The organism is Streptomyces sp. NPDC051218, from assembly GCF_044455475.1.
In the GTDB taxonomy this organism is placed as follows: Bacteria; Actinomycetota; Actinomycetes; order Streptomycetales; family Streptomycetaceae; genus Streptomyces.
Genome location: NZ_JBITEU010000008.1, coordinates 276202 through 332146, shown reverse-complemented (window position 1 = coordinate 332146; position 55945 = coordinate 276202). Strand labels below are relative to the sequence as shown.

Sequence of the window (55945 nt, the reverse complement as noted above, 5' to 3'; positions counted from 1 at the left end):
GGGCCCGCCGCACGCCGCGCGCGCCCTGCCCCGCGTCCGCAGGAAGCCGATCCTGCGCATGGACGGACAGGGCCGCAGCATGTTCCTGACCTTCGACGACGGCCCGGACCCCCGCTACACACCGGGCATCCTGCGCACCCTGCGCGAGTACGACGTCCGCGCGACGTTCTTCGTCTGCGGCGAGATGGCGGTCGACAACAAGGATCTGCTGCGAGAGATGGCCGACGACGGGCATCTGATCGGCAACCACACCTGGACACATCCGCTGCTCCCGAAGATGAGCCGGAGCGCGATGCGCGAGGAGATCGAGCGCACCTGCGAGGTCGTCGAGGATGCCGTGGGCGAACCCCCCGCCTGGTTCCGCGCCCCCTACGGGGCCTGGAACCGCAACGCCTTCCAGCTCGGCGCCGACCTGGGCATGGAGCCGCTCGCCTGGACCGTGGACACCCTGGACTGGACCGAGCCGGGCACCGCCTCGATCATCCGGCGCGTACGGGCCGGCGCGGGGCCCGGAGTCGTGGTGCTCTCGCACGACGCGGGCGGCGACCGCTCCCAGAGCGTCGAGGCCCTGCGGACGTATCTGCCCGAACTCATCGATGGGGGCTACCGGATCACCGTGCCGAGCCGCTACGGCATGTAGGAGCGTGTTTCGCCCGCCCGGTGTCACCGTGTTCCGCCGACGCCTTCGTCGTCAGCGCACGTCCACCAGGCGGGCGAAAGCGACGACGTTCCCGTCGTAACCGGACCGCTTGGAGAAACCGCCGCCGCAGGTGATGACGCGCAATTCCGGGGCTCCCTTGTCGCTGTACACGCGACTGCCCGGGAAATTGTTCTTCTCGAACACTTCGATTCCATAGATCTCGAAAACCGCGGTCTTGCGGTCCCTGCGCAGGATTTCGACGCGATGCCCCTTTTCCAGCGAGCCGAGGCCGTAGAAGACAGCGGGACCCTGCTGATTGTCCACGTGGCCGACGATCACGGACGTGCCCTTCTCACCCGGCGAGACGGCGCCGGTGAACCAGCCGGCGAGGTTCGGGTCCTCCGGCGGCGGTGCGTCCACCCAGCCGTCCTCGTCTAGCCCGACCGGCATGACCGGCGCGTCCACCCGGATGCCCTTGATCCCCACGCGCTCGGCGGGGGAGAAGGTCAGCGGCGTGACGACCTTCCCCTCAGGGGCCCGGTCCGCCGCGGCGGCCGACGCGGGCTGGGGCGGACCCACGTCGAATTCCCCTGAGCCATTCCGGATCAGCGCGAGGCCCGTCAGCAGGACAAGCGCCATCGCGCCCCACGGCGCGCGCTTCCGCTGCGGTTCCTCTTCATCGGCCGGCTGGGACGAAGGCATTCTCTGATCCCCTCTCAACGCGGCATTCGAACCGCGTCCGTTGCGCATACAAGAACGCTAAGCGCGGCGCACGTGACGGGCGACAGAGCGGGAGCGAACGGGTGGCGCCCATACCGGGCATGCGCCATATGAGTCGCGGTCCGCAGGAAATTTCTGACGGTCCGTGACCTGCGGCAATATCCGCAGTTGCGTTCGCGCTTCGGCGTGTCGCCTCACCAGGACGGCCGAGCGCCGAAATGCGGGTCTGTGCAGGGCAACTGAGGGTCTGTTTGGGAGGCGCTCTCGCCGATCGACCGGGGACGGTTACCCCGGGGCGTCTTCCGCGGAGGAATCACATGCGTACTTCTCGTATGCGCACCACTCGTGCCCTCGCGGTCGCCGTCACCGCGGGTGCCGTCGTCGGCCTCGCCGCCCCGACGGCATCGGCCTGGGCCGATCCGTCCAACATCGTCGCCATGCCGAGCGTGATCCCCCGCGGGGGACAGCTGACGGTCACGGTCGACGGCACGGCCTGCCACACCCCTGGCAGCAAGGTCACGTCGAACGCCTTCCCCGACACGAAGCTGCGGACCATGGGCGGCGGCACGGCCAGCGCGAACCCCATGGTCTACCACCACGCGAGCCCCGGGGCGCACAGCATCACCGTGCACTGCGGCGGCAAGACCCTCACCAAGCCCGACGCGTTCACCGTCATCCACGGCGGGGTCCGCGGTGGTCTCGGCGGCAGCAGCAACGCCGGGGCGACCGGCACCGACATGGCGATCGGCGGGGCGCTGGTGACCGTCGCCCTGGTCGGCGGCGGGGTGTTCTGGATGCGCCGCCGTTCGGAGAACGCGGGGCGCGGCCTCTGACCGCACGCTCCCGTCACCGGCACGCCCGTCACTCGCACGTCGGGTTGCCCGCACGTCAGGTGTGAACCGTTCCGCCTTCCTGGCCGGCGCGCCCCCCTTCCGCGCCGGCCGGGCGGCGGTTCGTGCCCACCCGCATGCACCCGCATGCCGCCGCCCGGATGCCCCGCTGAGCACAGCGGGGCATCCGGGCGGCGACATGCGAAGGGGAGGGGGCACGGGGGTCGGGTGAGGAGACCGGGTCAGGAGTTGCCGTTGTCGTCCCCGGTGCGGCGACGCGTCCAGTAGTACGCGGTGCCGATCGTCCCCACGATCAGGGCGCCCCCGAGGGCGATCTCATGCAGATCGAACCCGCCGAGGCTGCCACCGACGCCGGCCTTGACGCCGTGGCGGACCGGGGCGGTCGGATGGTGGGTGGGGTGGTGCGTGGGCTGGTGGGTGGGGCGGCCCGTGGCGATGGTGAGGTCCGTCGTCCCCTTCTCGCCCTTGCAGTCGAAGGTCACCTCGTACATCGCGCCCGGTTTGGCGTCCTCGAAGACCGTCGCGGTGGCCGACTGCTGGCCCTGGGGTATCTGGGCATCGTTGAAGACACCGGAGGTGACGGTCGTGTTCCCCTCGCAGCCGTCCACACTGAGGGTGACCTGGCCGCCTGCGGCGATGGTGGACGGCTCGACGCGGAAGCCGAACGAAGTGATGTTGTTGTTCGTGTCGTTCTCGTCCGCGAAGGCGGTGGTGGCGCCGGCGGTGGTGAGGGTCAGGGTGCCGGCAGCGAGCAGAGCGGCCGAGGCGACGCGTATCGCGCGCATGATGATTCCTCCGGGTCCCCGAGGAGCAGCCGCGGACCTTCTTCCGCTTTCACCTGATATGCACCTCGATGCCAAAACGCTAAGCACCCCCCACCCCACCCGCGACGCCAGCCGCGCGAACGGGGCAACGGTGTGGGCCGGACAGGGGAACGGGGCGGGGTGTCGTGGGGTGGGTTCGGGGGTGCGTGGGGGGTGGGGTGTAGAGGGGGCGACCGCTTCGCCTCGGGCGAGTCGGCGAGAGGGCTGGACGCCCGGGGGTGAAGGCGGCTCTCGCCGGCGTAGCTGGCCGGCCGGTGGTGCTGCGACGGTCTACGGGGTCGCTCGGGAGTGCTGCCTTGCGTTGCTCGTCGTGTGGCCGTCGTACCGGAGTGGCAGCACGCACCCGGCGCCGCCAGCCGGCCTCAACGGAGCGTGACCACCCCGCACCGAGGTGGCCCGTCGACCACCGAAGCACGGCGCACGCCCCGCGGCACTTGATGCTCCTGATGCGCCCGCCTGTCCGGCGGCAGCGGATGACCGCGTCCAACTGGCGCCTCCCGAGCGTCAGTTCGGGCCGACAGCGGGTGCTGGCCCCGGCGTGGAAGGGCTCAGGAGTCCTTGGTCCACACATGTGCCCCGCCGCCGCGCCACTCCACCAGGTGCGGGTCGTCCAGGGCCATGTCGGCGTCGCCGAGGCCCGCGCGGCGTAGGAACTCCACCAGGTCGCGGTCGTCGCGCGCGACGCCGACGGCCTGCCCGCGCACGGTGATCCGCCGTCCGCCGTCGGCGGTGGGCGGGTGGACGATGATGGGTGTCTGCCAGGTCATGACCCAAGAGTGCGCCGCGCGGAGCCGCCGCGCAGCACGGTTTACGGACCTGTGTGCGAAGCCGGTGGAGCGCAGCCGGGGTATCCGCTGCGGTGGTAGCCCTCCCAGAGGCGCCCGCCGGACGGCGCGAGCACCTCGTCCACCAGCGCGACGAGACCCGAGGTCTTGCCTTCCAGCGCCCTGCGCGTGACCGCTTCGAGCTCGGTGGAGAAGCCCGGCCGCACCTCGTCCGCGCGCCGCGCCAGCCACTTTCCACCGCCCAGCCACGCCCCCGTACGCAGAAGGACGAACTCGCCGAGCCGCCGGGCGATCTCGGTGGCGATGAACAGGCGCTCGCCGACGTGCGCGCACCCGGCCAGGTCGTCGAGGAGGTCGGTGAGTGCGTAGCGCCGGTCCTCCAGTTCCGCCGCGCTCACCTCGGGCGGCCCAGCCGCCATCAACTCCCGCGCGCTGTGGCGGAGTCGGGCACCCGTACCGTCCCGGTCCACGATCACGACACCGTCGGCGCACATCGACAACAGCGGCGAGCTCCGCCGCGGAATCTCCCTGCGCACGAACCACCACCAGCTCGCCTCGCTGTGCACGTACACCTCGGCCGGCCACGCGCCGAACCGCAGGCTGGAGCGGGACGGCTCCCGCTCACCGGCCAGCACCACCACGACATCCAGATCGGAGTACGGGGTACGCCGCGCCGTCACCGCGCTCCCGCCGAGAAACGCCGCCAGCGCGTCGGGGTGTCGCGCCTGCACCAACTCCGCTGCGGCGCGCGTGGGTTCGAAGATCTCCATGACTCAACTGTGCCGCACCGGACGGCGCGTCGGCCCCGCCCGTGCCGTACGGGCGGGGCCGCGCTCTCCTCATTTCCCGAGATCACCGAACAGTTCGCGGAACGGCTCCGGAGTCGCCGCCATGCCGCGGCTGTACGGCGCGTCGAAGTCCCAGATGAGGAAGAGCAGGAAGGCGATCAAGGCCGAGAACAGCCCCGCGAGGATGAGCTCGCGCGGAGTGCGGCGGATCTGCAGGGCGAAGATCATGCCGACGGTGACGAGACCGCCCGTGATCAGGCCGAACCAGACCACACCCGGCATCGTGGCCCCGGCGCTGTCACCACGGGAGCTGCGCGCGTCGGCGACGGCCGCGACCGCGTCGACGAGCGGCTGGTAGGCCTGCGCCTCGAAGTCGGACTTGGGGTGGTAGTCGGTGACGTCATGGCGTACGCGGGCGAGGAGTTGGCTGCCGCGGTCGGTGAGTTCGCCCCGGTCGGCCATGACGTCCCACTCGGTGGTGACGACATGGCTGGCGTACGCCTCCACGTCCGTACGGATGCGTTCACGCACGTCGGCCGGATACACCCGCGCACGCTCCGACACCTCGTGCAACGCCTGGGCCTCGCTGTGCACATGGTCCTGGGCGACGCTGCGGGCCTCCCAGACACCGGCGATGGCGAGACCGAGCACGATGGCGTACACCACGCCGATCATCATCGTCATGTACTCGATGACGTCCGGAGTCTCCGAAGCGTCGTAATCCGGGCTCGTCCTGCGGTGCCGCAGGAAGGTGACGACGAGGACGACGCCGCACGCGGCCGCCATCGCGAGGGTGAGAACAAGCCATTCCGACATGGGACCTCCGACGGTCAGCGAGGCCGCAGCGCGGCGACGGCGAGCACCGCGGGCGCGGTGATGAGCAGGGTGAGCGAGACCAGGGACGGGCCGCTGCGGGGCGGCGTCCTGCGTGGCGAGGCGCGGTAAGCGGGGTAACTCACCGGCTTCGGCGTGACCTTGGGGGGAATGCTGGGAGTCGGCTTCGGGCTCGGAGGCGGGGGCGGCGGTGGCGGCGCGGGCTCAGGAGGGGCCGGGCGCGCGGGCGGTGGCGGTGGCGGCGGGGGAGGCGGCGGCTCGGGCGCCGGCGGCTCCGGACGAGGCGGAGGCGGCGGCGCCGGAGCGGGCGGCGGCGGAGGTGGTGGAGGCGGCGGAGGCGGAGGCTTCGGGCGGCGCGTGGGGCCCGCTCTGCAGACCACTCCGTCACCCGCGACGGCCACGGCGTCACCGCCGGAACCGTCACCGATCGAGGCGTAGCCGCAGTTGTCGGCGGGCGCGATGGCGGGCGCGATGGCGGGCGCGATGGCGGGCGCGACGGCGAGTGCCGCGGGCGCGATGGCCGGCGCCGCGGCGAAGGCGGTGGCCGGTACCGCGGCAGCCGCCGGCGCACCGAGCAGCCAGGCCAGCACGAGCAGCGCCGGTAAGCGTGTGACCAGGCCGGACGAGGCCCTCATGGATCCATACACGTCAGGGATCATGGGCAGCATGTCGCCCTGCCACGCCGATGCCGCCCTCTTGTGACCCGAAGGGAGGAGACGCCGGGCGCGAGCTTGACGAACAAAAGAATCTTGACCGCCGATTGAACGCACCGGCCGTCCCCGCCCGTACCTAGGGCCATGCGTGACGCACTCAGCGGCGCGATACCCCAAGCAACAGCGGGAGTTACAGATGAAGACCTGGCGGAGCGCCTCACTCGTAGCGACAGCTGCGGCCATGCTGGCGCTGACGACGGCGTGCGGTCAGGACAAGGGGGACCAGTCGCCGAACGGACAGAACGTCGGCAACCAGGCCCCGGCCAAGTCGGACGGGTACGGGGCAGGTGACGGATACGGCGCCGACACCGGCGACGCGAAGGAAGGCGCGGGCAAGGCGAAAGCGGCCGGTCAGCTCGCCGTCTGGGACAGCAAGAAGCTCGGCAAGGTCGTCACCGACAGCGAGGGCCGCACGCTCTACCGCTTCGACAAGGACACCGCCCAGCCCCCCAAGTCGAACTGCGACGGCGCCTGCGCCACGACGTGGCCCGTCGCGGCCCCCGAGGGCGCGGCGCCCCCGCCCGGCGTGGACAAGTCCCTGCTCGGCGAGGTCACCCGCTCCGACGGCAGCAAGCAACTGACCATCGACGGCTGGCCGATGTACCGCTACGCCAAGGACACCAAGGCGGGCGACGCCAAGGGCCAGGGTGTGGGCGGCACTTGGTACGCCGCCGCCCCCGACGGCAAGAAGGCAGCGCCTGCCGCCGACGAGGCCGAACCCCCGGCCGAGACCGCACCCGTCGACCCCGCGGGGCTCTCCACCCGCAAGGACCCCAAGCTCGGGGAGATCGTCGTCGACAAGAACGGCATGACCGTCTACCGCTTCACCAAGGACTCCGCCTGGCCGATGAAGTCGGCGTGCACCGGCGCCTGCCTGGAGAAGTGGCCGGTGGTTCCGCCCGTCGACAAGAACGACACCAAGGGAATCCTCAAGAAGGGGTTCGTCGTCTTCGACCGCCCCGACGGACAGCGCCAGCAGACGATCGACTGCTGGCCTATGTACACCTTCGCCGGTGACAAGAAGCCCGGCGACACGAACGGACAGGGCGTGGGCGGCACTTGGTACGCCGCCGGCCCCGACGGAAAGCCTGTCGGCGCCCCGAAGTAGACGTACCGGAAATAGACGTACGGGAAATAGAGGTACAGAAGCAGTCGGCGCCGAAGGGCAAGTGCGAAGAAGAACTCAGCCAGAAGGGAGGTCAGTCGGAGGAACCTCGCGTACGGTCTACCGGTCCGTTCCTTTCCCCCTCCCGGGGGAGGAACGGACCGGTTCTTTGGGTTGATATTCGGCACTTGCCACAGGCAGTGACCGAGAACGGACGGCCAATTTCCGTTTTGACTCGCTCCTTTGGCGGACGATCAGTAGCCTCGCTTCGAACACCGGCTCGTCTCGCCTACGTCTTGGAGTCCTGATGGAGCGTCCCGCCTGGGCCCCGCAGGGCATCGACATCACGATGCCCAGCGTGTCCCGCATCTACGACTACTACCTGGGCGGTTCGCACAACTTCGAGGTCGACCGGGAAGCAGCCCGCCGGGCCATGGAGTTCATGCCGGGGCTGCCGAAGATCATGCAGGCGAATCGTGCCTTCATGCGCCGAGCGGTGCGTTTCGCCGTGGACGAGGGCATCACCCAGTTCCTCGACATCGGTTCGGGCATCCCCACCTTCGGCAACGTCCACGAGGTCGCGCGGCGGGCGGACCCGGAGAGCCGTGTGGTCTACGTCGACCACGACGCGGTCGCCGTCGCCCACAGCCGGGCCGTGCTCGACGGTGACGACAAGACGGCCGTCGTCGCCGCGGATCTGCGCAAACCGCAGGACATTCTGGGCAGTTCGGAGGTCGAGGCGCTGCTCGACCTGGACCGTCCCGTCGCCCTTCTTCTCGTCGCCGTCCTGCATTTCGTGGAGGACGCGTACGATCCCTGTACAGCGGTCGCCGAACTGCGGGACGCACTCGCCCCCGGCAGCATGATCGCCCTCACGCACGCCTCGTACGAAGGGATGCCGATCCCCGCCGAGCAGGCCGGTCAGGCCGTCGGCGTCTACAAGGACATCCGCAATCCACTGATCATGCGCTCGCGCGAAGAGATCGCGCGGTTCTTCGAGGGATACGACATGGTGGAACCCGGCCTCGTGCCGATGCCGCGCTGGCGGCCCGACACCGCGCCCGAGGAGGAGGATCCGTACGCCTTCTCCGGGTTCGCCGGCGTGGGGCGCAAGGCATGAGCGGGGAACCGGACGGCCCCGAGGACAGAGTGCGCAGGTTCGCCACCATATGGAGCCGTGCCATCTTCCCGGTGACGGCGACCTCGCTGACCCGTCCCGAGTTCGAGCAGCAACTGGTGCCGCTGGCACGGAGGTTGCGCGCCGCGCTGCACGAGCGGATCTTCGAGTCGGCCGAGGGCCAGGCGATCGGCGCCGCGCTCGTCGGCACGCACTGCACCGACCCCGAGGCGCTGAGCCGCACGCTCGACTGCGTGGACGCCTACCTCGTCCTGTACTGCGGCGACGACGGCCCCCAGGAGGAGCTGCGGGCCCGCTCCGCGCGCCTGCAGCACGCCGTGGCCGCGGGCTTCGCGGCAGCCCTTCGCGAGCGGACCCTCATCGAGCAGGAGGCGATATCGCGGGCCGCCCTGGACGCGCGCAGTGCCGTCGCCGAAGCCCTGCACGCCAGCGAGGCACGCTTCCGTGCCGTCTTCCACGGCGCGGCGATCGGCATCGGCATCGCCGACCTCACCGGCACGGTCCTCGAGGTGAACGACGCGCTGGTCCGGATGTTCGGCGGCCTGGAGAACCAGCTGCGCGGACGCAACGTCGCGGACTGGACGCACCCGGACGACTCACCCCACGTATGGAAGCTCTACGACGAGCTGGTGCGCGGGGAGCGCGAGCACTACCGCGTGGAGAAGGCCTTCTACCGGCCCGACGGCACGGTCCTGTGGACCAATCTGACGGTCTCGCTGCTGCGTGACGCGGACGGAGTGCCGCAGTACCAGCTGGCGTTGATGGAGGACACCACCGAGCGGCGGCTGCTCAACCTCCGCCTTCGCTACGAGGCCACGCACGACGCGCTCACCGGCCTGCCCAACCGCACCCTGTTCTTCGAACGCCTGGAGAAGGCCCTCGCGGCGGGTGACGGCGCACGGTTCGGGCTCTGCTACCTCGACCTCGACGGCTTCAAGACCGTCAACGACAGCCTCGGCCACGCGGCGGGCGACCGGCTCCTCGTCGAGGTCGCCGACCGGCTCCAGTCCTGCGCCACCGCGCCCGGCGAGATGGTCGCGCGGCTCGGCGGCGACGAGTTCGTGGCGCTGACCACCGGCCGTGACACGGAGGCCGAGGTGGACGAACTCGCGGGCCGCATCATGCACGCGCTCTCCACGCCCATCCGTGTCGAGGGCCGCGAACTGACCGTGCGCGGCAGCATCGGCATCGTCGAGGGCCCGGCGGGGGAGCGCGGCGCGGCGGAGGTGCTGCGCAGCGCGGACATCACGATGTACCGCGCGAAGTCCGCGGGCGGCAACCGCTTCGAGCTCGCCGACCCCGAGGCCGACGCCCGCGCCATCACCCGGCACGGCCTGACCACCGCGCTGCCCGCCGCCCTGGAGCGGGGCGAGTTCTTCATCGAGTACCAGCCCCTGGTGCATCTGGGCGACGGCAGCGTGCGCGGGGCCGAGGCGCTGGTGCGGTGGCTGCATCCGCAGCACGGCATCATCGGCCCGGACCGCTTCATTCCGCTCGCCGAGCACACCGGTCTGATCGTGCCGCTCGGCCGCTGGGTCCTGGAGGAATCGGCACGCCAGGCCCGCACGTGGAAGGCGCGGCACAAGGACGCGGGCCCGCTGCGCGTGAACGTGAACCTCTCGCCCATGCAGCTGAACCACCCCGGCCTGGTCTCGGACACGGTGGAGATCCTGGAGCGCGTCGGGCTCGAACCGGGCGCCCTGTGCCTGGAGGTCACCGAGTCCGCGCTGATCGGTGCCGACGACGACCTGCTCAAGCCGCTGCGGCGGCTGGCCGAGATGGGCGTGGACATCGCGCTCGACGATTTCGGCACGGGTTACTCGAACCTCGCCAACCTGCGGCGCCTGCCGGTGAGCATCCTCAAGCTGGACCGCTCCTTCACGCAGGGCATGCAGCACTTCCCCGCAGACCCCGTCGACCTGAAGATCGTCGAGGGGATCGTCGCGCTCGCCCACAGCCTGGACCTCGCGGTCACGGTGGAGGGCGTCGAGACGGGCGCGCAGGCGGATCAGCTGCGAGAGTTGGGCTGCGACACGGCGCAGGGCTGGTACTACGCGCGGCCAGGACCGCCGGACCAGCTGCACGAACTCGCGCTGGCGGACGCGGTGAGCTGAGGAGTACGAGGAGTACAAGGAGTACGAGGATGTCCGACGGAGTGATCCAGTGGGTGTACGCCTTCGTGGACCGGCCCGAGGACCGGTTCGCGAAGGCCCATGACTTCTGGGCGGCGGTCACCGGCACGCGGCTCTCCGCGTTCCGCGGCGACGACGACCAGTTCGTGACGCTCGTTCCCGACGGGGCCGACGCCGTACTGAAGGCGCAGGCGGTCGACGGCTCCGGCGGCGCTCACCTCGACTTCGCCGTGGAGGACGTGGCCGCCAAGGCGAGCGAGGCCCGCGCGCTCGGAGCGACCCCGGTCTTCGCGGAGGAGGGCCTGGAGGTTCTGCGCTCTCCGGGCGGACAGCTGTTCTGCGTGGTGCGGTGGGAAGGCGAGCGGACGCGCCCCGAACCGCTCGCCGCGCCGGACGGCACCACCAGCCGCCTCGACCAGGTGTGCCTGGACGTGCCGCCTGCGGTGTGGGAGGCGGAGAAGGGATTCTGGCCCGCGTTCACGGGGTGGCCGGACCGCCCGGGTTCGCGCCCCGAGTTCCACCTCGTGGAGCCCGACCCGCGACTGCCGATCCGGATCCTGCTCCAGCGCCTGGAAGCGGGGTCGGCCGGGGCGCACCTGGACTTCTCCTGCTCGGACCTCGACGCGGACCGCGCCCGTCACGAAGCGCTCGGCGCCGAGACGGTGTGGCGCGGCCCGCACTGGATCGTGATGCGGGATCCGGCGGGCGGCACGTACTGCCTGACGATCAGGAACCCCGAGACGGGCACCTTGAGCGCCCCGTAAGGGGCGCGGGGAACTGCGCGGCCAGCCCCCACCGGGCCCGCAGGTGCAACACGGCACCGGAGCGCCTACCGCTCCAACAGCATCCGCTGCAGCTCCCGCGCAGCCCGTGGCGGAGCCACATCGCTGCGGTGGGCGAGCGCGATCGTGCGGTGCAGGGTGGGTCGGGCCAGCGGAGTCATCCGTAGGCCCCGCCCGGCCCGCTCGGCCACCATGCGGGGCACCACCGCGACCCCGAGCCCGGCCTGCACGAAGCCGAGCACCGCGTCCATCTCGCCGCCCTCGACCGCGAACTCCGGCTCGAACCCCTCGGCCCGGCACGCTGCGACGGTCAGCTCACGCAGGTCGTAGCCGTGCCGGAACATCACGAGCCGCTCCCGTTGCAGATCGGCCACCCGCACCGACTTGCCGCCGAACTTCCGCGCCTCCGGCGACGACACCACGACCAGGTCCTCGCGGAGCAGCTCCACGGTCGTCAGAGCCGGGGACGGCGACGGCAGCGGCAGCACGACGATCGCCAAGTCCAGGGCGCCGCGCGCCAGTTCCCGTACGAGGTCGTGGGAGCCGCCCTCCTCCAGGAGGAGCTGGATGCCGGGGTGCCGGTCATGGAAGGCGCGAAGCACCTCGGGCAGCAGCCCCGTGCAGACACTGGGCGTCGCCCCCAGGCGGATCCTGCCGCGGCGCAGCTGGGCCAGCTCCTGGACCTCGATCCGCGCGGTGTCGGCGTCCGCGAGGATCCGGCGGGCCAGCGGCAGGAGCGCCTCGCCCGCGTCGGTCAGCGCGATGTTCCCGCGGGCCCTGCTGAACAGCTCGGCGCCCAGCTCCTTCTCCAGGGCGCGCACCTGCTGGGAGAGCGAGGGCTGCGAGACGTGCACCTGCTCGGCGGCCCGGGTGAAGTGCCTGGTCTCGGCCACCGCGACGAAGTAAAGGAGCTGCTGGAACTGCATACACGGCAGGATACGGCCGATGATAGCCACTCGCTATCGAGATGAGCTGATCCATCTCTTGGACCGATCGGGACTTTCGGCCTTAGCGTCAGTCCCATGGCTCTGGCAACGCGGACGGACCGACGGCCGTCGATGACGCGCACGATCTGGGACTCGTCCGTCGGCAAGAAGACAGTGATGGCAGTGAGCGGCCTGATCATGCTGCTCTACCTGATCGCCCACATGATCGGAAACCTGAAGATCTTCTTCGGGCCCGAGGAGCTCAACCATTACTCGCACTGGCTGCGCACGGTCGGCGAGCCCTTCATGCACTACGAGTGGACGCTCTGGCTGATCCGTGTCGTCCTCGTGGCCGCCGTCGTCGCGCACGCCACCTCCGCCTACCAGCTGAGCCGTCGCGACATCAAGGCGCGCCCCACCAAGTACGTGAACAAGAAGGCGGGCACGAGCTTCGCCACGCGCACGATGCGCTGGGGCGGGATCATCCTCGCCCTGTTCATCGTCTGGCACATCCTCGACCTGACGACCGGCACCGTGCACCCGGGCGGTTACGAGCATCTGCACCCGTACCAGAACCTCATCGACACGTTCTCCACGTGGTACGGCAACGTCATCTACATCGTCGCCGTCATCGCCCTCGGCTTCCACGTCCGCCACGGACTGTGGAGCGCCGCGCAGACCCTCGGCGCGGGCCGGGCGACCCGCGACCACGCCCTCAAGATCATCGCCAACGGCCTCGCGCTGGTCCTGACGGCGGGCTTCGTCGTCGTCCCCGTGGCCATCATGACCGGAGTGGTGAGCTAGCCGATGAATTCCTCTCGTGAGTACGCCGATTACGCGACCGGGGAGCCGGTCGTCGACACCAAGGCCCCGGCCGGGCCCGTCGCCGAGCGCTGGGACACCCGCCGCTTCGAGGCCAAGCTGGTCAACCCCGCCAACCGTCGCAAGCACACCGTGATCGTCGTCGGCACCGGCCTCGCGGGCGGTTCCGCGGGCGCCACACTGGCCGAACAGGGCTACCACGTCGTGCAGTTCTGCTACCAGGACTCACCGCGCCGCGCCCACTCCATCGCCGCGCAGGGCGGCATCAACGCCGCGAAGAACTACCGCAACGACGGCGACTCCGTCCACCGGCTCTTCTACGACACCGTCAAGGGCGGCGACTTCCGCGCCCGCGAATCCAACGTCCACCGCCTCGCGCAGATCTCCGTGGAGATCATCGACCAGTGCGTCGCACAGGGCGTGCCGTTCGCCCGCGAGTACGGCGGCCTCCTCGACACCCGCTCCTTCGGCGGTGTACAGGTCTCCCGGACCTTCTACGCGCGCGGCCAGACGGGCCAGCAGCTCCTGCTCGGCGCCTACCAGGCACTCAGCCGGCAGATCGCGGCGGGAAACGTGGAGATGCACCCGCGCACCGAGATGCTCGACGTGATCGTGGTCGACGGCCGGGCCCGCGGCATCGTCGCCCGCGACCTGATCACCGGCAAGATCGAGACGTACTTCGCGGACGCGGTGGTCCTGGCATCGGGCGGCTACGGCAACGTCTTCTACCTGTCGACGAACGCCATGAACTCCAACGCCACAGCCGTATGGCGTGCGCACCGGCGCGGCGCCTACTTCGCCAACCCCTGCTTCACACAGATCCACCCGACGTGCATTCCGCGCACCGGCGACCACCAGTCGAAGCTGACGCTGATGAGTGAGTCGCTGCGCAACGACGGCCGGATCTGGGTCCCGAAGGCGCAGGGCGACGACCGCCCGGCGAACAAGATCCCCGAGGACGAGCGCGACTACTACCTGGAGCGCATCTACCCCTCCTTCGGCAACCTCGTGCCCCGCGACATCGCCTCGCGCGCCGCCAAGAACGTGTGCGACGAGGGCCGCGGGGTCGGCCCCGGCGGGCAGGGCGTCTACCTCGACTTCGCCGACGCCATCAAGCGGATGGGCAAGAAGGCGGTCGAGGCCAAGTACGGCAACCTCTTCGACATGTATGCGCGGATCACCGACGAGGATCCGTACAGGGCGCCGATGCGGATCTACCCCGCCGTGCACTACACGATGGGCGGACTCTGGGTCGACTACGACCTGCAGACCACCGTCCCCGGCCTGTTCGCGGTCGGTGAGGCCAACTTCTCCGACCACGGCGCGAACCGGCTCGGCGCCTCGGCCCTGATGCAGGGCCTCGCCGACGGCTACTTCGTGCTGCCGTCCACGATCAACGACTACCTCGCCCGCAACCCGCACCACGACGCCGTGACCGACGAACACCCCGTCGTACGCGCGGTGCTGGACGAGACGACGGACCGCATCAGCCGTCTCCTTGCCGTCGACGGCGACCGCACCCCCGACTCCTTCCACCGTGAACTCGGCGAACTGATGTGGGAGTTCTGCGGCATGGCCCGTACGGAGACGGGTCTTCGCAAGGCCCTGGAGCGCATCCCGCAGATCCGCGAGGAGTTCTGGCGCCGGATCAAGGTCCCCGGCATCGGCGAGGAGTTCAACCAGTCCTTGGAGAAGGCGAACCGCATCGTCGACTACCTGGAGCTCGCCGAGCTGATGTGCCTCGACGCCCTGCACCGCGCCGAGTCCTGCGGCGGCCACTTCCGCGAGGAGTCGCAGACGCCGGACGGCGAAGCGGCGCGCGTGGACGAGGAGTTCTCGTACGCCGCCGCCTGGGAGTTCACGGCCACGGGTGAGGCTCCCACCCTCCACAAGGAAGACCTCGTCTTCGAGTACGTCCACCCCACTCAGCGGAGCTACGCATGAAGCTCACCCTGCGCGTCTGGCGCCAGCAGAACGCCGACGCCGAAGGCGCCATGTCCACCTACCAGGTGGACGGCATCTCGTCCGACATGTCCTTCCTGGAGATGCTGGACACCCTCAACGAAGAGCTCATCGTCAAGGGCGACGACCCTGTCGCCTTCGACCACGACTGCCGTGAGGGCATCTGCGGGGCGTGCTCGCTCGTCATCAACGGCGACGCGCACGGGCCCGAGCGCACCACGACCTGTCAGTTGCACATGCGGTCGTTCAAGGACGGCGACACGATCGACATCGAGCCGTGGCGTGCCGCTGCCTTCCCGGTCGTCAAGGACCTGGTCGTCGACCGCTCGTCCTTCGACCGGATCATCCAGTCCGGCGGCTACATCAGCGCCCCGACCGGCGCCGCCCCCGAGGCCCACGCGGCGCCCGTGCCGAAGCCCGACGCGGACTTCGCCTTCGAGCACGCGGAGTGCATCGGCTGCGGCGCCTGCGTCGCCGCCTGCCCCAACGGCTCGGCGATGCTGTTCACCTCGGCGAAGGTCAACCACCTGAACGTCCTGCCGCAGGGCGCGCCCGAGCGGGAGACCCGTGTTCTGGACATGGTCGCGCAGATGGACGAAGAGGGCTTCGGCGGTTGTACGTTGACCGGTGAGTGCGCCACCGCCTGCCCGAAGGGCATTCCGCTGCCCTCCATCTCCGCGATGAACAAGGAGTGGCTGCGGGCTACAAGGAAGGTGAGCCGCTAGGGGCAGTGGGAGCCTGCGGGTCGTTTGTGGCTTGTCGCGCAGTTCCCCGCGCCCCTTCGGGCCGCGTACCGTCTGCGCATGCACCCGGGAGCGTACGACCCCGCCAGGACGGCCGTCGTCACCGCCGACGGCACACGGACCCTCACCTATGGCCAACTCGAAGAACGCTCCCTGCGGCTCGCGGATCATCTGCGGGCCGCAGGCCTGCGCAGGGGCGACCACTTCGCCCTGCTCGGCGACAACGACCCGCGCGCCCTTGAGGTCTACTGGGCGGCGCTGCGCTCGGGCCTCTATCTCACCGCCGTCAATCACCACCTGACGACGGACGAGGCCGCCTACATCGTCCGGGACTGCGGAGCGAAGGCGCTGATCGTCTCCGGCTCGCTCGCCGAACTCGGCGCGGCGGTCATGGAGTTGGCGGGCGGCCCGCCGATCCGGCTCGGCCTCGACGACGGAACGTACGAGAAGGCCCTGGAGTCCGCGTCCGCCGAGCCGCCCGCCCACCAGCCGCGCGGCACCGACATGCTCTACTCCTCGGGCACCACGGGCCGCCCCAAGGGGATCAAGCCCGCGCTGCCCGAGGGTGACGTGCGCGAGGAGCCGAGCGCCTACGTACTGATCTTCCAGGCCATGTACGGCTTCGGCGAGGACACCGTCTACCTCTCGCCCGCGCCGATCTACCACGCGGCGCCGCTGCGCTTCTGCGGGGTCGTCACGGCGCTCGGCGGCACCGTCGTGCTCATGGACACCTTCGACGCGGAGGGCGCCCTGGCGGCGGTCGAACGCCACCGGGTCACGCACAGCCAGTGGGTGCCCACCATGTTCGTACGGATGCTGAAGCTGCCCGCGCAGGTGCGTGAGCGCTACGACCTGTCGTCGATGAGGACCGCCATCCATGCCGCCGCGCCCTGCGCCGTCGAGGTCAAGCGGCGGATGCTGGAGTGGTGGGGGCCCGTCCTGTACGAGTACTACTCGTCGACGGAGGGCAACGGCATCACCTTCATCTCGCCCGAGGAATGGCTGCGCAAGCCCGGCTCCGTCGGCAAGGACGGACTCCTCGGTGAACTGCGGATCTGCGACGAGGCGGGCGAGCTGCTGCCGAGCGGCGAGACCGGCACCGTCTACTTCGAGCGCGAGGAACTCTCCTTCCGCTACCACAACGACGACGTCCGCACCCGCGAGGCCCAGCACCCCGAGCATCCGAACTGGACCACCACGGGGGACATCGGACACGTCGACGAGGACGGCTATCTCTTCCTCACCGACCGCAAGGCATTCATGATCATCTCGGGTGGTGTGAACGTCTACCCGCAGGAGGCCGAGGACTGTCTCGTGCTGCACCCGGCGGTCGCGGACGTCGCGGTGATCGGGGTGCCCGATCCGGAGATGGGGGAGGCCGTCAAGGCAGTGGTCCGCCCGGCCGACGGAGTGACCACTGGGCCCGAACTGGAGCGTGAGCTGGTCGCGTTCGTGCGCGAGCGCATCGCCCACTACAAGGCTCCGCGCTCCGTGGACTTCACGGACTCGCTGCCACGGACGCCGACCGGGAAGCTGGCCAAGTCGTCGCTGCGCAGGTCCTATTGGGAATGAGGGCCCGCGGGCGTCAGTCGAGAGTGGCGCTCGCCAGGACCGTCTCGCGGAAGGAGGCCACCACCGGCCGCAGATCGACGGCGTGCCAGGCCGCCCACAGGTGAACGGACGTCTCGTGCCAGGGCAGTTCACGTACGGCGATACCCTCCGCCGCGCCGCGCACCATGCTCTTCTGGATGAGCGCCAGGCCGAGACCGGAGGCGACGAGGCCGAGCGCGGTGAGCGGTTCGGCGGCCTCCAGGCGGATGTCGGGGGTGAATCCGGACGCCACGCACGAGGCGAGGAAGGTGTCACGCCAGGCCGGGTCCTGGGTGTTCTCGACCGCGATCCACGCCTGCCCGTCCAGGTCGCCCGGCGTCAACTCCTCCCGCGCGGCCAGGGGATGAGCCGCGGGCAGCGCGAGCAGCAGCGGGTCCTCGACGAGGGGCGCTGCCAGCAGGTCCGGATCGTCACCCGCCGGTGGTTCCCGGACGAGGGCGATGTCGAGGCTGCGCTGGCGCAGGCCCTCGAACTGTTCCGCCGCCGAGAGGCTGTAGAGCGCGACGTGGATGCCGGGACGCTCCTCCTGGAGGGTGCGCAGCGCGCCCGGCAGGACGCCGGTGTGCATGGCGTCGCCCACGTATCCGATGCAGAGCCCGCCCTCCTCGCCGCGGCCGAGCCTGCGCCCGAGGTTCTCCAGACGGTCGGCGTGCCGCAGCAGGGCGCGGGTCTCGCTCAGGAAGACCCGGCCGTCGGCGGTGAGCCGGATGCGCTGCTGGCTGCGCTCGAACAGGACCAGACCGAGCTGCTTCTCCAGCTGGGCGATCTGGCGGCTGAGCGGTGACTGCGAGATGTGCAGGGCTTCCGCCGCTCTGCCGACGTGTTCCGTCTCGGCGACGGCCATGAAGTAGCGCAGTTGTCGCAGGTCAAGCATGTAAGACCTCGGGGGACTCAAGTATGTCCAAGCGAGTCTTGGACAGTCTCAAGCATCGATCCTAACCTCGAACTCGCAAGGCCGACGGATCCCCCGAACCTCAAGGAACCGTCGGAAATCCACCACCCGCGAGGACCCACCCCCCATGAGCATCAAGCACCTCCTCCCCGGAGCGCTCGGCTTCGGCACCGCCCCGCTCGGCAACATGTTCCGCGCCATCCCCGACGAGGAGGCCGCGGCCACCGTCGAGGCCGCCTGGGACCAGGGCATCCGTTACTTCGACACCGCCCCCTTCTACGGCGCGGGCCTCTCCGAGATCCGGCTCGGCGACGTCCTCGCGGGCCACCCCCGCGACGAGTACGTCCTGAGCACGAAGGTCGGCCGCGTCATCCTGGACGAGGCCGAGGACCCCACGGCCCGCGACCTCGGCGAGAAGGGCGGGCTCTTCGAGCACGGCCGCCCGAACAAGATGGTCAACGACTACACGGCCGACGCCACCCTCCGCTCCATCGAGGACAGCCTGAAGCGGCTCAGGACGGACCGGCTCGACATCGTGTGGGTGCACGATGTGGCGCAGGACTTCTACGGCGACGAATGGCTGGCCGCCTATGAGCAGGCCCGTACGGGCGCCTTCCGCGTCCTGGACCGGCTGCGCGACGAGGGTGTCATCAAGGCCTGGGGCCTTGGCGTCAACCGCGTCGAGCCGCTCGAACTCACCCTCGACCTGGACGAACCGAAGCCCGACGCCTTCCTCCTCGCGGGCCGCTACACCCTCCTGGACCACGACCGCGCCCTTCAGCGCCTGCTCCCGGCAGCCGCCGCCCAGAACGTCGACATCGTCGTGGGCGGCCCCTACAGCTCGGGGATCCTCGCCGGCGGTCAGCACTTCGAGTACCAGAAGGCGCCCGCGGAGATCGTCGCCAAGGTCGAGCGCATCAAGGCGCTCACCGAGCGGCACGGCGTCGGCATCAAGTCCGCCGCCCTGCAGTTCTCCCTCGCCCACCCGGCGACGGTGGCGGCGATCCCCGGAGCGACGAAGCCGAGCCGCATAGCCGAGGACGTGGCCGCGCTCGCCGAGACGGTACCGGCCGCGTTCTGGACGGACCTGCGCGAGGAGCAGCTGATCGCCGCGGACGCGCCGGTGCCCACGACCTGACCCGGCCGCGGAGTGATCTACTGGGCCCGGGGGACAAGGCAGGGCCACGCTCCGAAAGCTCACCCAGTCGCACCGCAGCAGGAGGTAACACAGCATGCTCGTCGATCTCTCCGGCAAGACCGCCCTCGTCACCGGATCGACCCAGGGAATCGGGGCGGCCATCGCGGTCGGCCTGGCCAAGGCCGGTGCCCGGGTGGCCGTCAACGGACGGTCCGCCGCCTCCGTCGACAAGGCCGTCGACCGGCTGAAGGGGGAGCACGGCGCCGCCGAATTCCTCCGGGCACCCGGTGACATCTCCACCGACGAGGGCGCCGCCCAGGTCTTCGCGGCCGTTCCTCAGGTGGACGTCCTCGTCAACAACCTCGGCGTCTTCGGCGCCGAGCCCGCCCTCGACATCAGCGACGACGAATGGCGCCGCTACTTCGAGGTCAACGTACTGACCGCCGTCCGCATGATCCGTCACTATCTGCCGGGGATGAAGGACCGCTCCTGGGGGCGGATCCAGAACATCGCCAGCGACTCGGCGCTCGTCACCCCCGCCGAGATGATCCACTACGGCATGTCGAAGACCGCGCTCCTCGCGGTCTCCCGGGGCTTCGCGAAGGAAGCCGCCGGATCGGGTGTGACCGTCAACTCCGTGATCGCGGGCCCCACGCACACCGGTGGCGTGGAGGACTTCGTGTACGAGCTGGTCGACTCCGACCTGCCCTGGGACGAGGCGCAGCGGGAGTTCATGGTCAAGCACCGCCCGCAGTCCCTGATCCAGCGGCTCATCGAGCCGGAGGAGATCGCCCACATGGTGGTCTACCTCAGCTCCCCGCTGGCCTCCGCCACGACGGGCGGCGCGATCCGCGTCGACGGTGGTTACGTGGATTCGATCGTCCCGTAGCATCCCGTGGCCATGACCACCGCCACCGTGCCCCGCACCGGATTGCTGCTCGGCGTCGACATCGGGACGTCATCGTCCAAGGGCGTCCTCGTGCGCCCCGATGGCACGCTCGTCGCCCAGGCGCAGCGCGAGCATTCGACGTCCACTCCGCACCCCGGCTGGTTCGAGCACGACGCGGAGCGTGTCTGGTGGGCCGACTTCCGTGCTCTGGCACGGGAGTTGATGGCTCACCTGCCCGCGGGTGACACCCTCGCCGCGGTCGGCGTCAGCGGCATCGGCCCCTGTCTGCTCCCGGTCGACGAGAACGGCACGCCGGTCCGCCCGGCCATCCTGTACGGCGTCGACACCCGGGCCGGCGCGGAGATCGCCGAGCAGAACGAGCGCTACGGCCCCGACGAGATCATCCGCCGCTGCGGCTCGCCCCTGACCAGCCAGGCGATCGGCCCCAAGCTCGCCTGGCTGCGCCGCCACGAACCAGCGGCCTATGGGGCCACCCGCCGCTGGTACATGGCGAGTTCGTACCTCGTGCACCGCCTCACCGGCCGGTACGTCCTCGACCACCACTCGGCGAGCCAGTGCACCCCGCTGTACGACCTGGCCGCCCGCCAGTGGATGGATGACCGCTGCGAGGAGATCGCCCCGGGTCTGGCATGGCCCGAGCTGGTCTGGCCCTCCGACGTCGTCGGCGCCGTGACCCCGCGGGCCGAGGAGCTCACCGGCCTCCCCGCGGGCACCCCTGTCGTCGCGGGCACGGTCGACGCCTGGGCGGAGGCGGCCGGTGTCGGCGTCGCCGCACCCGGTGACCTGATGCTCATGTACGGCACGACGATGTTCCTGGTCGGCATCCTGCCGGAGCCGCTGACAAGCCCGCACCTGTGGGGCACGGCGGGCGCGTTTCCCGGGACGTACTGCCTGGCGGCCGGCATGGCGACCTCGGGCGCGGTCACCGGATGGCTGCGTGACCTCACCGGTACCTCGTACGAGCAACTGACCGCGGAGGCCGGGGCGTTGCCGCCCGGCGCCGAGGGGCTGCTGATGCTGCCGTACTTCGCGGGGGAGCGCACCCCGCTCTTCGACCCCGACGCGCGGGGGCTGGTCCACGGTCTGACGCTGCGGCACGGCCGGGGCCATCTCTACCGGGCCGCCCTGGAGGCCACCGCGTACGGCGTGCGGCACAATCTCGCCGCCATGACCGACGCGGGTGCCACCGCCGAACGCCTGGTCGCGGTCGGCGGTGGCGCCCGTGCGCTGTGGACCCGGATCGTCTCCGACGTGACCGGACGCGAGCAGCATCTGCCGCGCCACACCATCGGCGCCGCGTACGGTGACGCCTTCCTCGCGGCGGTCGGCGCCGGGCTCGCCGGGCCCGGTGACATCGCGCACTGGAACCCGACGGTCGAGGTGGTCGCGCCAAACGCCACCACCTCGGCCGTCTATGACCCGCTCTACGAGCTCTATCTGGACCTGTATCCGGCGACCCGCGAGGCCGCGCACCAACTCGCGCGCCTCAACTAGCGCGACTGGTCTAGTTGTTGGTGGTCACGTGCACGTAGTCGACGACGAGCTGCTGCGGGAAGCTCGTGCTGCCGTCCGGGTCGCCGGGCCAGTAGCCGCCGATCGCGAGGTTGAGGATCAGGAAGAACGGCTTGTCGAAGACCCACTGCTTGCCGCCGAGGTCGGCGGGGGTGCGGGTCTGATAGACGTTGCCGTCCACGGACCACGTGACCTTGTTCGGTGACCAGTCGACCGCGAAGGTGTGGAACTTGTCCGCGAACGCCTCGCCGCCGGGCAGGGTGTAGCCGGCGCCGATGGCGCCCGACCCCGAGTAGCCGGGGCCGTGCAGGGTGCCGTGGACCGTGCTCGGCTCGAAGCCGACGTTCTCCATCACGTCGATCTCGCCGCTCTGGGGCCAGCCCACGCTGCCGATGTCGGCGCCGAGCATCCAGAACGCGGGCCACATGCCCTGCCCCCGCGGCACCTTCATCCGGGCCTCGACGTGGCCGTAGGTCTGCGTGAACTTGCCGGAGGTGTTGAGGCGGGCCGATGTGTACTCGCAACGGCCGTACCAGCACTGGTAGTTCTCGGGGTTCTCCTTGCGGGCGGTGATGACCAGGTTGCCCTGGCCGTCGAGGGCCGCGTTCTTGTTGCCGGAGGTGTAGAACTGACGCTCGTGATTGTTGACGTTGTCGCCGGTCTCGATCTGCCACTTGCTGCCGTCGACCGCGGAGCCCGCGGCACCGTTGAAGTCGTCGGTGAAGGTGGCGGCCGCGGCGGCACCGGCGGTGGGGGAGGGGGCCGCCGACGCTCCGGAGGGGAGTCCGGTGAGGGCCGTGGCACAGCAGGCCAGGGCGGCGGTGGTGAGCGCCGCACGGCGGCGCCAAGAGGTGTGCACTGTCATCACATCGCTTCACGTGGGGGTGGCGAGAGAGTGGGGGGCTCAGACGTGCAGGTAGCTTCAGCTAGTGCGTGTACATGCGCATGCGCATGACAAACGACATCGAGAACTGAACGCGGCGAGCGATCAACTCCGGTGCTTTGTTCAGTACTTGATTTAAGGCAGACTCCCGGGCCGCGTCAAGGAGTTGGTGTGTACCAACCTCAGCGGCCCTCGCCGGTCGCCCGCGCCAGATACGGCGCAGTCCGGCTACCCTTGGCCGTTGCCACCGCACCGGGCGGCCCCGAAGCGACCACGCGGCCGCCCTCGTCGCCGCCGCCGGGGCCCAGGTCGATCACCCAGTCCGCGCCGGCCACCACCGCCATGTCGTGCTCGACGACCACCACCGAGTGGCCCGCGTCGACCAGGCCGTGCAGCTGGCGCATCAGGACCTCCACGTCGGCCGGATGGAGCCCGGTCGTCGGCTCGTCCAGGAGATAGAGCGTGTGGCCGCGCCGGACGCGCTGCAACTCGCTCGCCAGCTTGATGCGTTGGGCCTCGCCACCCGAAAGCTCCGTCGCGGGCTGCCCGAGGCGCAGATAGCCGAGACCCACGTCGAGGAGGGTCCGCAGACTGCGGGCCACGGACGGCGTGTCCGCGAAGAACTCCGCGGCGCCCTCCACCGTCAGGTCGAGCACCTCCGCGATGTTCCGTCCCTGGCACGTCACTTCGAGGGTCTCGGGGTTGTAGCGCGCACCCCCGCAGTCGGGGCAGGGCGCGTACGTACTGGGCAGGAAGAGCAGCTCCACGCTCACGAACCCCTCGCCCTGGCAGGTCTCGCAGCGCCCGCCCGCGACGTTGAACGAGAAGCGGCCGACGCCGTAACCCCGCGTGCGTGCCGCGTCCGTGGCCGCGAAGACCTTGCGCACGACGTCGAAGAGGCCTGTGTAGGTGGCCAGGTTCGAGCGGGGCGTGCGGCCGATCGGCTTCTGGTCCACGCACACCAGACGGCCCACGCCCGCCAGTTCCTCGGTGATCTCGCCGACGAGCGTGGACTTGCCCGAACCGGATACGCCGGTGACCGCGGTGAAGGCGCCGAGCGGGAACTCGGCCGTCACGTCGCGCAGGTTGTGCCGGGTGACGGGACCGACCTTGAGCCAGCCGCGCGGCCCGCGCACCGCACGGGCCGGAGCGGGCCCGCGGTCGAAGAGGAAACGGGCCGTCGCGGACTCCGTGACGCCCTCCAGATCGGCCACCGGGCCGCTGTGCAGCACCTGCCCGCCGTGCTCACCGGCGTCGGGGCCCACGTCGACGAGCCAGTCGGCGTGGCGCATGACATCGAGATGGTGCTCCACGACGAAGACCGAGTTGCCCGCGGCCTTGAGCCGGTCGAGGACGGTGAGCAGCGATTCCGTGTCCGCCGGGTGCAGACCTGCCGACGGTTCGTCCAGGACGTACACGACGCCGAAGAGCCCCGAGCGCAACTGGGTCGCCAGACGCAGGCGTTGGAGCTCCCCCGGGGAGAGGGTGGGCGTGGCGCGGTCCGGGCTCAGATAGCCGAGGCCGAGCTCGGTGATCGTGGCGATGCGGGCGAGGAGATCGGCGGCCAGGACGCGGGCCGCCTCCGAACCCGCCTCGCACTGCAGGGACGTGGCCAGCTCCGAGAGGGGCAGTGCGGCGAGGTCGGCGATCGTACGGCCCGCGAACGTGACCGCCATCGCCTCCGGGCGCAGCCTGCTGCCGCCGCACGCCGGGCAGTCGGCGCTCGCCAGGAACCGCTCGGCCTTGGCGCGCAGGGTCTGGCTCTTGGAGTCCGAGAACGTCTTCATCACATAGCGCTGGGCGCTCATGTACGTGCCCTGGTACGGGCGTTGGATGCGGTCCGCGTCCCGCACCGGGTGCACCGTCACCACCGGCTGCTCGTCCGTGAACAGGATCCAGTCCCGGTCCGCCTGCGGCAGCTCGCGCCAGGGCCTGTCGACGTCGTGGCCCAGGGCGTCGAGCACATCGCGGAGGTTCTTGCCCTGCCAGGCACCGGGCCAGGCCGCGATCGCGCCCTCGCGGATGGTGCGGGAGGGGTCGGGTACCAGGAGCTCCTCGGTCGTGCGGTGCACACGGCCGAGGCCATGGCACTCGGGGCAGGCCCCGGCGGCGGTGTTGGGCGAGAAAGCGTCCGAGTCCAGCCGTTCGGCACCCTCGGGGTAGGTGCCGGCGCGCGAGAACAGCATGCGCAGAGAGTTCGAGAGGTTCGTGACGGTGCCCACCGAGGAACGGGACGTGGGCGCCGAGCGCCGCTGCTGGAGCGAGACCGCCGGGGGCAGTCCGGTGATCTCACCGACCTTCGGCGCCCCCACCTGGTGGATCAGCCGTCTGGCGTACGGGGCGACGGACTCGAAGTAGCGGCGCTGGGCCTCCGCGTAGATCGTCCCGAAGGCGAGCGACGACTTCCCCGAGCCGGACACCCCGGTGAAGACCGCGAGGGCGTCACGCGGGACGTCCACGTCGACGCCCCGCAGGTTGTGCTCGCGGGCACCCCGGACACGTACGAACGGATCATGAGGGCTGTGCATGGGGGCTCCGTACGCGGCTCGGGGGCAAACCCCACGATTCTAGGTCCCGGCCAGGCCCGCGACCCGGGCCAGGCGCCGGAAGGAGTCGAGCAGGCCCTCCCGGTCGTACGTACTGGTCGTGACCAGCACTTCCTGTGCCCCGCTCTCCTTGATCAACGTCTCCAGCTCGTCGGCCACCTGGTCCTCCGTGCCGTGGATGTGGCCGACGAGACCGGCTTCGTAATAGCCGCGCTCCTTCTCCGTCATCCGCATCTCCGGCGCCTCGATGCGCTCGGCCGGGGGCAGGGGCGGGAACGTGCCGTGCGTGCGCGAGTAGGCCATCGACCAGGCTTCCGGTATCAGCAGGCGGCGGGCCTCCTCGGGCGTTCCGGCGACGGCGATCGTGCCCGAGATGATCACGTACGGTTCGCTCGACCAGACGGAGGGGCGGAACGAGGCGCGGTAGTGGTCGATGCCGCGGAGCATCTTCGCGCGGCTCCGGATGTCGCCGATGACCATCGGCAGCCCGGCCCGCGCCGCGATGGTGGCGCCCTCGCCGATGGCCAGGACGAACGGCGGGACGGTCATGCCCTCGGAGGGGCGGGCGTGCGCTCCGGTGTCCGACGTGCCGCGGAACCAGCCGAGGAGCTCGGTGAGCTGCGCCGCGAAGTCGTCGGCGTCGTCTTTGTCCCGGCCGAGCGCCTTGCGCACCCCGTCGGTGAACCCCACCGAGCGGCCGAGCCCCATGTCGATGCGCCCGGGAAAGAGCGCTTCCAGAACCCCGAACTGCTCGGCGACGACCAGGGGTTGGTGGTTCGGCAGCATCACGCCACCCGTGCCGACGCGGATGGTGCGCGTCGCGGCGGCCACGGCGGCGGCGAGGACGGTCGGCGCCGAGCCCGCGACGCCCGGCACCGCGTGGTGCTCCGACACCCACAGACGGTGGTACCCGAGCTCCTCGAGTTCCTGGGCCAGGCGCACGGTGTCACGCAGGGCCTCGCGGCCGTCGTGCCCCTCGCGGGTGCGGGAACGGTCGAGGACGGAGAAGCGGGTTGATCCGATCACTGAGGTCACGCCAGGTTCAACGCCTGAGCGGCGCCGGGATTCCCCGCCCCGGGATCGGGGGCAGGGCCGGGGGCGGCGCGAGGCCGGCGCGGGGTCTGCCTACGCTGGGCGCGTGACGGACGACAGCAGGCCACTGGCCGTATTCGACCTGGACAACACGCTCGCGGACACCGCGCACCGCCAGCGCTTCCTGGAGCGCAGGCCGAAGGACTGGGCGGCCTTCTTCGCCGCGGCCCCGGACGACCCGCCGCTGGAGCGTGGCGTGGCTCTCGCTCTGGAGAGCGCGCGGGAGTGCGAGGTCGTCTACCTCACCGGCAGGCCCGAGCGGTGCCGCGAGGACACCGTGGCGTGGCTGGCGGCGCAGGGGCTGCCCGAGGGGCGGATCTGGATGCGCCGCAACGACGACCGGCGGCCCGCCCGCCGCACCAAGCTGGAGATCCTGCGGCGGATCTCCGGGTCCCGCGAGGTCCGGATGCTGGTGGACGACGACGAGCTGGTGTGCGACGAGGCCGAGCGGGCGGGTTTCGAGGTCGTACGGGCGCGCTGGGCGAGCACGTCCGCCGCGCTGAAGGAAGCTCAGGAGCGTGAGGGGCGGACGTGACCGCTCAGTGCCGGGCTCCAGGGCCCAGGGGTGGGCTCGAAGGCCGAGTCAGGCGCTGTCGCCGTCATCGAGGCGGAACCCGACCTTGAGGCCCACCTGGTAGTGCTCGATCTCGCCGTTCTCGATGTGGCCGCGCACCTGGGTCACCTCGAACCAGTCCAGCGAACGCAGCGTCTGCGAGGCGCGGGCGATGCCGTTGCGGATGGCCTGGTCGACTCCCTCGTGCGAGGTGCCGACGATCTCGGTGACCCGATAGGTGTGGTCGGACATGAGGCTGTTCCTCTCCGCCGTGTGGTGACCGCACAGTTGTGGGGTGACGTCACTCCACCGTGCCCCACCGCGCGGCGGTGCGCGAGGCGGTGAGCGTGGGGCGCGCCGGAAAATTCGATCCCGGCGCCGTTCCCCCTTGACCGGCCTATTGGTACAGACCAAAATCCAGCCGTACCCGTTCGAGCCATCAGCTCACCCCCCGCGTCGGGCGACCTTCCCCCCTGTCCGCAGGAAGAAAGTGACCCACGTGAAACCGCACCGCCGCGCCGTCATGTCCTTGTCCCTCGTCATCGCCGCCACCGCCCTGCTCCCCGGTTGCGGCGCCCTGCCGGGCGGGGGAGACGAGAAGCGGACGGTCACCGTGTGGCTCATGCGAGGCAGCGCGTCGGCGGAGTTCATCAAGCGGTTCACCACGGACTTCGAGAAGCGGAACGGCGACATCGACCTGGAGGTACGCCTCCAGGAGTGGACCGGCATCGGCGGCAAGGTCAAGGCCGCGCTCAAGACCGACGACGGACCCGACGTCATCGAGGTCGGCAACACCCAGGTCGCCCAGTACGTCGACGAGGGCGGGCTCTACGACCTCACCCTGGAGTCCGCACGCGACCTCGGCATGAAGGAGTGGCTGCCCGGCCTGGCCGAGCCCGGTCGCTACAACGGCAGCCAGTACGGCATCCCTTGGTACGCCGCCAACCGCGTCGTCATCTACAACAAGGACCTCTTCGAGCGGGCCGGCATCGAGCAGCCGCCCAAGACGCGCGAGCAGTGGATCGCCGACACGGAACGGCTCAACTCCGGCGGCGATCAGGGGATCTATCTGGCGGGCCAGGACTGGTACACCCTGGCAGGCTTCATCTGGGACGAGGGCGGCGAGCTTGCCACGGAGGCCAAGGGTTCGCGAGGCGTGTGGGAGGGCAGCCTGCACGCTCCCGCGGCGCTGCGGGGCATGGACTTCTACCGCCGGCTGCAGGCCCTGGGCGAGGGCCCCCGTGACGCGGACGAGGAGCATCCGCCGCAGGCCGGGGTGTTCGCCAAGGGGGACGTGGCGCAGATCGTCGCCGTACCCGGCACCGCGCGGGCCATCGAGGAGGCGAACCCCGAACTGAAGGGGAAACTCGGCTACTTCCCGATCCCCGGCAAGACGGCGGCGAAGCCGGGAGCCGTCTTCACCGGCGGATCCGACCTCGTGGTGCGCGAGAAGACGGACGACCGCGCGGGCGCCGTCGCCGTGATCGAGGCACTCGCGGGCAAGAAATGGCAGAAGGAACTGGCCCGGACCATGAACTACGTGCCGAACAAGACGACCCTCGCCTCCGCCGTCGCGGGCGAGGAAGGGGTCGCCGCGATGGCCGCGGGAGCCGCCCGGGGCCGGGCGACACCGGCCTCGCCGAAGTGGGCCGCGGTGGAGGCCGACAACCCCATCAAGGAGTACATGTCGAAGGTGCTCGCCGGGGGCGACCCGGCGACGGAGGCGAAGGCGGCCTCGCGCCGGATCACCCGGGAGCTCGACGTCAGCGGGCCGTGAAGGTCACCAGCCCCCCGGGCCCGATCCCTACGCGGCCACACTCAGCGACAGCGCGAAGCGGGCCCTCTCGTCCGTCCACCAGTGGGTCAGCTTCAAGTCCGACGCCGCCAGTTCCGCACGCACACCCTCCTCACGGAACTTCGCCGAGATCTCGGTGCGCATCTCCTCGTGGCGGTCGAAGTCGACCGCCAGGTCGAGCGCCGGGACCTTCACCGTCTGGGCGGCCAGGGAGCGCAGCCGCATCTCGATCCACTCGTGCTCGCTGTCCCAGACGGCCACGTGGGAGAACGCGTCGGGGTCGAAGTCCGCGCCGAGCTCACGGTTGATGACGGTCAGGACGTTCTTGTTGAAGGAGGCGGTGACGCCCGACCCATCGTCGTACGCCGAGACGAGCACCGACTCGTCCTTCACCAGGTCCGTGCCGAGCAGCAGCGCGTCTCCGGGGGAGAGCAGGGTGCGCACCGACGCCAGGAACGCCGAGCGCTCAGCGGGCAGCAGGTTGCCGATCGTGCCGCCGAGGAAGGCGACGAGCCGCGGGCCCGGGGTGCCCGGCAGGGCGAGGCCGCGGGTGAAGTCGGCGATCAGGGCGTGCACGTTGAGGGAGGGACGCGAGGCGATCAGGGTGTTCGCGGCGCCGGTGAGCGCGCTCTCGCTCACGTCCACCGGGACGTACGTGTGCAGTCCGGGGAGGGCGTCGATCAGGTGGCGGGTCTTCTCCGAGGAGCCCGAACCGAGCTCGATCAGCGTGCGCGCGCCCGTCGCCCCGGCGATCTCCGCGGCGCGGGTCTGCAGGATCTCGCGCTCGGCGCGGGTCGGGTAGTACTCCGGCAGCGTGGTGATCTCGTCGAAGAGCGCGCTGCCCCGCGCGTCGTAGAACCACTTGGGCGGCAGCGTCTTGGGGGTGCGGGTGAGGCCGTGCAGGACGTCGGCGCGCAGAGCGGCGTCGGTGGCGTCGAGCGGCAGGGTGCGGGTCAGCTGGAACGGGCTCACGCGGTGGGCTCCTTGAGCGGGGTCAGCAGGACATCGGTACGGCTCGCGGCGAGCAGGGTGTGGTCGGGCACCTGACGCCAGTGCGGATCGTCGTCGTAGGGCTCGGAGGCCACGACGGTGCGACGGCCCGGCTCGGACAGATACCAGAGGGTGTCGCCCCAGGCGGTCGCCGCGATCGTCTCGCCGTTGGTGAGCAGGAGGTTGAGGCGCGATCCGGGGGCCGCCTCGGCGACCTCGGCGACGGTGTCCGCGAGAGCCTGGCCCTCGTCGTCGCCGCTGCGAAGACGGTGCAGGACGAGCGCCCACACCAGGGCGGAGTCGCAGCGCGCCTCCATGGACAGGAGGTCCGCGGGCGGCAGGAGGCGGGACACCTGGGCCAGCGAGTGGGGCCAGCCGGTGACCGCGCCGTTGTGGCTGAACAGCCAGGTCCCGGCGGCGAACGGGGCCGCCGCCGCTTCCCCGTCCGCGCCCGCCTCGGTCGCGTCGCGCACCGCGGCCAGCACCGCGCCGGAGCGGACGACCCGAGCGAGGTCCCCGAAGGACTGGTCGCCCCAGACCGGCCCGGAGCGGCGGTAGCGTGCGGGCACCGGGTCGCCGCCGGCGTACCAGCCGACGCCGAAGCCGTCGGCGTTGACCGTGCCGTAGCGCTGGTGGCGGGGCGCCCACGACTGCCGGAACAAGCTGTGCACGGGGTCGACGAGGAGCTTGCCGAGGGGTTCATGGGGGCCCAGAAAGGCCAGGTGACGGCACATCAGGAAGCCTCTGCCGGACCCGCGTCACGCGCGGTGCGGAACCCGGAGAAGATCTGCCGCCGGATCGGATGATCCCAGTTGCGGAACGTGCCCCGGCAGGCCACCTCGTCCACGGAGAACGCCCCACCGCGCAGCACCTTGTAGTCGCCGCCGAAGAAGACGTCCGAGTACTCGCGGTACGGGAAGGGGGCGAACCCCGGGTAGGGAAGGAAGTCGCTGGAGGTCCACTCCCACACGTCACCGATCAACTGCCTTACGCCGAGCGGTGATTCACCGGCCGGATAGCTGCCGGCGGGGGCCGGACGCAGATGGCGCTGGCCGAGGTTCGCGCGCTCGGGCGTGGGGTCCGTGTCGCCCCACGGGTAGCGCATCGAGCGGTCGGTCGCCGGGTCGTGCCGGGCGGCCTTCTCCCACTCCTCCTCGCTGGGCAGCCGCCGCCCCGCCCACCGGGCGTACGCGTCCGCCTCGTACCAACTGACGTGCAGTACCGGCTCGTCGGGCGGCACGGCCTCGACCGTCCCGAAGTGGCGGCGCAGCCACTGGCCGCCCTCGCGGCGCCAGAACAGCGGCGCCGAGAGACCGTTGCCGCGGACCATGTCCCAGCCCGCGGGGGCCCACCACCGCTGCTCCTCATAGCCGCCGTCGGCGATGAAGCGCTGGTAGTCGGCGTTGGTCACCGGTGTCGTGTCGATGAAGAACGGCGGCACGAGGCGGTGGTGAGCCGGGCGTTCGTTGTCGAGCGCCCATGGCTCGGTGGAGGTGCCCATCGTGAACGGGCCGCCCGGTACGAGGACTTCGGCCGGGCCACGGAACTGCGGCGCGGGGGCCGGGTCCGGCGCCGTCAGTACCGCGGGGCCCGAGCGGAGCTGATGGGTGATCAGCATCGTCTCGTCGTGCTGCTGTTCGTGCTGAGCGATCATGCCGAAGGCGAAGCCCGCGTCGGTCAGCTGCGAACCGCGAAACGGCGTGCTCTCCAGCACGTCGATCGCACGCCCGCGCACCTCGGCCGCGTAGCCACGGGCCTCGGCGGGCGAGAGTAGCGGCAGGCTCGGCCGCTCGGAGCGCGGGTGCTCGAAGGCGTCGTACAGTCCGTCGATCTCGGGCCGCATGGCGTCACGGCCCGCGACCGCCCGCAGCAGCCACATCTCCTCCTGGTTGCCGATGTGCGCCAGGTCCCAGACCAGGGGCGACATCAACGGCGAGTGCTGCGCGGTGAGTTCGGGTTCCTCGACGCACGTGGTGAGGAGCGAGGTGCGGTCCCTGGCGGCGAGCAGCGCCGCCAGGGCGCGCCGGCGAAGCGCATCGGGGTCGCTGACGGTTCCGGTCATCGGAGGATGCCCTTCTCGTGCTCGTGGTCGTAGTGGTGGCCGTCCAGGTGCCCGTCGAGCAGATCGTCCGCCGGGCAGCGGCCCCGCGCGACGTACCGCTCGGCGTACGCGGCCACGGCTTCCCGCACCTCGGCGCTCGCGCCCATCCGCGGCAGCGCCTCGGCAGCGGCCGCGAAGCACGCCGCCGCTGCCTCGCGCAGCTCCGGATCGGCGAGCCCCTGCCGCGCGGCGTCCAGCCACAGCGGGCTGCGCGGCGCCGCGGGGGCGCCCGGCGGGCACGCGCGCTCGGCCAGCGGCTTCACCGTGCGGTAGGCGGTCTCGGCGGCCTGCGGGTCGTCGAACAGCGCGCTCGTCACGGCGAGCGGCACGATCCAGCCGCTGTGGCCGGGCTGGGCGTCGACCATCCGCAACTCCAGATGGCCGCGCGGTCGTACCGGCGGGAAGAGGGTGGTCAGGTGGTAGTCGAGGTCGTCGCGGGTCGGTGGACGCGGCCCGCCCGAGCGGGCCCAGGTGCGGAAGGTGAGCCCTTCCGGGACGGCCCAGGGCGCCTCATGCCCCTCGTCGAGGCCTCGGATGAACATGACCGGCGAGTCCAGGGCGTGCCGTGCCCAGGCAGTCCGCGGCTCGGCCTCCATCGACGGCGCACCGGAGGTGCCCGGGTCGATCGACGCCCACACGGCCTGCCGCGTGGAGCGCCAGCCGGTGGAACGCCCGTCCTGGACGGGCGAGTTGGCGAACGCGGCGACCAGCACGGGCCCGAGCAGATGCGCGAGCCGCCAGCGCCGTCCGTAGCCGAGCGGACCCGGCTCCTCGTGACCCGCGTCCAGGCAGATCTGGACGGACGCCGTGGAGCACATCATGCGGCGGCCCGCTGGGCCGGTGCGGTCGAGGAAGCGCTCCATCGCGTCATAGCGCGGCCGGTGCAGGATGCGGGACGGCGGGCGCCAGGGATCGGCCCCGAGACCGGTGAGCGTCAGATCCAGGGCCGCGAGGCGGTCACGTACGAGGGAGAGATCGGCCGAAACGGCGGATACGCACTCCATGAGCGAGGCGGCGGGGAGCGAGCTGAGCTCCAGCTGGCCGCCTGGTTCGACGGTGATCAGGGAGTGCAGGGGCAGGGCCCGCAGCGCGGCGTAGGCCGCTTCGAGGCGGGCGGGGGACACGGGCAGATGGAGCCGGTCCGGCTCGTGGATCAGCCATTCCAGTTCGACACCGGTGACACGAGGCGGTCCGGTCTTGAAGCAGATCCCGGTGACCAGCGCCTCCGCCTCTGCCTCGGATACCGCGGTGCCGTACTCCGCGCGGTACGTCGTACAGTCGCCCTCGGGCATGCAGGGGTCCTCCTGTCAGGTTCTGCCTGGTCCAGCGGTTTTGGACCACCCGGTCAACTCGATGTGGGATCGACCGAGTTGGCAGCGCTCGTCCCACCCAAGACCAGGTCGGCCATTCGCACAAGAGTGCCCCTGGGGTTGAGCCGATGCCAGGGAATTCTGTTGCGACGGACGACGCGAAGAGCTCACCATGCGTTCATGTGTGAGACGGGGGACGAGACGGCAGGGATCGGGTCGGGGGAGCGGACATGAGTGCGCGACTGCGTGGCATCGCGCAGCAGACCGAGGCAATCGTGGCGGCAGGGCGGTACGCCGCTCCGGGTGGCCGCGAAGTGCTGATCGCGGATGCGGTGGACGCCGCGCGCTCCGGCACGCGGATGTTCGGTCCGGCGGCCCTCGATGCGACTTCCGTGACTCCCGTGAAGCCGTCCGAGCTGATCCCCACGGTAGTCGAGGTCACCGGCGAGAGCAGCTTGGAGGCCGCGCGCCGCCTGACGGCCCGGGACGGGGGCCCTGTGGCCGTCCTGAACTTCTCCTCCGCGCGCAATCCCGGCGGCGGCTATCTGAACGGCGCCCAGGCGCAGGAGGAGGCCCTGTGCCGGGCCTCGGCGCTGTATACGTGCGTGCGGTCGGCCCGCGAGTTCTACGACCACCACCGCGCCCACCGCGACCCGTTCTACAGCGACCGGGTGATCCACTCCCCGGCCGTGCCGGTCTTCCGTGACGACCGGGGGCAGCTCCTCGACGACGCGTACGCGGTCGGCTTCCTGACCTCGGCGGCGCCGAACGCGGGCGTCGTGCTGCGCCAGGCCCCCGAGCGCGCGAAGGAACTTCCCTCTGCCCTGGCCCGGCGCGCGGAGCGGGTCCTGGAGACCGCTGGCGCCTGCGGCTACCGGCGGCTCGTGCTCGGCGCCTGGGGCTGCGGCGTCTTCCAGAACGACCCCGCCCAGGTGGCGGATGCCTTCCGGGTGCTCCTCGACGAAGGCGGCAGATTCCACGGGTACTTCGAGCACGTCGTCTTCGGGGTGCTCGACCGCACGCGCGGCGCGGTGACGCGGGCGGCCTTCGAGGAGGCGTTCGGCGCGGGGTTCAAGGGCGCGGCTCAGCCCTCCCGCTAGCGGTCAACGCCAGCCGTAGCGCTCCTGCAACCGCCGCACGACGAGGTTGAACCGCATCCGGTCGAGCGCGCACGCCTCGCGCCGCATGCCCGCGTCGTGCACCCGAAGCACCCGGTCGATGTCCACCCACGACTCGCGCCCCTCCCGGTCCCAGGGACCGCTGCCGATCGGCACCCACTCCCTGTCGTTCGCGTGCTGCTTGCTGGAGAGCTGCACGGCGAGCAGCGTGCCGCGCGCCTCGCGGGCCACGACCAGGACGGGACGGTCCTTGCCGCGCCCGTCGTTCTCCTCGTAGGGCACCCACGTCCAGACGATCTCGCCGGGGTCGGGATCACCGTCGTGGGCGGGCGCGTACGTCGTCCGTACCTGGCCGACCTCGCGCGGCTCGGCCTCGGTGGTCGCGGTGCGGCCCGTGCGGCCCGGGTGCGCGGACATCTGCGGGTCATCGGTGTTGGCAGTCACGCGGGCCACCGTAGAACCTGCCCGGCCCAACCCGCGGGGCGGGTCCGCCAGATGCCCCGCAGGCTCGCCGTGGCGGACGTCGGCCACCGCTCAGGCGGCCTCGGGCCACTGCTCGTACCAGCGCTGGTCCGCCTCCAGTTGGGCGGCAAGGGAGATCAGCAGCGGCTCGCTGCCCTCGGGTCCCAGCAGTTGCGCCCCGACCGGGAGGCCGCCGTCCGCCTTGCCCGCGGGCACGTTGACGCCGGGCCAGCCGAGCACGTTCCACGTCCACGCGTAGGGGCAGGCGGCGATCATGGCCTGGTCGGTGCGCCAGCCGCTGAGGGCGGCCATGGCGCCGATCCGGGGCGGGGGAGTGGCGGTGGTGGGCGTGAGGACGACGTCGTACGTCGAGAAGATCGCGCCCACACGGCGGTGCAGGGCGGCCTCGGCGCGGCGGGCGAGACGCAGCGGGGCGCCGCCGAGCACGCGCCCCAGACGGGCCGCCTCCTTGGTCCGCGGGTCGAGCAGATGCGCGTCGGGAATCTCGCGCGCCCAGTCGGTGATGCCCGCCGTGGCGCGTGGCACGAAGTCCAGACCGATCTGGCCGTAGCGCGGGTCGGCCTCCTCCACGTCGTGGCCGAGAGCGGCGAGCCGGTCCGCCAGGACGATGATCTTGCGGCGCACCACGGGATGCAGCCGCTTGGGGGTCGCGGTGAACGGCATGCGCAGGGAGAGGGCGATCCGCAGCCGCCCCGGCTCGCGGGTCGCCGCGTCCGTGGCGCTGATGGCCGCCGGTCGGTGCAGGTCACCGCTGTGGTTGCCGCTTGCCGCGTCGAGCAGCAGAGCCGCGTCGGCGACGGTCCTCGCGAGCGGGCCGTTGACAGTGATCCCGTTGAAGGACTCGGGCCAGGGCCACGTCGATATGCGGCCGCGCTGCGGCTTGATCCCGACGAGATGGGTCCAGGCCGCGGGGATGCGCACCGAGCCCGCGCCGTCCGAGCCGAGCGCGGCGGGGACAAGACCGGCGGCGACCGCCGCCGCCGAGCCGCCCGACGAACCGCCGGGGGTGTGCCCGGTGTGCCACGGATTGCGGGTGTCGCCGAAGCCGGGCCCCTCCGTGAAGGGCCACTGACCCAGCTCGCAGGTATTGGTCTTGCCGACGATGACGGCGCCGGCCGCCCGCAGTCGGCGCACCGACTCGGCGTCCTCCTTCTTCGGCGGGAAGTCACCCCGGCAGCCGAACGCGGTCGGCTCGCCCGCGATGTCGGTGTCGTCCTTCACGGCGAGCGGCACGCCGAGCAGCGGACGACCCGCACCGCCGGACGCCAACTCCCGGTCCGCGGCGTCCGCTTCGGCCAGCGCGGCCTCGGCCCGCACCAGCTTGAAGGCGTTCAGCACGGGCTGCGATGCCTCGATCCGCGCCAGCGTCCGCTCCGTGAGGGCGCGTGCGGACACCTCTCCGTCGGCCAGGGCCCGAGCGGTGCGCGCGAGGCCATCGGCACGGTCGACTGTCATGTGGGGGCACCTTTGATCGACGGACAGGTGCACGCACGCTAACCGGCGCGGCGGGAACGCGGTATGTGTCGGGGCGGGAACGCCGTACGTGTGCAGGGCAGTTCACGCCGTCCACGGCAACCGGACGGTCCCGATGTGCGGCCGGGGCCGCGCCGACGCCCGCCTGAGAGCGCTTCCTCGCCGTCTGGAAAGATGAGTCCCGCCATGGCGCAGATACCGAACAAGACCGCACAGCAGCAGACGCAGCCGTCCGCACAGCAGCAGACGCAGCAGTCGGCGCAGCCGTCCGCGCAGTACTCCGTGCCGACGAGCGCCGACGTGGCGCGCCTCGCGGGAGTCTCGCGCGCGACCGTCTCGTACGTCCTGAACAACACGAGCGCCGTCCGCATCAGCGAGCCCACCCGCCGCCGTGTGCACGAGGCCGCCAAGGAGCTGGGGTACGTCCCGCACGCCGCCGCCCGCAGCCTGCGCGCCGGGCACACCCGAGTGGTCCTGATGCCCACGCCGCAGATCCCGGCGGGCCCGCTCTTCAGCGAGTTCTTCAACGAGCTGCAGTGGGCGCTCAGCCGCTTCGACTACACGGTCGTGCAGTACGGCAGCCTCGGCCTGACCGGCGAGGACGCGGCGCGAGCCTGGGCCGAGCTGCGGCCGGTGGCGGTCCTCGCCCCCGACGCCTCGGGACTGGGCGCGCGCGGAGTGAACGTCCTGAAGCGCTCGGGAGCCAAGGCCGTCTTCACGATCGGCCCGCAGCGGGCCGAGGGCGCCCACGCCCTGCTCATGGACCAGCGCCTGGTGGGGCAGTGCGCCGCCACGCATCTACTGGAGCGCGGCCGTCGGCACATCGGGGTCGTGATCCCCGAGGAAAAGGGCCTCGAACCCTTCGCCCGCCCGCGCGCCGAAGGCGTCCGCAGCGCCCTGGCACAGCACGGCACCGGCACCACGACGACCGAGCTGCCCCTCGCCTACGACGAGGAGTCCGCGGCCGGGCTCGCGGCGCGCTGGCGCTCGCTGGGGATCGACGGGGTGTTCACGTACAACGACGAGTACGCGATGCTGCTGATGCGGGCGCTGCAGGACGAAGGCATCGCCGTCCCCGAGGAGACGGCGATGATCGGCGCCGACGACTTGATGCTCGGCAGGCTCCTGCGGCCGCGGCTCAGCACGGTCCGCATCGAGCTGCCCTCGGGCCAGAAACTCGCGGAACTCGTCGACCGGGTCGTGCGTGACCCGGGCATGGAGCCCGAGGTGCACGACGTGCTCGGTGCGACGGCGGTGCACCGCGAGTCCAGCTGACCCTGCTGCTTACGGGTACTTCCTGCTGCTCCCGCTTACTGCTCCTGCGCCTGGGCCTTGGCCTGCTCCTCGGCGACGGACTTGCGGACCTCGTCCATGTCCAGCTGCCTGGCCTGCCCGATGACGTCCTGGAGCGCGGCCTCCGGGAGGGCGCCGGGCTGCGCGAACACGGCCACCTGGTCGCGGACGATCATCAGCGTCGGGATCGACTGGATGCCGAACGCCTGAGCGAGCTCGGGCTGCGACTCCGTGTCCACCTTGCCGAAGACCATGTCGGGGTTGGCCTCGGCAGCCTTGTCGTAGACGGGCGCGAACGACTTGCACGGACCGCACCAGTCCGCCCAGAAGTCGATCAGGACGAATTCGTTGTCCGTGACCGTCTGGTCGAAGTTCTCCTTGGTGAGCTCCACAGTCGTGCTCATGGTGTTTCCCTCTTCCTGCTGTCAGTCGAAGCCGTAGTGCACAACGGCTCGGGCGGCAGACGTATTCCACGCGCTCACCCGTGCCCGCTGTCGCGCGCGTACCCATGTGGCCACGGCGCACACCTGCGACCACACTGGCTTCCATGACGGATTCGAAGACGTACGACGTAGTGGTCCTCGGTGCGGGTCCCGTGGGGGAGAACGTCGCGGACCGGGCCCGTGCGGGCGGCCTGAGCGTGGCGATCGTGGAGAGCGAACTCGTCGGGGGCGAATGTTCGTACTGGGCGTGCATGCCGAGCAAGGCGCTGCTGCGGCCGGTCATCGCCCGTGCGGACGCCCGCAAGGTGCCGGGGCTGCGCCAGTCGGTGCAGGGTCCCCTGGACGCGGCGGCGGTCCTCGCGCACCGGGACGACTACACCTCGCACTGGAAGGACGACGGCCAGGTCGGCTGGCTGGAATCGATCGGCGTGGACCTGTACCGCGGCCACGGCCGCATCGCGGGCACCCGCCAGGTGACCGTCACGGGCTCCGACGCCACCGAGCAGACCCTCACCGCCCGCCACGCGGTCGCGGTGTGCACCGGCACCCGCGCCGCCCTGCCCGATCTGCCGGGCCTCGCCGAGGTGAAGCCGTGGACGAGCCGGGAGGCCACGAGTGCGGATCAGGTGCCTGGCCGTCTCGCGGTGGTCGGCGGCGGTGTCGTCGCCGTGGAGATGGCCACGGCCTGGCAGGCGCTCGGTTCGCAGGTCACGCTCCTGGTACGCGGCGACAGGCTGCTGCCGCGCATGGAGCCGTTCGCCGGGGAGCTTGTCGCGGGGGCGCTGACGGAGGCGGGCGCGGATGTCCGTACCGGCGTCTCCGTCACGGGCGTGCGCAGGGAGAACGGCACGGTGACGGCGACCCTGAGCGACGGAGCCACCCTCGAAGCCGACGAGATCCTCTTCGCCACGGGCCGCGCGCCGCGCACGGACGACCTGGGCCTGGAGACCATCGGCATGGACCCCGGCTCCTGGCTGCCGGTCGACGAGAGCCTGCGGGTGCAGGGCAGCGACTGGCTCTACGCGGTGGGCGACGCCAACCACCGCGCGCTCCTCACCCACCAGGGCAAGTACCAGGCGCGCATCGCCGGGGCCGCGATCACCGCCCGCGCCCAGGGCGTCCCCCTCCTGGAGACCGACGCCTGGGGCGCGCACTCGGCCACCGCCGACCACGCGGCCGTACCGCAGGTGGTCTTCACCGACCCCGAGGCGGCATCGGCGGGCCTCACCCTCGCGGAGGCGGAATCCGCGGGCCACCGCGTGCGTGCCGTGGACTACGACATGGCGAACGTCGCGGGCGCGGGCCTCTACGCGGACGGCTACGAGGGCCGCGCCCGCATGATCGTCGACCTCGACCGCGAAATCCTTCTCGGCGTGACGTTCGTGGGCCCCGGCGTGGGCGAACTCATCCACTCGGCAACGATGGCGATCGCGGGCGAGATCCCGATCAACCGCCTGTGGCATGCGGTCCCGGCGTACCCGACGGTGAGCGAGGTGTGGCTGCGGCTGTTGGAGACGTATCGGGGGTAACGGGGGCACGCCGTTCCGCGGCACGGCTGTAGCGGTGGGCCGCCTCCCGTTGGCCTGAGGCTGTTGCGAGTGGCCCGGGTGGTGGGTCGCTGGCGCAGTGGTGGCCAGCCCGTCTGCTGGATCGCCCGGGGCTGCGGCGGACGGACTGGCCGGTCGGCGGCTGCCTGGGGCCAGTGGTGGGTGGGTTACTTGCTCGGTGTGCTGAGGGTGCTCGTGGATGTCCGGGCTGGTTGGTCGCCTGTGGCTGCTGCGGGGGCCGCCTGCTCGACCGTATGGGGCCGCCGTGGACGGGCCGGCCGGTCGGCGGCTGCCTGGGGCCCGTGGTGGGTGGGTTACTTGCTCGGTGTGGTCGGGGTCCTCGCGGCTGTCCGGGCTGGTTGGTCGCCTGTGGCTGCTGCGGGGGCCGCCTGCTCGACCGTATGGGGCCGCCGTGGACGGGCCGGCCGGTCGATGGCTGGCTGGGACCGTCGCGCACGGGGCACCCGCCCGGCTGGCCGAGGCCCCGCAGGTGGCCCGGCCGGTATGTCTCTGCCGAGGCGAGGCTGGCGCGGCTGGGTCGTCCGTTGCTCCACCTGCGGTCGCCGCGGGCGGCCCCCCGGCCCGTTCACTCGCCCGCGTCCCGCCAAGCCCCCTCCCGCAGCAGTCGCAGGCCGTTGAGGCCCACGATGACCGTGGAGCCCTCGTGGCCGAGTACGCCGAGCGGGAGCGGCAACGTGCCTGCCAGGTCCCAGGTGACCAGTACGGCGATGAACGTTCCGGCGATCACCAGGTTCTGGACCACGAGCCCGCGCGCCCGCCGCGACAGGGCGATCACCCTTGGCACCGTGGCCAGTTCGTCCCGCACGATGACCGCGTCGGCCGTCTCCAGGGCGAGGTCGGAACCGGCCCGGCCCATCGCGATGCCGGTGTGGGCCGCGGCGAGGGCGGGGGCGTCGTTCACGCCGTCGCCGATGACCAGGACCTTGCGTCCCGCCTCCGCCGCTTCGCGGACCGCGGCGACCTTGTCCTGCGGGAGCAGCCCGGCCCGAACGTCATCGATGCCGACCTCCGCCGCGAGCCGGGCGGCAGCCCGCGCGTTGTCGCCGGTGAGCAGCATCGGAGCCGTGCCGGTGAGGGATTCCAGGGCGGTGACGGTCGTCGCCGCGTCCGCGCGCAGACGGTCGGCGATGCCGATGACACCCGCCGGCACGCCGTCGCGCAGTACGAGCACGGTGGTGTGGCCCCCCTCTTCGCTCAACTGCCGGGATCGAGCGAGGACTTCCGTACTTGCCGCGTCCTGCGGCACGCCACTCGGCGGCGCCGTCAGCAGCCGTGCCGGAGCGCCCACCCGGACAGCCACGCCGCCGACCGTGGCGCTCACGCCGACCCCCGGCTCCGATGCGAAGTCCGTCACCGACGGCACGTGCAGGCCGCGAGCGCGCGCGGCGCGCACGACCGCGCGGGCCAGGGGATGTTCGCTGCGGTGCTCGGCCGCCGCAGCGAGTGCGAGAAGTGTGTCGTCGGTCAGACCGCTGCCGGGGAGCGCGTGGACGGCGGTCACCTGAGGCGTCCCCTCGGTCAGGGTGCCCGTCTTGTCGACGGCGACCGCGTCGACCTGCCCCAGACGTTCCATCACGACGGCCGACTTGACCAGGACACCGTGCCGCCCCGCGTTCGCGATCGCCGAGAGAAGCGGCGGCATCGTGGAGAGAACCACCGCGCACGGCGAGGCCACGATCATGAACGTCATCGCCCGCAGCAGCGACCCGGTCAGATCATCGCCGAACGCCAGCGGTACCGCGAACACGGCGAGCGTGGCGACGACCATGCCGAGCGAGTACCGCTGCTCGACCTTCTCGATGAACAGTTGCGTGGGCGCCTTGGTCTCCGACGCTTCCTCGACCATCGCCACGATCCGCGCGATCACCGATTCCGACGCGTCACGCCCGACCCGCACCCGTAGCGCCCCCGCCCCGTTCAGCGTGCCCGCGAACACCTCGCTCCCGGCCTCCTTGGCAACCGGCATCGGCTCCCCGGTGATCGTCGCCTGATCGACGTCGCTGGCACCTTCCAGCACCTCGCCGTCCGCGCCGACCCGCTCGCCGGGCCGTACGAGGATGACGTCGCCGACCTTCAACTCGGCCGTGTCGACGCTCTCTTCACCACCCCCGCAGGCCACCCGCGTGGCCGTGGTGGGCGCGAGGTCGAGCAGGCTGCGCACCGAGTCGGCGGTACGAGCGGTGGCAAGGGCCTCAAGGGCGCCCGAGGTGGCGAAGATGACGATGAGCAGCGCCCCGTCCATCACCTGCCCGATCGAGGCCGCGCCGAGCGCCGCGACGATCATCAGCAGATCCACGTCCAGGGTCTTCTCGCGCAGGGCCCGCAGCCCGGCGAGCGCCGGCTCCCAGCCCCCGGCGACGTACGCGACGGCGTACAGCGCGCCCCACAGCCAGGAGGGTGTCCCGGCCAGCTGGAGCGGCAGCGCGACCAGGAACGCGACCGTGGCCGCCGCCGCCCAGCGCGCCTCGGCGAGCGCGAGGGCGCGGGTGCGGCGGCGCGGAGCCGCCGCGGGTCCGGCGGAAGTTCCCTGGTCGGAAGGGTGGAGCAGGGCAGTGGGCATGGCGAAGTAACCCTTCACGGGCTGAGGAACGGCAACGTCCACACCGTACAGGAACGAATGAACAGCTTTTCATGTGTACATGTGTCATCGATAGGATGCCGCCATGGGCCACGGAGTCGACGACAGCACCACCGCCACCACGCGCGAACGCCTCGACGCCGTGGGGGCCGCCGACGTGGCCGCCACCCTCCAGGCCCTGGCGACGCCCTCACGGCTGCTGATCCTCGCCCGCCTCCAGGAGGGCCCCTGCGCGGCCGGTGATCTGGCCGACGCGGTCGGCATGGAGCAGTCCGCCTGCTCCCACCAGCTGCGTCTGCTGCGCAACCTCGGCCTGATCACCGGCGAACGCCGCGGCCGCTCCGTCGTCTACGCCCTCTACGACCACCACGTCGCCGAACTCCTCGACCAGGCGCTCTTCCACGTCGAGCACCTGCGCCTCGGCCTGCGGGACACACCGCGGTGAGGCAGGGGGCGAGGGAGAGGGGCTACGGCGTGTGGGCCGTGGTGGCGGTCGTGGCCGTCGGCGGTGCGATCGGCGCGTCCGCCCGCTACGGCGCGTCCCTGATCTGGCCGACCGCCCCCGGCGCCTTCCCGACGACCATGCTCCTGGTGAACGTCATCGGCTGCGCGGTCATGGGTGTCTTCATGGTGATCCTCACCGAAGCGCGCACGCCGCACCGCCTGTTGTGCCCCTTCTTCGGCACCGGCGTACTCGGCGGCTTCACCACCTTCTCCACGTACGCGGTCGACATCGAACGCCTGGTGGAGAGCGGCCACGCCGGTACGGGCCTGGCCTATCTCGGACTGACGCTGCTCGCGGCCCTCGCGGCGGTGTGGAGCGCGGCGTGGTCGACGCGCCGCGTCGTGGAGTGGAGGCGACCATGACTGGACCGACGGGCACGGGCCTGCGCGTGGCCGAGTACCTGCAGGGCCGGGGCGAGGCGGACCGGTGAACTGGCTCTGCGTGGTGGCAGGGGCGATGATCGGCGCCCCCTTGCGGTACCTCACGGACCGTGCCGTGCAGGCCAGGCACGACACGGTCTTCCCGTGGGGAACGTTCGCGGTCAACGTGGCGGGCAGCCTGATACTCGGCGTCCTCACCGGCGCGACCGTCGCGGGCGCCGCCTCCTCCCAGACGCAACTGCTCCTCGGCACCGGCCTGTGCGGCGCCCTGACGACGTACTCGGCCTTCTCGTACGAGACGCTGTGGCTCTCCGAGGGTGGCGCGAGGTTCTACGCGGCGGTCAATGTCGTGGCCAGTGTGGTCGCGGCGCTCGGCGCGGTCTTCGTGGGTGTCGCGTTGGCGGAGGTGGCCTGGGGGAGTTGAAGCGCCCCCAGGGATGCGTCTCGGCCTCTGGGTCAGACCTCGGCGAAGTCCCCCGAGAGGGCCGCGGCCATCCGCAGGTGCGGTGCCGCGTCCGCGTCACGTCCCTGCCGCTCGAGCGTGCGGCCGAGGAGCAGCCTGGCGTACTGCTCGACGGGGTCGAGCTCGATGACCGTACGCAACTCGGCCTCCGCGCGCCGCAGTTGGGCCGAGTGGTAGTAGGCGCGGGCCAGCAGCAGCCGCGGGGCGACCTGCTCCGGCACCTCGTCGGCCAGGGTGCCGAGGATGCGCGCCGCCGTGGCGTACTCCTTGGCGTCGAAGAACTGCCGCGCGCGCTCCCAGCGCTCCGCCGCGGTTCCGTGGTCGTAGTACGTCGTGTCCACTGTTGCCTCCTTCGAGCCGTCCAACGGCCATGGGTGGTTGAATATTCCACTAACAGCCGCGGATGGAGCGGGGGCTTCTCCGGAATGACCGGGGCGCGCGCCTGACGGCCGGTGCCCCACGGGTCTAGGTTGTGCGACATGAGCAATCTTGATCGCGTGGCGGTCCCGTCCCTGTGCGGCGGTCGCGGGTTCGTCGTCGCCGAACCGGTCCGGGAGCTCCTCAGCCCCCGCAAGGTCAAGCTCGGCGAGTCCACCGAGGTCCGCCGCCTGTTGCCCAACCTGGGCCGCCGCATGGTCGGCGCCTGGTGCTTCGTCGACCACTACGGCCCGGACGACATCGCGGACGAGCCCGGCATGCAGGTGGGCCCTCACCCGCACATGGGCCTGCAGACGGTGAGTTGGCTGCACGAGGGCGAGGTCCTGCACCGCGACTCCACGGGCAGCCTCCAGACGATCCGCCCCCATGAGCTCGGCCTGATGACATCGGGCCGCGCGATCTCGCACTCCGAGGAAAGTCCCAGGAAGCACGCCCGCCTCCTGCACGGCGCCCAGCTGTGGGTGGCGCTGCCCGACGTCCACCGCAACACCGACCCGCGCTTCGAGCACCACGCGGAGCTGCCCCTGGTCACGGCCCCCGGCCTGACGGCGACGCTCATCCTGGGCACGCTCGACGGCTCCACGTCACCCGGCACGACCTACTCCCCGATCGTCGGCGCCGACCTCGCCCTGACCCGCGACACGGACGTACGCCTGCCGCTCAACCCCGACTTCGAGTACGCCGTCCTGTGCATGTCCGGCGAGACCCGGGTGGACGGCGTCCCCGTCCTGCCCGGCTCCATGCTGTACCTGGGCTGCGGCCGCACCGAACTGCCGCTGCGCGCCGAGTCGGACGCGGCCCTGATGCTGCTCGGCGGCGAGCCGTTCGGGGAGGAGCTGATCATGTGGTGGAACTTCATCGGGCGGTCCAACGAGGAGATCGCACAGGCCCGTTCGGACTGGACGGACACCGCGCGCTTCGGCGAGGTGAAGGGCTACGACGGTGACCGCATCCCCGCACCGACCTTGCCGCCCGTACCGCTGAAGCCGCGGGGGCGGGTGCGCTGATCAGGGTGGGCGCTGTCGTGCGGGCTACAGGCCGGGCGGCCCTGAGCGCGGCAGCCCACCTCGTCGAGCGGGGCTGCATAGCTGCCAGCGGCTCTGCCCGCACCGGGACAACCTCGGGCCGGTGACGTCAGCGCCCCTATTCTGCCGGTGCGGGCGGGGCCAGGGCGGTGTAGAGAGGAAACATGCCGCAGCGTCCCGAAGGAGTGCGCCGACCGCTGCGAGCGGGTCGGGCGCTGGTCGCCATCCCGATCGCGTGGATCGTTGCGGTGTCCGTGATCGACGTTCTTGCTCCGCCCGACATCCATTTGGGGCCGCTGCTCGTCGCGGCCCCGGCGATCACACCGTCGTTCGGCGGGCCCCGGGCGGTGGCACTGGTCGCCGCGCTGGCGGTGGCCGCGCAGACGACGATCGGGGTGTTGCGCGACCCCGAGGAGTTGTTGTCGGCCAATCATGAGGCTCAGATCATCGCCCTGCTGCTGGTCGGCACGAGCCTCGTGGTCTTCTGCGTACTGCGGGAACGCCGCGCCAACGAGCTGACCCAAGTACGGTACGTGTCCGAAACCGCCCAGCGTGTGGTCCTGCCGCCGCTGCCCACGCGGCTCGGACCGCTGCGCCTGGCCTCCTTCTACCTCGCCGCGGAGGCAGAGGCGCAGATCGGCGGGGATCTCTACGCGGCGGCACGCACCGCCTCCGGCACCCGGCTGATCCTCGGTGACGTGCGGGGCAAGGGGATGACCGCGGTCAACGACGCCGCCCTGCTGCTCGGAGCGTTCCGCGTCGCGGCCCACCGCCAGGCGAGCCTGGAGGAGCTGGTGGCCTACCTCGACCGGAGTGTGTGCTGGGACCTGACGGAACCTGGCGAGACGGGCCGCTACGGCGAAACGTTCATCACCGCCACCATCCTGGACATCCCCGACGGCGACACCCGGGTCCAGATGATCTCCTGCGGGCACCCGCCGCCGGTCGTCCTCCGCGACGGCCGACCGCGGACGGTGGACGCCCTTCATCCTGCGCCACCGCTGGGTCTGGGCGAACTGGCGCATCCGCGCTACCACGTCGAAAGCTTTCAGTTCGCGCCAGAAGACCTTCTGCTGCTGTACACGGACGGCGTCACCGAGGCCCGCGACTCCACCGGCACCTTCTACCCGCTCACCGAGCGCATCACCGGCTGGACCGAGAACGGCCCCGACGCCTTCCTGGACCGCTTCCGCCGCGACCTGTTGCACTACGTCGGCGGACACCTGGACGACGACGCGGCCATGATCGCCATGGAGCGCATGGCCACACCCCAGGCCTGATCAGCCGGCCGCAGCCCCCTCGCTCGATAGCGATCCCGTAACCGCGATGCAGTACGTTGTGGGTTATGAGGTGAGGGTAAGTCCTGCCCGGTGCAAGCGAGTTGGGTTCTGCGACCGGAATGGCCGGTGCTGATTTCGGGCGGGCGGACAACGACCTCGTCCCGTACGCCCACTCGGCTCACCGGGAGGTTTCCGTGTCCGACCACGTCCCCGTTCGGCCCGGCTCCGCGCCCCTCGACGTCGCGAAGATCTTCGCCGACATAGACTCCCGCGACCCCGACCGGTTCGTCGCCCATCTCACCGAGGACGTCCGCTTCCGCTTCGGCAACGCCCCGGAGACGGTCGGCCGCGAGGCCGTACGCCAAGCGGTCTCCGCCTTCTACGGCACGATCGCGGGCCTGCGTCATGACCTGCACGACGTCTGGCTGGTCCCGGGCGGCGGCGTCATCGTGGTCCGGGCCGACGTGACCTACCTCCGCCACGACGGCCGGACCGTCACCCTGCCCAACGCCGACATCCTCCGGGTCCACGGCTCTCGCATCCGGGAATGGCTCATCTACATCGACCTGGGACCGCTGTACGCCCCCTGACGAACCATCGTCGGCATCGTGCGGCAGGGGACACCGCCGAGGAACCTCCAAGTGGAGAGATGCCGGGACGTGCAGGGAGCAGCGGGGTGTGACTCGGTCTGCTGTCACATCGGCGCGGCGAAGGGCCGGCCCGGTGGCCTGAACGCCGTTCATGTGGGTACCGGGCAAGACCCGACCGGAAGGCGGCAGACCTCTCGATGACCTCTCCTCATGGGCGTCCTTTTCGTCGGCCGGGCTCAGCGGTGGGCCTGGCCTCCGTCCTGCTGGGGCTGACGTACGGCTACGACGGTACGGCGATGGCCGGGGCCCAGATCCTCGTCACCGATGCCTTCCATCTCTCCCCCTTCGAGCAGGGCACCCTGTACGCCGGCCCCGTCGTCGGGCTCATGGCGGGAACGCTGCTCGCGGGGTGGCTCTCCAACCTGACCGGCCGCCGCGGGGCACTCACCATCGCCGCGGCCGTGTGCTCACTGACCACCATCGTGTCCGCCCTGTCCGTGAGCCCTGTGATGCTGGTGGGCACGCGCGCGGTGCTCGGCATGACCATGGGCGTGCTCATCGTCATCGCGCCCGTCTTCATCGCCGAGTCCGTCCGGACGTCGATCCGCGGTCGGGTCGCCGTCCTCTACCAGTGCGCCACGGCGGGCGGGTGCGCCGCGACCTACTTCGTCAGCTACCTGCTGGCCGGCGGGGGGCACTGGCGGATCATGTTGGTCATCCCGGCACTCTGCGCTGCCGCGGCAGCCGTCTTTCTGCTGTGGCTGCCCGAGACGCCGAGTTGGTACCTGTTGAAGGGGCGTCCCGATCGCGCGGCTGTGGCTTCTCGGATCCTGGGAACCGCGCAGCACAACACGACGCCTGCCGAGGAGTCCGCCGTCGGACCTGCCAAGGGCCGGACCGCGGAGTTGTTCGGCCCGAAGTACCGCCGGCTGACGTTCTTCGTCATCATCCTGGGTTTCCTCGTACAGATCACCGGCATCAGCGCCATCGGCTACTTCAGCCCCCGGATCTTCCAAGGCATGGGCTATCACGGCGACTTCAGCCTCCTCGTGCTGCCCGGCCTGATCCAACTGATCTCCGCCGTCGCCGCCTTGGCGTGTGCCGTCGTCATCGACCGGGTCAGCCGGCGTGCCGCTCTGCTCACGGGCACCGGACTCATGGCAGCGGGCCACCTGCTGCTCGTCGGTGTGTTCGCCGACGTCCTGCCGCTTCCGACGGGCCTGCTGGGCCTCGCGGTCTTCACGATCGGGTTCAACGCCGGCTTCGGCGCACTGCTCTGGGTGTTCGCCGCCGAAGGATTTCCCGGACGGCTGCGCGGCCCCGGAGCGTCGGCCATGCTCTTGTCCAACCTGAGCGCCAACCTGGTCATTGCCCAGTTCTTCCTCAGCGCGCTGACCGCGCTGGGCGGCACCACCACGTTCTGCCTGTTGCTGGCCGTCAATGTCATCGCCTGGGCGTACGTGTACTTCCAGGTGCCCGACACGACCGGCAAGACCCTCGCCGAAGTCCAGGCGTACTGGGAGAACGGTCGCCGGTGGAACCGCCCGCCCCTCACCGATGTCACCTCACGGGTACACGGCGGCGAACGCCCATGACCGTGTGGTGACCTTGTCGCGGCAAGGGAGCGTCACCGGTCCTTGGCCAGGGCGACGAGTTCCGCGAACAGGCCGCCACCGGCCACCAGTTCGTCGTATCCGCCCTGTTCGATCACGCGGCCTTCGCGCATGACGAGAATCCGGTCGGCGAGGCGGGTGTTGTCGAGCTGGTGGGTGACGACGATCGTCATGCGCTCGGCGGCGATGCGTTTGATCTCCAGGAAGATCTGGTGCTCGCCGCGCGGGTCCATCTGGGAGGTCGGTTCGTCCAGGATCAGGAGGGGTGTCCGCCGGTACAGCGCCCTGGCGCATACGAGCCGTTGCCACTGCCCTCCCGACAGCTCGGCGCCGCCGAAGAGTTCACGGGCGAGCAACGTGTCGAGCCGTTGCGGCAGCTTCTCGACCGCCTCTCGCATCCCGACCGCGTCGACGGCCTCCCACACCAAGGCGTCGTCGAAGGTCTTGGGCTGCCCGAGGGTGACGTTCTCGCGGGCCCGCAGCGGCCAGCAGGCGAAGTTCTGCGGGACGAGCGCGGTCCGCGACCATACGGAGTCGGGGTCGGCGTCGGCCAAGTCGGTCCCGTCCCACCGGATTCGGCCCTTGTCGGCCAGCAGGATCCCGGTGATCAGTTTGGCCAGGGTGGACTTGCCCGACCCGTTCTCGCCCACGATGGCCAGGATCTCGCCGCGGCGCAGCGTCAGCGAGACGCCGTCGACCGCGGGTTCGCTCTTACCGGGGTACTGGTAGACGACCTCGTCGAGGCGGATCTCCTGAACCCGCTCTCCGATGGTCAACTCGCCGCGCTGTGGGGCGCGTTCGGCGGCCGTGTCGAGGAAGGACCGCATGTCGGCGAGGTACAGCGAGGTGTGGAACAGCGCGGCGCCGTAGATGACGAACTGCGAGAGTGCGGCCAGCGTGGTCTGTACGGCGACCACCGCGGTGGCCGCGATCGGCAGCGCGACACGGCCGGTGGTGGCCAGCCACGCGAGGGTGGCCCAGGTACCCAGAAGGAAGACCCCTCCGAGAGCGCTGGTGGCCAGGACGATGCGCAGCATGCGGGGTGCGGCGGTCAGGGTGCGCTCGTCGATGCGCTCGGACAGGGCGCGGTACCAGTAGATGAGGTAGCCGGTCATGCCATTGGCGCGGACCTCGTCGCCGTAGCGGGAGTAGGTGGCCCACCAGCGCATCGTGCCCCGCACGTTGCGGTCGCCGACGTTGGCGTAGTGCGTCTCGTAGTCCACGCGCGCCGACAGCACGGCCCCCATGCCGGCCGGGATGACGGCGAGCAGCAGGAGGGGCAGCATCAGCGGATGCAGCGCGGTGATGACCCCGCCCGCCGCGATCATGCGTACGAGGGCTCCCATGAACCGCTGGGCGTCCTGGACCATCATCCGGGTACGCGTGACGCCGACCTCGGCGGCCTCCTGCCGGTCGGCGAACCCGTCCTCCCCGTACGTCGAGGCCTCGACGCGGCACACCGCGGACACGAGTGCGACGTCCGCCTCCGTCATCAGGAGCGGGGTGATCCGCCCGTCGGCGTAGGAGGCCAGTGCGCCACTGACGCGCGCCACTCCCGAGGCCGCCGTGACGACGATGAGCGCGGGCAGCGCGGCGTGCAGACGTTCGGATACCTGCCCCGTTCCGAGGAGCTGCGTCATGGCCTTCGCGGTGAACGCCAGGAGCAGGGCGGCCGAGGCCCCGGTGAGGATCTGGCAGCCGAGCAACAGCGTGACGGCGCTCCGGTCCACGGCCCAGGCGACGCGGGCGGTGTGCCGCAGCACCGAAGGAAGCCGACCGCACATCTTCGCGAAACTGGCCTCTGCCAGCGGATTCCTGCCGTGCTTCCCCTCGAAGCTGAGATGGGCCGGAGGCGGAGGGGGCGGCATCTCCCCGTTTGCGGTCGAGGCGTCAGTAGCACTCACCGTGCATCCCTCCTAGGGGCTGGTGCCGCACCTGGATGGCTCGGCGGTGCACGGCATAACGACGCTCCACCAGAATCGAACGCACTCGATTCCAGACGTCCGTCGCCCCAGGAACCGCCGGGCTCCGAACATACGAGCGCGGCGGACACGGGCCCGAGCGGCGAGCGGGGGTGGCCGAAACGCTGACCTTGATTCGGGTGGGACGGATGGGGTTTCAGGCGGGAGCTGGAGCAGAGCGGTACACGCCACCTCAGCCGAAGATGTCGTACGTCCGCCGGTAGATCGCGTCGGTGTGGCCGCGTACGTCTCGGTACACGTTCTCCAGGCGTCGGTACAGGTGGTGATGGGCCTGGGAGGGAAGGAAGATCTCGCCGGGGCGGACCATCGCGTCGATCGCCTCGTCGAAGTCGGCGTGCACGCCGAGGCCCACCGCCGCGCAGATCACCGAGCCGAGGCCGGCGGCGCTGGATGCCTCGGCGCGGCGGGCCGGGACACCGTGCACGTCGGCCTGGATCTGCATCATGAGGTCCGAGCGTGAGCCGCCGCCCGAGACGATCACCTCGCCGTACTCGGTGCCCAGTTCCTTCGCCATCCGGGCCGCCGAGTCGTGGATCGTCATGGCGAGCGCTTCCAGGATGGAACGGTAGATGTGGGAGCTGCCGTGACGTCCGTCGAAGCCGAGGATCGAGCCCTTGCGGAACGGGGCCTCGCCGGGCGCGAGCCAGTCCAGGATCGTCATCAGGCCGTCGGAGCCCGGCGGGACCTTCGCCGCCTCGGAGTTGAGGTGGTCCTCGACGCTCACTCCCGCCGCGCGGGCCTCGGCGACCGCCTCCTCGCCGAGCAGGTCGCGGAACCAGCTGACCGTCCACATGCCGCGCCGTACGCCTCCGGACTCGTAGAGGTACGAGTGGGGAAGGGACGCGTAGTTGGTCCAGAAGTCCGTGGCGTTCTTGACGTTACGTGGGCCCGTCGTCATGCCCGCGACGTACGTGCCGAGCGAGACGAGGAGCGTGTCGGGGGAGCGCAGGCCGCAGCCGAGGGCCTCGACCGCCTTGTCGTTGGCGGTGGCCACCACCGGCACACCCGCAGGGATGCCGGTGTGCCGGGCCGCGGCCTCGGTGACCTCGCCGAGGATGTCACCCGGCAGCACCAGGTCGAAGAGCATGGCGCGCGGGATGCCGGACTTGGCGAGCTCCGCGTCGTCGTCCGTCCACTGCCAGGTGTCGGAGTCCAGCGGCCAGATACCGGCGTAGTTGGCCGCCGTGTCGCGGAAGGCGGCGGTCATCCGGTGGCTGATGTAGCCGGAGGACGTCGTCACGTACGCCGCGTCGGGATTCGTGTGCGCGTACGGCATGCCGACCCGCTCGTCCATCCAGCTCATGACGGGCTGGGCGAGGGTGCCGTCCGCCTTGAGGACGGCACGGCAGAACCGGATCGTGCACAGGCCCACGCCCACGATGTCCGCCGGGTCCCCGGTGAACCCCTCCATCGCCGCACGGCTCGCCTCGCCGATCGACGTCCACAGGTCGTCGTCCGGGTGCTCCACGACGCCCGGACGCGGGGTGTCGTAGGGGCGCAGCGCGGCGCGTCCCTCGCTGACGGCACGGCCGCGGTCGTCGAAGACGGTCACCTTGGACGACTGGGAGCCGTTGTCGATGCCGATGAAGTAGCGGGGACGAGTGCCTGACATGCCCACTCCGGGATGCTCGTGCGGGAAGGGGAGGAGGGTGGGCGGCCCCGATCGGACGGGGGGAGTCGACCGGGGCCGCCGCGTGGGGAGTTGGCTCAGGAGCCGATCGGGAAGATCGTGCCCTTGTTCATGATCCCGTTCGGGTCGAAGGTCTCCTTGAGCTTGGCGAGGATCGCGTACGCGCTGCCGTGCTCCTGGGTCGTCCACGGGGCGCGGTACTTGCCGACGCCGTGGTGGTGGACCATCGAGCCGCCGACCTTGAGGGCCTCCTCCACGATGATCGCGTTGAGCGGGATGTGGTACTTCTCGATCTCCTCGCGCGGCTCGCAGTTGATCTTGTAGTCGTAGACGAAGTACAGGTTCGTGCCCGTCTGGTAGCTGTGCGAGGAGTGCGCGCCCAGCAGGACCAGGTCATCGGCTGCCGGGTACTCGCTCTGGATGCGGCCGATCACGTTCTCGTACAGTTCGACGGTGCGCGACCAGTCGACCGACACCTCGGTGGTGTAGCCGAGTTCGGCCTTGGCCAGCATGACCTGCTGCTCGGCCTCGATCTTGTCCACGCCCCAGTTGAGGTTGTCGAACCAGTTCTCGATGAGGGCCGGGTCGACCTTCTCGTGCGGGCACTGGTCGACGACGCGCTCGATCTCCTCGCTGGTGGCGCGCACCAGGCCCTTGGGGCCTTCGGCGACGAAGACGACGACGACCTTCTCCTTGTAGAAGTGGGAGAAGTGCTGGCGGGCGTCCTCGGGGGAGTAGACGCGCACGACCGACGGCTTGAAGCCGTTCGTGACGACCTCACGGATCACCTTGATGCCGGTGGCCATGTCGTCGACGAGGAAGCCGTGGAACTCGTTGTTCTCCGGCTGGTACTTGAAGATCTTGACGGTGACCTCGGTGATGTAGCACAGGGCGCCCTCGTTGCCGATGACGATGTGCCGGATGTCGGGGCCCGCCGCGCGGCGCGGCACGTTCTTGATGCGGGTGACCGAGCCGTCGGGGAAGACCGCCTCCAGGCCGACGACCATGTCCTCGATCGCCCCGTACAGGGTGGAGAACTGGCCGATGGAGCGGGTGGAGACCAGGCCGCCGTACTGGGCGAGCGGCTTGGACTGCGGCGAGTGGCCCGTCGTCAGGCCCTGCTCGCGCAGCTTGTCCTCCAGGACCTGGAGCGGTACGCCGCACTGGACCGTGACCTGCATGTTCTCGGCGTCGATCTTGATGATCTCGTCGAGGCCCGAGCCGTCGAGAACGATCGTGTCCTCGACGGCGGTCTCCAGGCCGCCCTCGGTGCCGGTGCGGCCGGTGCGCGCCACCACGTTGATCTTGTTCTCGTCGGCGAAGGCGAGGACCTTCGACACGTCCTCGGTGGAGCGGGCGTTGACGATCGCGGCCGGGATCGGACCGTCGAAGATGCCGTGCACCGACTGGTACTTCTTGAACCGGTCGACGCTCGCGAGCTTGAGCTGCTCCTCGTCCGTGACGATCTGGTCGGCGGCGAGCAGGCCGGTGAGCCGGGCGACGATGTCGTCGCGGGTGAGCTTGGAGAGCGACTGGGCCATGGTGATCTACCTCTTGGTGTGCGGTGTGGGGGGTGCGGACGAACGTGGTGGGGGAGCGGGTCTGGTGACGCGGTCTACGTACGAGTCGGTCGGCTCAGCGGACCAAGTAGCCTCCGTCGACCGGGAGTACGTGGCCGTTGACGTAGTCCGATGCGCGGGAGGCGAGGAAGACCGTTGCCCCCATCAGGTCGGCGACGTCACCCCAGCGGCCGGCCGGGATGTGGTCAAGGACGCGCTGGTTGGTCTCGGGGTTGGCCCGCGTCTCCTCGGTGATCTTCGTGGCGAAGTAGCCCGGGGCGATCGCGTTGACCTGGATGTTGTGCTGCGCGAGCTCGTCGCAGTACGCCTTGGTGAAGCCGGCGATGCCGTGCTTGGTGGCGGCGTACGCGGGCGACCACTGGCCGCCGAGGAAGGAGAACATCGACGCGATGTTGATGATCTTGCCGGAGCGCTGCGGGACCATGAAGCGGATCGCCTCGTGGCTCAGCTCGAAGGGGGCCGTGAGGTTCACGCTCACCATCGGGTCCCACTGCGTACGGCCGAACTCCTCGACGTCGGCGATGTTGCAGATGCCCGCCGAGTTCACCACGATGTCCACCGACCCGAAGGCCTCCGCGCAGCCCTCGACGATCTGCTTCGGCACGCCCGGCTTGGTGAGGTCGGCCTCCAGGAACTCCATGCGGCGCCCCTCGGCCTCGATCAGCTTCTGCGTGGTGCCGTCGTCCGCGGCCATGGACGGCACGAAGACGTTGGCGCCGGCTTTGGCGAGGGCCAGCGAGAACGCCTGGCCGAGGCCGGTGTTGCCGCCGGTGACGATGGCGTTCTTGCCGTCGATGGAGAAGAAGTCGCGGTTGAACTCGGTGATGTCCATGGGGAGTTCGCTCTTTCCGGTGCGGTACGTGGTGCGGTGGCGCGGGGTCGGTCGGGTGGTTCAGGCGGTCACGGGCACCGCCTCCGGGACGGGCCGTGGGGCGCCGGTGGCCAGTTCGCGGCGCCGGGTGCGGCCGGTGAGCGTGGTCAGGCCGACGCCGAGGAGCGCCATGGCGAGCAGGAACAGGAAGAGAGTGGTGTAGCCGCCGCCGTGCTCGGGGACGGCGGGTGTCGCGGCCGGGTCGCCGATCCACCAGGCGCTCAGGGTCGGCAGGAACGCGTCGGGCAGATACGCGATCCCGGACGCGAGGCCGATGACGCCGCCCCGCTCGTTCTCCGGGACCTCGACCTCGCCGACCTGCGCCCAGTAGACGCCCCGGCTGGCGAACACCAGCAGGCACAGCGCGAACATCAGGGCCAGCGCCACCCACTTGAAGGCGGAGTTGCGCGGCAGCACCAGGAACGTCACGGCGACGGCTGCGCAGCCGATGAACATCCAGCGCAGGAAGCGGGGCGTGGACTTGGTGACCTTGTCCACGACGACCCCGCCGGCCGGCCCGGCGACGAACTGGAAGACGTAGGTGCGCACGACGCCGATCACGCCGATGAGCGCCGCGGCCATCCCGTACTGGTGCTCCAGGAGCGGCGAGAAGTAGCCGAGCGTGGTGTAGAAGCAGTACATCAGCATGACCGTGCCGCCGATGAGCCACGTGTACTTGTTCCGCGCGGCCAGCCACAGCTGCCGCAGGGTGACGGTGCTGGAGCCGAGGTCGGCCAGGCGCCGCTCGTCCCCCTTGACGAACAGCCACACGAGGACGGCGTAGACGAAGCACAGGACGCCGTAGATGCGGATCAGCCACAGCACGCCCGCCGCCTCGGCGACGCTCGCCGCGACGACGGCCGTCCCCACGAAGCCGACGATCGTCGACGTGACACCGCGCACGCCCTCAAGGAAACCGAACAGACGGCCCTGCTCCGAGGAATCACCCAGCATTCCGATGGCTTTCACCAGGGCGGCCCAGTACAGACCCATTCCCATCACGGCCATCAGGATGTGCGCGGCCAGAATTCCCCAGTAACCCGGGACGGTCCCGAGATAGAGGTCGGCGACGCCGGTACCGACGAGCGCGGTCACGATCAGGGCCTTCGGCGAGAACTTGTCCGCGAACCAGCCGCCGAAGAAGTACATCACCATGGCGACGACGCCGAAGACCGAGATGATGTTGGCGTACTGCTGCGCCGAGAGTTCGAGCGCCGTGGCCGTCGGCCCCAGGAAGACGAACCGGATGTACGCGACCTGATAGATGACCCCGCAGGTCATCGACAGGATCAGAAAACTGACCCACTTCTGGGACTTGGTCACGGCGCTCACCACCTCTTTGTGGAAATGCAGGGCAGGAAAGTACTCAGATACACGGATGCACGGATGCACGGATGCACGGAAAAAGAGCACAAAAAAAGAACAGCAACTCTCCCCTGTCGGGAAGGAGTTACTGTTCTCTGGTCTCTAGTAACTGCCCCGGAACAGAAGTCGACGAGGAAGTCGACGACTCTTGTTCCGGAAGCCGGTATGC

At 70.7% G+C, this 55945-nt stretch carries 51 protein-coding genes (1 of these 51 cut by a window edge); 25 read left to right on the top strand and 26 right to left on the bottom strand.

Going from position 1 to position 55945, the window contains the following annotated elements; all coding sequences use genetic code 11:
* Window positions 1-640, top strand: the 3' portion of a protein-coding gene (locus ACIBCK_RS25015; RefSeq protein ID WP_399393658.1) for a polysaccharide deacetylase family protein. The gene continues 206 nt to the left of window position 1, outside the view; the window shows 640 of its 846 coding nt (coding positions 207-846); its start codon lies off the left edge, out of view; its stop codon occupies window positions 638-640.
* A 51-nt stretch (window positions 641-691) separates the two neighbouring features.
* Here ACIBCK_RS25015 and ACIBCK_RS25010 read toward each other — a convergent pair whose 3' ends face one another.
* Window positions 692-1342 (bottom strand): class F sortase, encoded by a 651-nt coding sequence (locus ACIBCK_RS25010; protein WP_399393951.1) that lies wholly within the window; start codon window positions 1340-1342, stop codon window positions 692-694.
* Window positions 1343-1692: 350 nt separating this feature from the next.
* On the opposite strand from ACIBCK_RS25010, the gene ACIBCK_RS25005 reads away from it, so the two are divergent.
* Window positions 1693-2193 carry a hypothetical protein gene (locus tag ACIBCK_RS25005; RefSeq protein ID WP_399393949.1) on the top strand — a complete coding sequence of 167 codons (501 nt, stop codon included), beginning with the start codon at window positions 1693-1695 and terminating at the stop codon, window positions 2191-2193.
* Window positions 2194-2432: 239 nt separating this feature from the next.
* Here the strand turns inward: ACIBCK_RS25005 and ACIBCK_RS25000 are convergent, their stop codons facing one another.
* The 5 genes from ACIBCK_RS25000 to ACIBCK_RS24980 form a co-directional block, all read right to left on the bottom strand.
* Entirely contained in the window at window positions 2433-2996 is a 564-nt protein-coding gene (locus ACIBCK_RS25000) for a hypothetical protein (RefSeq protein WP_399393656.1), read from the bottom strand.
* Window positions 2997-3583: 587 nt separating this feature from the next.
* A complete protein-coding gene (locus ACIBCK_RS24995; protein WP_399393654.1) occupies window positions 3584-3802 on the bottom strand; it encodes a hypothetical protein in 219 nt (72 codons plus the stop codon).
* 41 nt (window positions 3803-3843) lie between these two features.
* The gene (locus ACIBCK_RS24990) at window positions 3844-4590 is read right to left on the bottom strand and encodes a nucleotidyltransferase domain-containing protein (protein WP_399393653.1); all 747 of its coding nucleotides are present in this window, start codon (window positions 4588-4590) and stop codon (window positions 3844-3846) included.
* Between the two features lie 69 nt (window positions 4591-4659).
* On the bottom strand, window positions 4660-5424 hold the full coding sequence (locus tag ACIBCK_RS24985) for a hypothetical protein (protein WP_399393651.1): 765 nt from the start codon (window positions 5422-5424) through the stop codon (window positions 4660-4662).
* 14 nt (window positions 5425-5438) lie between these two features.
* Window positions 5439-6077, bottom strand: coding sequence for a hypothetical protein (locus tag ACIBCK_RS24980; RefSeq protein ID WP_399393649.1), 639 nt, complete (start codon window positions 6075-6077; stop codon window positions 5439-5441).
* 214 nt (window positions 6078-6291) lie between these two features.
* Here ACIBCK_RS24980 and ACIBCK_RS24975 point away from each other — a divergent pair, with 214 nt between their 5' ends.
* The 4 genes from ACIBCK_RS24975 (at window position 6292) to ACIBCK_RS24960 (ending at window position 11294) form a co-directional block, all read left to right on the top strand.
* Window positions 6292-7263 (top strand): SCO0930 family lipoprotein, encoded by a 972-nt coding sequence (locus ACIBCK_RS24975; RefSeq protein ID WP_399393648.1) that lies wholly within the window; start codon window positions 6292-6294, stop codon window positions 7261-7263.
* A gap of 304 nt (window positions 7264-7567) precedes the next feature.
* Window positions 7568-8380: an SAM-dependent methyltransferase gene (locus ACIBCK_RS24970; protein WP_399393646.1), complete on the top strand. Its 813-nt coding sequence runs from the start codon at window positions 7568-7570 to the stop codon at window positions 8378-8380.
* Window positions 8377-10512 carry a putative bifunctional diguanylate cyclase/phosphodiesterase gene (locus ACIBCK_RS24965; protein ID WP_399393644.1) on the top strand — a complete coding sequence of 712 codons (2136 nt, stop codon included), beginning with the start codon at window positions 8377-8379 and terminating at the stop codon, window positions 10510-10512. The genes ACIBCK_RS24970 and ACIBCK_RS24965 overlap by 4 nt, the downstream gene beginning before the upstream one ends.
* 29 nt (window positions 10513-10541) lie before the next feature.
* On the top strand, window positions 10542-11294 hold the full coding sequence (locus ACIBCK_RS24960) for a VOC family protein (RefSeq protein WP_399393641.1): 753 nt from the start codon (window positions 10542-10544) through the stop codon (window positions 11292-11294).
* A 65-nt stretch (window positions 11295-11359) separates the two neighbouring features.
* On the opposite strand, the gene ACIBCK_RS24955 is transcribed toward ACIBCK_RS24960, so the two are convergent.
* Window positions 11360-12238 (bottom strand): LysR family transcriptional regulator, encoded by an 879-nt coding sequence (locus tag ACIBCK_RS24955; RefSeq protein WP_399393640.1) that lies wholly within the window; start codon window positions 12236-12238, stop codon window positions 11360-11362.
* A gap of 132 nt (window positions 12239-12370) precedes the next feature.
* Here ACIBCK_RS24955 and ACIBCK_RS24950 point away from each other — a divergent pair, with 132 nt between their 5' ends.
* From ACIBCK_RS24950 to ACIBCK_RS24935, 4 genes are all read left to right on the top strand, one after another.
* On the top strand, window positions 12371-13042 hold the full coding sequence (locus ACIBCK_RS24950; RefSeq protein ID WP_399393947.1) for a succinate dehydrogenase: 672 nt from the start codon (window positions 12371-12373) through the stop codon (window positions 13040-13042).
* A gap of 3 nt (window positions 13043-13045) precedes the next feature.
* On the top strand, window positions 13046-15004 hold the full coding sequence (locus ACIBCK_RS24945; protein ID WP_399393639.1) for a fumarate reductase/succinate dehydrogenase flavoprotein subunit: 1959 nt from the start codon (window positions 13046-13048) through the stop codon (window positions 15002-15004).
* Complete coding sequence (locus ACIBCK_RS24940) at window positions 15001-15747, top strand: succinate dehydrogenase/fumarate reductase iron-sulfur subunit (RefSeq protein WP_399393638.1); 747 nt, start codon at window positions 15001-15003, stop codon at window positions 15745-15747. The genes ACIBCK_RS24945 and ACIBCK_RS24940 overlap by 4 nt, the downstream gene beginning before the upstream one ends.
* 78 nt (window positions 15748-15825) lie before the next feature.
* On the top strand, window positions 15826-17337 hold the full coding sequence (locus tag ACIBCK_RS24935; RefSeq protein WP_399393636.1) for an acyl-CoA synthetase: 1512 nt from the start codon (window positions 15826-15828) through the stop codon (window positions 17335-17337).
* 13 nt (window positions 17338-17350) lie between these two features.
* Here ACIBCK_RS24935 and ACIBCK_RS24930 read toward each other — a convergent pair whose 3' ends face one another.
* Window positions 17351-18250 carry a LysR substrate-binding domain-containing protein gene (locus ACIBCK_RS24930; protein WP_399393634.1) on the bottom strand — a complete coding sequence of 300 codons (900 nt, stop codon included), beginning with the start codon at window positions 18248-18250 and terminating at the stop codon, window positions 17351-17353.
* Between the two features lie 145 nt (window positions 18251-18395).
* On the opposite strand from ACIBCK_RS24930, the gene ACIBCK_RS24925 reads away from it, so the two are divergent.
* From ACIBCK_RS24925 to ACIBCK_RS24915, 3 genes are all read left to right on the top strand, one after another.
* Window positions 18396-19406, top strand: coding sequence for an aldo/keto reductase (locus ACIBCK_RS24925; protein WP_399393632.1), 1011 nt, complete (start codon window positions 18396-18398; stop codon window positions 19404-19406).
* Window positions 19407-19500: 94 nt separating this feature from the next.
* Window positions 19501-20295: an SDR family oxidoreductase gene (locus ACIBCK_RS24920; RefSeq protein ID WP_367047225.1), complete on the top strand. Its 795-nt coding sequence runs from the start codon at window positions 19501-19503 to the stop codon at window positions 20293-20295.
* Window positions 20296-20307: 12 nt separating this feature from the next.
* Complete coding sequence (locus tag ACIBCK_RS24915; protein ID WP_399393630.1) at window positions 20308-21810, top strand: FGGY-family carbohydrate kinase; 1503 nt, start codon at window positions 20308-20310, stop codon at window positions 21808-21810.
* Between the two features lie 10 nt (window positions 21811-21820).
* Here the strand turns inward: ACIBCK_RS24915 and ACIBCK_RS24910 are convergent, their stop codons facing one another.
* The 3 genes from ACIBCK_RS24910 to ACIBCK_RS24900 form a co-directional block, all read right to left on the bottom strand.
* Window positions 21821-22693 carry a family 16 glycosylhydrolase gene (locus ACIBCK_RS24910; RefSeq protein WP_399393628.1) on the bottom strand — a complete coding sequence of 291 codons (873 nt, stop codon included), beginning with the start codon at window positions 22691-22693 and terminating at the stop codon, window positions 21821-21823.
* A 200-nt stretch (window positions 22694-22893) separates the two neighbouring features.
* Complete coding sequence (locus ACIBCK_RS24905; RefSeq protein WP_399393626.1) at window positions 22894-25239, bottom strand: ATP-binding cassette domain-containing protein; 2346 nt, start codon at window positions 25237-25239, stop codon at window positions 22894-22896.
* A 39-nt stretch (window positions 25240-25278) separates the two neighbouring features.
* A complete protein-coding gene (locus tag ACIBCK_RS24900; protein WP_399393624.1) occupies window positions 25279-26292 on the bottom strand; it encodes an MsnO8 family LLM class oxidoreductase in 1014 nt (337 codons plus the stop codon).
* A 103-nt stretch (window positions 26293-26395) separates the two neighbouring features.
* Between ACIBCK_RS24900 and ACIBCK_RS24895 the strand changes: the two genes are divergently transcribed.
* Window positions 26396-26884, top strand: coding sequence for a hypothetical protein (locus ACIBCK_RS24895; RefSeq protein WP_399393623.1), 489 nt, complete (start codon window positions 26396-26398; stop codon window positions 26882-26884).
* Window positions 26885-26932: 48 nt separating this feature from the next.
* Here ACIBCK_RS24895 and ACIBCK_RS24890 read toward each other — a convergent pair whose 3' ends face one another.
* Window positions 26933-27154 carry a dodecin gene (locus tag ACIBCK_RS24890; protein ID WP_361831529.1) on the bottom strand — a complete coding sequence of 74 codons (222 nt, stop codon included), beginning with the start codon at window positions 27152-27154 and terminating at the stop codon, window positions 26933-26935.
* Between the two features lie 271 nt (window positions 27155-27425).
* On the opposite strand from ACIBCK_RS24890, the gene ACIBCK_RS24885 reads away from it, so the two are divergent.
* Entirely contained in the window at window positions 27426-28679 is a 1254-nt protein-coding gene (locus ACIBCK_RS24885) for an extracellular solute-binding protein (RefSeq protein ID WP_399393945.1), read from the top strand.
* A 27-nt stretch (window positions 28680-28706) separates the two neighbouring features.
* Here ACIBCK_RS24885 and egtD read toward each other — a convergent pair whose 3' ends face one another.
* Genes egtD through egtA form a run of 4 tightly spaced genes read right to left on the bottom strand, consistent with a single transcriptional unit; the run spans window position 28707 to window position 33080 of the window.
* A complete protein-coding gene (egtD, locus tag ACIBCK_RS24880; RefSeq protein ID WP_399393620.1) occupies window positions 28707-29669 on the bottom strand; it encodes an L-histidine N(alpha)-methyltransferase in 963 nt (320 codons plus the stop codon).
* Complete coding sequence (egtC, locus tag ACIBCK_RS24875) at window positions 29666-30421, bottom strand: ergothioneine biosynthesis protein EgtC (RefSeq protein WP_399393619.1); 756 nt, start codon at window positions 30419-30421, stop codon at window positions 29666-29668. Before egtC ends, egtD begins: the two co-directional genes overlap by 4 nt.
* The gene (egtB, locus tag ACIBCK_RS24870) at window positions 30421-31749 is read right to left on the bottom strand and encodes an ergothioneine biosynthesis protein EgtB (RefSeq protein ID WP_399393617.1); all 1329 of its coding nucleotides are present in this window, start codon (window positions 31747-31749) and stop codon (window positions 30421-30423) included. The genes egtC and egtB overlap by 1 nt, the downstream gene beginning before the upstream one ends.
* The gene (egtA, locus tag ACIBCK_RS24865) at window positions 31746-33080 is read right to left on the bottom strand and encodes an ergothioneine biosynthesis glutamate--cysteine ligase EgtA (RefSeq protein ID WP_399393615.1); all 1335 of its coding nucleotides are present in this window, start codon (window positions 33078-33080) and stop codon (window positions 31746-31748) included. The genes egtB and egtA overlap by 4 nt, the downstream gene beginning before the upstream one ends.
* Window positions 33081-33328: 248 nt before the next feature.
* Between egtA and ACIBCK_RS24860 the strand changes: the two genes are divergently transcribed.
* A complete protein-coding gene (locus ACIBCK_RS24860; protein ID WP_399393613.1) occupies window positions 33329-34198 on the top strand; it encodes a TIGR02452 family protein in 870 nt (289 codons plus the stop codon).
* Window positions 34199-34201: 3 nt separating this feature from the next.
* Here ACIBCK_RS24860 and ACIBCK_RS24855 read toward each other — a convergent pair whose 3' ends face one another.
* Window positions 34202-34633 (bottom strand): type II toxin-antitoxin system PemK/MazF family toxin, encoded by a 432-nt coding sequence (locus ACIBCK_RS24855; RefSeq protein WP_367049450.1) that lies wholly within the window; start codon window positions 34631-34633, stop codon window positions 34202-34204.
* Window positions 34634-34750: 117 nt separating this feature from the next.
* On the bottom strand, window positions 34751-36154 hold the full coding sequence (locus tag ACIBCK_RS24850) for an amidase (RefSeq protein ID WP_399393611.1): 1404 nt from the start codon (window positions 36152-36154) through the stop codon (window positions 34751-34753).
* A gap of 204 nt (window positions 36155-36358) precedes the next feature.
* Between ACIBCK_RS24850 and ACIBCK_RS24845 the strand changes: the two genes are divergently transcribed.
* Window positions 36359-37447 carry a LacI family DNA-binding transcriptional regulator gene (locus ACIBCK_RS24845; protein ID WP_399393609.1) on the top strand — a complete coding sequence of 363 codons (1089 nt, stop codon included), beginning with the start codon at window positions 36359-36361 and terminating at the stop codon, window positions 37445-37447.
* A gap of 35 nt (window positions 37448-37482) precedes the next feature.
* Here the strand turns inward: ACIBCK_RS24845 and trxA are convergent, their stop codons facing one another.
* Window positions 37483-37869, bottom strand: a complete 387-nt coding sequence (trxA, locus tag ACIBCK_RS24840) for a thioredoxin (protein WP_367047262.1) — start codon at window positions 37867-37869, stop codon at window positions 37483-37485.
* Between the two features lie 143 nt (window positions 37870-38012).
* Here trxA and ACIBCK_RS24835 point away from each other — a divergent pair, with 143 nt between their 5' ends.
* Window positions 38013-39437, top strand: coding sequence for a dihydrolipoyl dehydrogenase family protein (locus tag ACIBCK_RS24835; protein ID WP_399393607.1), 1425 nt, complete (start codon window positions 38013-38015; stop codon window positions 39435-39437).
* A gap of 604 nt (window positions 39438-40041) precedes the next feature.
* Here ACIBCK_RS24835 and ACIBCK_RS24830 read toward each other — a convergent pair.
* Window positions 40042-42036 carry a heavy metal translocating P-type ATPase gene (locus ACIBCK_RS24830; RefSeq protein WP_399393605.1) on the bottom strand — a complete coding sequence of 665 codons (1995 nt, stop codon included), beginning with the start codon at window positions 42034-42036 and terminating at the stop codon, window positions 40042-40044.
* Between the two features lie 103 nt (window positions 42037-42139).
* Here ACIBCK_RS24830 and ACIBCK_RS24825 point away from each other — a divergent pair, with 103 nt between their 5' ends.
* The 3 genes from ACIBCK_RS24825 to crcB (ACIBCK_RS24815) all read left to right on the top strand — a co-directional run bounded on the left by ACIBCK_RS24825 (window position 42140) and on the right by crcB (ACIBCK_RS24815) (window position 43363).
* Window positions 42140-42499: an ArsR/SmtB family transcription factor gene (locus ACIBCK_RS24825; protein WP_399393604.1), complete on the top strand. Its 360-nt coding sequence runs from the start codon at window positions 42140-42142 to the stop codon at window positions 42497-42499.
* On the top strand, window positions 42496-42921 hold the full coding sequence (gene crcB, locus ACIBCK_RS24820) for a fluoride efflux transporter CrcB (protein WP_399393603.1): 426 nt from the start codon (window positions 42496-42498) through the stop codon (window positions 42919-42921). The genes ACIBCK_RS24825 and crcB (ACIBCK_RS24820) overlap by 4 nt, the downstream gene beginning before the upstream one ends.
* Window positions 42922-42985: 64 nt before the next feature.
* On the top strand, window positions 42986-43363 hold the full coding sequence (crcB, locus tag ACIBCK_RS24815) for a fluoride efflux transporter CrcB (RefSeq protein WP_399393601.1): 378 nt from the start codon (window positions 42986-42988) through the stop codon (window positions 43361-43363).
* A gap of 32 nt (window positions 43364-43395) precedes the next feature.
* Here the strand turns inward: crcB (ACIBCK_RS24815) and ACIBCK_RS24810 are convergent, their stop codons facing one another.
* Window positions 43396-43743, bottom strand: a complete 348-nt coding sequence (locus ACIBCK_RS24810; RefSeq protein WP_399393599.1) for a tetratricopeptide repeat protein — start codon at window positions 43741-43743, stop codon at window positions 43396-43398.
* A 138-nt stretch (window positions 43744-43881) separates the two neighbouring features.
* Here ACIBCK_RS24810 and ACIBCK_RS24805 point away from each other — a divergent pair, with 138 nt between their 5' ends.
* From ACIBCK_RS24805 to ACIBCK_RS24790, 4 genes are all read left to right on the top strand, one after another.
* Entirely contained in the window at window positions 43882-44847 is a 966-nt protein-coding gene (locus ACIBCK_RS24805; protein WP_399393598.1) for a pirin family protein, read from the top strand.
* A gap of 182 nt (window positions 44848-45029) precedes the next feature.
* Window positions 45030-46145: a PP2C family protein-serine/threonine phosphatase gene (locus ACIBCK_RS24800; protein ID WP_399393595.1), complete on the top strand. Its 1116-nt coding sequence runs from the start codon at window positions 45030-45032 to the stop codon at window positions 46143-46145.
* A 194-nt stretch (window positions 46146-46339) separates the two neighbouring features.
* Window positions 46340-46735, top strand: a complete 396-nt coding sequence (locus ACIBCK_RS24795; RefSeq protein ID WP_399393593.1) for a nuclear transport factor 2 family protein — start codon at window positions 46340-46342, stop codon at window positions 46733-46735.
* Window positions 46736-46977: 242 nt separating this feature from the next.
* The gene (locus ACIBCK_RS24790) at window positions 46978-48330 is read left to right on the top strand and encodes an MFS transporter (RefSeq protein ID WP_399393591.1); all 1353 of its coding nucleotides are present in this window, start codon (window positions 46978-46980) and stop codon (window positions 48328-48330) included.
* Between the two features lie 32 nt (window positions 48331-48362).
* Here the strand turns inward: ACIBCK_RS24790 and ACIBCK_RS24785 are convergent, their stop codons facing one another.
* From ACIBCK_RS24785 to ACIBCK_RS24765, 5 genes are all read right to left on the bottom strand, one after another.
* Complete coding sequence (locus ACIBCK_RS24785) at window positions 48363-50216, bottom strand: ABC transporter ATP-binding protein (protein WP_399393942.1); 1854 nt, start codon at window positions 50214-50216, stop codon at window positions 48363-48365.
* A gap of 286 nt (window positions 50217-50502) precedes the next feature.
* Entirely contained in the window at window positions 50503-51942 is a 1440-nt protein-coding gene (locus ACIBCK_RS24780) for an FGGY-family carbohydrate kinase (RefSeq protein ID WP_399393589.1), read from the bottom strand.
* A gap of 95 nt (window positions 51943-52037) precedes the next feature.
* On the bottom strand, window positions 52038-53501 hold the full coding sequence (locus ACIBCK_RS24775; protein WP_399393587.1) for an FAD-binding oxidoreductase: 1464 nt from the start codon (window positions 53499-53501) through the stop codon (window positions 52038-52040).
* A 94-nt stretch (window positions 53502-53595) separates the two neighbouring features.
* Window positions 53596-54372 carry an SDR family NAD(P)-dependent oxidoreductase gene (locus tag ACIBCK_RS24770; protein WP_399393585.1) on the bottom strand — a complete coding sequence of 259 codons (777 nt, stop codon included), beginning with the start codon at window positions 54370-54372 and terminating at the stop codon, window positions 53596-53598.
* Window positions 54373-54432: 60 nt separating this feature from the next.
* Window positions 54433-55734: a nitrate/nitrite transporter gene (locus ACIBCK_RS24765; protein WP_399393583.1), complete on the bottom strand. Its 1302-nt coding sequence runs from the start codon at window positions 55732-55734 to the stop codon at window positions 54433-54435.
* Window positions 55735-55945 lie beyond the last annotated feature (211 nt).

Excerpts from the sequence above, each read along its gene's own strand:
- ACIBCK_RS25010 (WP_399393951.1), bottom strand. The coding sequence starts at position 1,342 with ATGCCTTCGTCCCAGCCGGCCGATGAAGAGGAACCGCAGCGGAAGCGC.
- ACIBCK_RS25005 (WP_399393949.1), top strand. The coding sequence starts at position 1,693 with ATGCGCACCACTCGTGCCCTCGCGGTCGCCGTCACCGCGGGTGCCGTC.
- ACIBCK_RS25000 (WP_399393656.1), bottom strand. The coding sequence starts at position 2,996 with ATGCGCGCGATACGCGTCGCCTCGGCCGCTCTGCTCGCTGCCGGCACC.
- ACIBCK_RS24995 (WP_399393654.1), bottom strand. The coding sequence starts at position 3,802 with ATGACCTGGCAGACACCCATCATCGTCCACCCGCCCACCGCCGACGGC.
- ACIBCK_RS24990 (WP_399393653.1), bottom strand. The coding sequence starts at position 4,590 with ATGGAGATCTTCGAACCCACGCGCGCCGCAGCGGAGTTGGTGCAGGCG.
- ACIBCK_RS24985 (WP_399393651.1), bottom strand. The coding sequence starts at position 5,424 with ATGTCGGAATGGCTTGTTCTCACCCTCGCGATGGCGGCCGCGTGCGGC.
- ACIBCK_RS24980 (WP_399393649.1), bottom strand. The coding sequence starts at position 6,077 with ATGAGGGCCTCGTCCGGCCTGGTCACACGCTTACCGGCGCTGCTCGTG.
- ACIBCK_RS24975 (WP_399393648.1), top strand. The coding sequence starts at position 6,292 with ATGAAGACCTGGCGGAGCGCCTCACTCGTAGCGACAGCTGCGGCCATG.
- ACIBCK_RS24970 (WP_399393646.1), top strand. The coding sequence starts at position 7,568 with ATGGAGCGTCCCGCCTGGGCCCCGCAGGGCATCGACATCACGATGCCC.
- ACIBCK_RS24965 (WP_399393644.1), top strand. The coding sequence starts at position 8,377 with ATGAGCGGGGAACCGGACGGCCCCGAGGACAGAGTGCGCAGGTTCGCC.
- ACIBCK_RS24960 (WP_399393641.1), top strand. The coding sequence starts at position 10,542 with ATGTCCGACGGAGTGATCCAGTGGGTGTACGCCTTCGTGGACCGGCCC.
- ACIBCK_RS24955 (WP_399393640.1), bottom strand. The coding sequence starts at position 12,238 with ATGCAGTTCCAGCAGCTCCTTTACTTCGTCGCGGTGGCCGAGACCAGG.
- ACIBCK_RS24950 (WP_399393947.1), top strand. The coding sequence starts at position 12,371 with ATGACGCGCACGATCTGGGACTCGTCCGTCGGCAAGAAGACAGTGATG.
- ACIBCK_RS24945 (WP_399393639.1), top strand. The coding sequence starts at position 13,046 with ATGAATTCCTCTCGTGAGTACGCCGATTACGCGACCGGGGAGCCGGTC.
- ACIBCK_RS24940 (WP_399393638.1), top strand. The coding sequence starts at position 15,001 with ATGAAGCTCACCCTGCGCGTCTGGCGCCAGCAGAACGCCGACGCCGAA.
- ACIBCK_RS24935 (WP_399393636.1), top strand. The coding sequence starts at position 15,826 with ATGCACCCGGGAGCGTACGACCCCGCCAGGACGGCCGTCGTCACCGCC.
- ACIBCK_RS24930 (WP_399393634.1), bottom strand. The coding sequence starts at position 18,250 with ATGCTTGACCTGCGACAACTGCGCTACTTCATGGCCGTCGCCGAGACG.
- ACIBCK_RS24925 (WP_399393632.1), top strand. The coding sequence starts at position 18,396 with ATGAGCATCAAGCACCTCCTCCCCGGAGCGCTCGGCTTCGGCACCGCC.
- ACIBCK_RS24920 (WP_367047225.1), top strand. The coding sequence starts at position 19,501 with ATGCTCGTCGATCTCTCCGGCAAGACCGCCCTCGTCACCGGATCGACC.
- ACIBCK_RS24915 (WP_399393630.1), top strand. The coding sequence starts at position 20,308 with ATGACCACCGCCACCGTGCCCCGCACCGGATTGCTGCTCGGCGTCGAC.
- ACIBCK_RS24910 (WP_399393628.1), bottom strand. The coding sequence starts at position 22,693 with ATGACAGTGCACACCTCTTGGCGCCGCCGTGCGGCGCTCACCACCGCC.
- ACIBCK_RS24905 (WP_399393626.1), bottom strand. The coding sequence starts at position 25,239 with ATGCACAGCCCTCATGATCCGTTCGTACGTGTCCGGGGTGCCCGCGAG.
- ACIBCK_RS24890 (WP_361831529.1), bottom strand. The coding sequence starts at position 27,154 with ATGTCCGACCACACCTATCGGGTCACCGAGATCGTCGGCACCTCGCAC.
- ACIBCK_RS24885 (WP_399393945.1), top strand. The coding sequence starts at position 27,426 with ATGTCCTTGTCCCTCGTCATCGCCGCCACCGCCCTGCTCCCCGGTTGC.
- egtC (WP_399393619.1), bottom strand. The coding sequence starts at position 30,421 with ATGTGCCGTCACCTGGCCTTTCTGGGCCCCCATGAACCCCTCGGCAAG.
- egtB (WP_399393617.1), bottom strand. The coding sequence starts at position 31,749 with ATGACCGGAACCGTCAGCGACCCCGATGCGCTTCGCCGGCGCGCCCTG.
- egtA (WP_399393615.1), bottom strand. The coding sequence starts at position 33,080 with ATGCCCGAGGGCGACTGTACGACGTACCGCGCGGAGTACGGCACCGCG.
- ACIBCK_RS24860 (WP_399393613.1), top strand. The coding sequence starts at position 33,329 with ATGAGTGCGCGACTGCGTGGCATCGCGCAGCAGACCGAGGCAATCGTG.
- ACIBCK_RS24855 (WP_367049450.1), bottom strand. The coding sequence starts at position 34,633 with ATGTCCGCGCACCCGGGCCGCACGGGCCGCACCGCGACCACCGAGGCC.
- ACIBCK_RS24850 (WP_399393611.1), bottom strand. The coding sequence starts at position 36,154 with ATGACAGTCGACCGTGCCGATGGCCTCGCGCGCACCGCTCGGGCCCTG.
- ACIBCK_RS24845 (WP_399393609.1), top strand. The coding sequence starts at position 36,359 with ATGGCGCAGATACCGAACAAGACCGCACAGCAGCAGACGCAGCCGTCC.
- trxA (WP_367047262.1), bottom strand. The coding sequence starts at position 37,869 with ATGAGCACGACTGTGGAGCTCACCAAGGAGAACTTCGACCAGACGGTC.
- ACIBCK_RS24835 (WP_399393607.1), top strand. The coding sequence starts at position 38,013 with ATGACGGATTCGAAGACGTACGACGTAGTGGTCCTCGGTGCGGGTCCC.
- ACIBCK_RS24830 (WP_399393605.1), bottom strand. The coding sequence starts at position 42,036 with ATGCCCACTGCCCTGCTCCACCCTTCCGACCAGGGAACTTCCGCCGGA.
- ACIBCK_RS24825 (WP_399393604.1), top strand. The coding sequence starts at position 42,140 with ATGGGCCACGGAGTCGACGACAGCACCACCGCCACCACGCGCGAACGC.
- ACIBCK_RS24805 (WP_399393598.1), top strand. The coding sequence starts at position 43,882 with ATGAGCAATCTTGATCGCGTGGCGGTCCCGTCCCTGTGCGGCGGTCGC.
- ACIBCK_RS24800 (WP_399393595.1), top strand. The coding sequence starts at position 45,030 with ATGCCGCAGCGTCCCGAAGGAGTGCGCCGACCGCTGCGAGCGGGTCGG.
- ACIBCK_RS24785 (WP_399393942.1), bottom strand. The coding sequence starts at position 50,216 with ATGCCGCCCCCTCCGCCTCCGGCCCATCTCAGCTTCGAGGGGAAGCAC.
- ACIBCK_RS24780 (WP_399393589.1), bottom strand. The coding sequence starts at position 51,942 with ATGTCAGGCACTCGTCCCCGCTACTTCATCGGCATCGACAACGGCTCC.
- ACIBCK_RS24775 (WP_399393587.1), bottom strand. The coding sequence starts at position 53,501 with ATGGCCCAGTCGCTCTCCAAGCTCACCCGCGACGACATCGTCGCCCGG.
- ACIBCK_RS24770 (WP_399393585.1), bottom strand. The coding sequence starts at position 54,372 with ATGGACATCACCGAGTTCAACCGCGACTTCTTCTCCATCGACGGCAAG.